The organism is Methanosarcina sp. DH1, assembly GCF_020804205.1.
GTDB classification, from domain to species: Archaea; Halobacteriota; Methanosarcinia; order Methanosarcinales; family Methanosarcinaceae; genus Methanosarcina; species Methanosarcina vacuolata.
The window spans coordinates 1-57,671 of record NZ_WJBJ01000030.1; the positions used below are offsets into that span (position 1 = coordinate 1).

Sequence of the window (57,671 nt, forward strand, 5' to 3'; positions counted from 1 at the left end):
TCTCGTGGGCTCGGAGAATGTGTATAAGAGACAGGCTTCTGGTTCTCTGCCTTGAGGAATTCAATCTCTTCATTCTGTTTTTCAATTATAGCAAACAAAATGCGAAAAGCTTTGGCATATCTTTCATCTTTAATTTCATCAGGATTGATGTCCAGTGAAGCAAGCAATTGTTTTAAAGCTTCAAGTTCCATTTTTCTACTCCAAAATATGATAAGGGAAAATGGAACTACTATTATAGTTTTTATGTGGTCGAAAATACATTACTGCTTTCGCCCATACAATTTGAAGAGGATACGAATTCATTATTAATCCTCTTGACAGGTGGAAATTGATTAAAGAATGCATTATCCCGGCTACAGTGAACTAAACTTATCACCAGCCGGCCTGGAAAAGATATTTTACTGTAATTGATGTGTCGACCTGCCGAATATACAATTTATGCACTTAAAAAAGTGGAAGTCAGATTACTAATTCCAGAATGAGATTCTTACGAATTCCAGAACGAGATTCTTATGAATTTCAGAATGAGATTCTTATGAATTCCAGAATGGGATTTTCTTACGAATTCCAGAATGAGATTTTCTTACGAATTCCAGAATGAGTTTTTCTTCCTGATTTCTGGAAGACGATCAGGTATAGAAGCACATATAGTTTCAATAATTCGTTATTTGCTCTTGGAAACCAGAGAATTCTTGAATTAACTTTTTACTCCCTCGTTTCCGGAAGTTTTGAGAGAATTCCTTCTATTTCAGATGCTTTTTCAAAAGAAAGCCCAAGGGGAACTTCAAAATCTGCATATCCACTGTGTTTTCTTGATCCCTTGCACCCGAAAGATAGGCCCATACCTTCCCTGTATGCAAACACTGTACAGTCTCCGCAGATTGAAGCTGCACCCATTGTATCCATTACTGCCCTTTTTCCTTCCGAGTAGGCACTTGCCTGAACAATGCGCATAGCTTTTTCAGGTTTCAGGAAAAGAATCAGCACATCAAAACGACCTTTATTCAGAGATAAGGGCTCGATTCTCATAAAACAAAACTTTTTTTCCAATCTCGGGAGTGATAAAGCTGCATTTTCCGCAGCCTGCGAGTTTTTATATCTTCCGGAACCCAGGTAGTACGCTGCAGGGCTCTTTTCAGAAAATCCCAGCACATAATCTCCCGGAGAGCAGTTCTGTCCTGAAATCAGGAACGCTTCTCCCATACGGGCTTTCTGCACAAGTTCGCAAAAAAGAAAATGGGATTTTTCAGGAAACTTTTCGTCTCCCGTACCAGCTACTATCTCTCCGCTTTTTCCCTCAATACTTTTTTCAGCTTCAAGCCTTTTTTCAGCTTCGTGCCCTAATTTACTCCCGACTTTGTACCCAATTTCGTGCTCTGTTTCGAAGATTACACATACAGGCTCGCCGATTTCCATCAGCCGGCTGAGCTCCAGATATTTTGAAAAAGGGCTTTGGTCGGTGTGCATATAATTTGCTCCTGTTTTTTCTGGCCTTCCCGCTTTTCTGGCCTTCCCGCTTTTCTGGCCTTCTCGCTTTTCTGATCTTTTCGCTTTTCTGGCTTTCACACAAATTCAGCTTTTACAGATGTGAAAACCGGGCCTCTCATATCTATTTTTTTCTTTTTGCCTGTGATATAAAGCTGGGCAACAGAGCCTATTCTCAGGTTGACTTCCGATGGAACTTTTGCAATCCTTACTCTGACTATATGCTCGTTTGCTCCTGACAGGGCAGCCTCTTCAATTTCCCTGGCAGCCTGGGCTGCAAATGCTTCTATAAAGCGAATTCCTGCCCTTGCAGAATGGTTTTCAAAAGCTTTCTGCCATTTCTTGGTATTTGGAATTCCCATAATATCTCCCTGATAGGCTACAACCTCATTAAAAGCTGCAGGTCCGCAAAGCTTTGTATTTTCTTCGGGCTCAATTACAGAAACTTTTACTTTCCTCCCGCAAATTTCTCCTTCCCAGGCAGGGAATTCACAGGGACTTGGTTCTTCCCCATGCAGTTCGCACTGGGAAACAATAGAATCTGCAATCGCAAGTCCTTTAGGAGTTTCGGGTACTTTATCTACGAAAACCTGTTTTGCAAGTTCACCATCTGACATTTCCCATTCAGTATACTGCGGAATCTGTGGGTAGGTAAGAGAGCGGATATCGGGTGCATCATGAAGAATCATTGCCAGCCTTTCCACTCCAAGACCGAGATTCATTACAGGATACGGAATATCATATTGAGCAAGCGCTGTTGGGGAATAAATTCCGAAAGTTGCAATCTCGATCCAGCCATCAGAATACTTTGAGTTAGAGCCCACAAGTTTTGGATGGAAAGCAAACACCTCGGTCTGCGTGTCAGGAATGTAGTATTTGCTGCGTTTCTCATCAGGCCTGAAAAGGAATTTTTCAAATCCAAACTGAGAAAGGAGTCCTTCTGAAACGGCTTTCCCATGGTCTACAGTCACATCTTCATCCATAATTACGCAGGAAGCCGAGTAGTAGGTCATGAGTCTTGAAGCATCCTCCTGTTGTTCTCGCCTGAAGCAGCGGTCTACGGAGAAGAAGTGGAAAGGAGGCTCTTGTCTTTCAAGAAGGGAACCGAGAGAAATAAACCAGCCGCTGGTCATATGGCTGCGGAGTGTCTTTGTGCTTGCCTGGGGTACAAGTTCTTTAAATTCCGGAAAAACCCTGTCAATCATATCTGCAACAAGGGCATCCGAAACTCCAAGCACCCCTGAAATCTCGGGCACAAGGTCGTCTCCTTCTATCTTTCCTTTTTTATACGAATGGAGAACCTGCCTTATCTTTTCTACTCCATCGTCGCCGATATCCCCAAGAATCTCTTTTACCTCTGCGGTGCGCTCATCGGAAATTCCAACGTTCGGCCTTGGCAGGCCTGCAAGATAAAAACAGCGATCCAGGACTGCAAGAGCTTCGCTTCCGAACTGTTTGTGTACCTCTTTATCATCCACTATAAGAGGGTTCATCATCTCTTCAAAGCCCATTCTTAAATAGGCTTCTCTGAGTTTCTGGATTGTATCGTAAACAGGATGAGCTTTTCCATATTTCAAAGTGGTCCTGGGATAACGTTCGTTCAGGGTAGGTGTCCTGACAAGCTTTTTGCCCTCATTCCAGGTAAGATCAAAGTTTTCTTTAGCGTCCCTTTTTATTTTTTCCGGATCAAATTTCATGCATATCCTCTTGAATAGATTATTGGAATTCTATATTATTGGAATTCTAAGTCTGTTAAGTAATAATTAGAACCTGTCAAGTTCAATTGTAAATATTAAGTGTAATTATAAACTGTCAACTTTAATACTGAGACTGTTATGTATAATTCTAAATTGTCAATTTTACATATAAGTCTGTCAATTTAAATTCTAACTCTATCAACTTTAATTCTAAATTGAGTAACTTGGGAATTCCAGATTCCAAAGTTTAAACAGTTAAACTGCCAGACGGCTAGTAATTGATAAAATAATCAGCGGTTTAATAGTTATCGGATGAGCTGTATACGTGGAAGCTGTGTATTAGTGGAAGCTGTATATTAGTAAATTGCATTTTATGACCAACTTTGACTTTTGCAGTTCAAAAAATGCTGATTTGCTCATGTTAAGCATCTTTTATCTAAGCTATCTAAAGTTTGGATTCCAGATGTCGCATCGCGGTCTCAAGCTTTTTCTGACCAATTGCGTTAACAACATCACCACGTGTTTTTTCTATTAAAGAGCGGGATACATCGGTTTTTCGCCTGAGTCCTCCGGTTATGGCATCAGGGTAGTCAAAGTCCATAAGCACTGCATGGATATTTTCCATGATACCTAAAAACACTTCGGCTTTCTCAAAGGACTCTTTCCTTATAAGGTCCAGAACATGTCTCCTGAGCTCTCCTACAACATCCCCAAGCCCATTGAGGTAAGCTGCATATTCGACTCTTAAATCTTCAGGGGAGGGAAGTTTTTCTCCTTCTTCTTTCAGCAGGCTCCTGAGGACTGAAACCTCCGAATACTCCTGATGGGCATGTTCTACAAAGCCTGCATGATAAATATCAGCGTGCCCTTCGAAAAGAGCTTCAAGTTTCTCAAGCGCATGTCCCGCAGTTTTGATACTTTTATCTGCCTTTTCAAAGTTCTGGTCGTGTAGAGCAAATGATGCTGTCCTGCATTCCCTGACAACTTCCCGGGAAATCTTCAATCCCTCTTCCCTTATACTGTCCTTGGCATCAAAATTTTCTCTTATCCGGGCTGAGATTTCTTCAAGCAAGATTTTCATACCCCCTTTTATGTTTCTTATCCTTTTACACGATTAGTTTTTCCGCCTAAAAACTAATTTTCGACTTAGAACTAAAATAGTTAGTATACCTTTTCTATAGGTTTTCCAGAATTCTAAAATCTCATATAAGAAATTCTCTTCAAATATCTTACGTCTGTATATAAATTATTTCCCTGTGTATGCTGAGTTCAGAATTCCTTAAATCTTCCCTTTATATAGCCTGAGTTAGATCTGAGTTTAAAATTCCTTAAATTTCTATTTTTATTCTATTATTTTCCCATTCTATATTTCTCAATTTTTTCTATTCGGCCCTCTTACATTCTTTTGTATTCATCCCTCTTACATCCTTTTCTATTTGGCCCTTTTACATTCTTTTGTATTCAGCCCTCTTCATTCTTTTATATTCGGCCCTCTTACATTCTTTTGTATTCGGTCCTCTTACATTATTGAGTCAACTTATAATCCGATTTTAAAATCCAGAGTTCTAATCCAGTTTCCGGTAAAATATATAAAAAAGAAGGAAAAGGGCTTTTTCCTTGTCGATATCCTCTAACTTCCAGAAGGCAATTCCAAAATCAGCTTGAGGTAGCTAATAGAATAGTAAGGTTGTTACCTTTTAGTTCTTTTTTTAGAATTAGTTAGAGTTCGGGATTTTTTAGCAGGATCATCTCGAGAGATGTTTTTCTTGGAGCTTATCTGTTCCCAGCATGTGCCCCCATACAAATTCTGTTTTTATATTTTAAGAATCTATGTCTATATTATTCATCGATAGGATTACTCATCTACAGAATTACTCATCTACAGGAATGGTCTCAAGCTGACTTGAGAGGTTCCATATCAAAGTTCTTGTGTGCAGAGGAAGGTTAGGATCGTTGCTTATATCTTCTAGAATGGAAATGCTTGATGCCGCTCTAAGAAAGAGAGGTTCGGATTCGTTGTTCAGTATGTCCATAATTTCATTCACGGAACGCCTGATATTTCTAGGAACTGAAGAGTCACTGGTTATACTTTCTAGGACTTGAAGACATTGTTTTATAACTTCTGCTGAATCATTTGATGACACTCGAATCACCTTCGCAGTCGATTATGATATAAAAACTAGAGCTAATATAGCTAATATAGTATAGATTAGTCTAAGATAGGCTTGTTATATAAAATATTATCGGTGATTTTAAAGGTTGATTCCCTTATAGTCTACCCATTGTGATTCTTTACTTGTTTCCGATTTCTACTTTATACAGGATGAATTAGCTTCATTCAATACAGTGAGTTACAGGAAAAATTTTATAAAATAAGTGAGAAGCAAATGCATAAGAAGCCGTGAACAGAGGAAGGTCAGATCTATGGATTCTGAAAAAGATAAAAAAGTAAAGCGAATAGCCCGTTTCCTTGAACTAGGGGGCACAATGCTTGCTGAACATTGTAAAGTCTGCGGGGCCCCAAAATTCCGTTATCAGGGTAGAGTAATCTGTCCTATATGTGATGTCCAGGAAGAGAAGGAAGCTCCGGAACCTGCCGCAGAAGTCCAGGCTCCTGAACCCACGCCGTCTACAGAAAAAGACAAATCTTCTTTTGATAGTAAGAAAAGAGTCCAGGCACACAGGCAAAAATCAAGGTTCGGGATGAGAGCCTCTGAAACTGCCGAAGAAGAAGAAAAAGCCCTTGAGCCGATAGAAGAGGAAACTCCTGTATTACCTCCTGAAAAAGAAGCAGCAGGAAGGAAAGCACCTGCGGCTCCTAGAGCTTCTACAATCTCTAGAGCGTCCACAATTCCCAGAAGTCCTGCAGTTTCTTCCCCGAGAGGTCCTGAAGCTCCTGTAACCCATGCCGCACCCTCAGAAAGGGCAGAAAAACCCGCGGCAGTATCAAAGGTAGCCGGAGTCCATAGAGACCAAAAAGTACTGGAAGACCTTCTCTTTAGAAAGATGGTCAATGTTGCAGAATCCCTTCAGGATGAAACTGACCCGCGCAGGATTGCAGAGGATTTAGAATTAATTGGAAAAGGGCTTGGGCTTATAGAGCGCTTGAGGCAGTTATAAAGGTAAGAGGAAAAAGAAGAGAAGAGCAGAGAAGAGAAGAGAAAAAAGAAGTCAAAAGGTAACGAAAAGAGAGGAAAAAAGAAAACGATGATGAAATAAGGGAAACAAAGTAAAAAGATAAAGAACCGAAGAGAACAAGGAAGGGTAGAAGAGGAGAAGTCTAGAGAAATTTGATTTTTTCGTACTTTTTTCGTTTCTTTTTTCGTTTCTTTTTTCGTACTTTTTTCGTTTCTTTTTTCGTCACTTATCCTTTATAGGGAGCCTCAATGAGTTCTCTAATTTTTGTTGCTCTTTTTGGCCCTATTAATTTTACATTTTTTAGTTCTTTAGCATCCGCTTTCATAATAGCCTCTACTGAGCCGAAGTGCAAAAGAAGGTTTCTTGCAGCTTTTGGCCCGATGTCTGCGATCGCGGATACCAGGTATTCCTGCTGCTCAATAAGGGTACTTGCTGACTTTTTCCCGTGAGGGTTGACCTCTCTTTTATTTTCCATCTGCTCACGCTTTGCAAGCATTTTTAAAATTGCAGCAGTTTCTTCTTCATCTCTTGAATATAGCAGCGACACTCCAAAATCAATAGCAATGGATATCAAGGAGCCGTAAATAGCATTAGGGTTGATTTGCCTTGAAGTGAAAAGTTCTGTTCCTTCAATAATAAGAACAGGCTTTTGATATACTCTTGTAAGGTTTGATAACTGCACAAAAAGATTACGTTTTCCATCAACAAGAGAATTTACAAAGTCATCCGTGCGCTTTCTCTCCACGGCAAGGCGGTCGCTTACAACGTAATCACCAATTTCAAGCGTGGTAAAAATAACTTCTACTCCAAGTTTATCAAGAACATTTGCAACCCCACTTTTTGCTTCCCTGAAGTCCACTACCATTTTCAGGGATTCGGGATTGATTTCTATTTTGGATGCTTCTGCAGTAGTTTCGGGCGCGGATTCAGGTTTCTTTCCAGAAAGAGTTTCAAAATAGACAAAGGTTTTTTGTCTTTCTTTTACGTTTTCTTCTCTGCTTTTTTCGTCTCTGCTCGTTCCTTCTCTGCTATTTTCTTCTCTGCTATTTTCTTCTCTGCTATTTTCTTCTCTGCTTTTTTCGTCTCTGCTCTTTCCTTCTCTACTATTTTCTTCTCTGCTCTTTCCTTCTCCGCTGTTTTCTTCTTTCCCGACCCCACGGTTATCTTCATTAATTTCTTCATTCGCCCTGTTGCAGTCTGAGCCTGCAGCCATATCTCTGCTGTCTACAGTTAACTCCCCGCTGTCTACAGTTAAATCTCTAATATCTGCAGCCCTGCCTCCGATGCCTGCAAAACTACTGCTATCTACAGCCGCATCCTTGTTATCTGGAAAAACGTTGCCATCTACAGCTTTGCCCCTGCTATTTACAAAACCACTGAGATTTACAGCCAGATCACTGCTTTCCTGCATTGGTCCTTTATTTCCCTGCACTGGACCTTTATTTCCCTGCATTGAGCCTTTATTTCCCTGCATTACATCTGCATTTTCCAATCTATTCCCTGTTTTAGTCTCACTTTCAGCGTCATTTTGTGCATAGTCCGGAATAAAAGCTTCGGACTCAAAGTCTGATAGTTTCGAACCCTGCTTTGAGTTTTTGGGGACCAGAAGAGCTTCAAGCCCGTGCATGCTGTTTAGCATCTTTTTTTCCTTACTCTTACTGCTCCAGTAATAGGCTTCGTCGCGTGTACCCTTTGTCACAAGTATAATGACTCTGCCTTTATGCTGCCTGCCTGTCCTGCCTTTACGCTGGATGCTCCGAATTTCCGAGGGAATGGGCTCGTAGAATAATACCAGGTCTGTGGAAGGAATATCAAGACCTTCTTCAGCAACTGAGGTAGCTACAAGTACGTTGTATTCTCCTGCTCTAAACTTATCGAGAACTTCCACCTGTTGTTTTTGCGTAAGCCCTTTGTCTTTAAGGCGCGAGGCCTGCCCTACAAAACGGATAGGGGCAATTCCTGGAACTCCTGATAGAGCATTTACTACTATCTCTGCTGTGTCCCTGTAATTCGTAAAAACAATTACCCTGGAATCAGGGCTTTCTTTTAGCTGTTCGGATACGAGTTTCCGAGCAAGCTCGAGTTTAGGATGTTCGACCTCGCATTCCTTTACCCTGTAAAGGGCTTTTCTCATATAGAGATCGTCCATCAGTCTTTTTGAAGCCTTGCTTGCACTGCTTGAAGAGGCTTCAGCATCAAGTTTCTCCAGGTATTTCCTGAAAGGCTCAAGTCCCTGAGTCTCAATCATTTCCACAGCATGGTTCACCTTCACCATTTCAGCAAGCACCGACATAGCAGTAAAAACAGCAGGATCTCCTCCTACTCGAATTTCACCCTGCAATTTCTTCTGGAAAAGCAACAGATCTTTTTTGGAGACGTATTTCCCACTACCTGGAGAAAAACCCAGGCCTCTTATTGTTACGAGCCTATCATCAAAGATTTTTTCCAGATAACTCCGGATTTCGGCCATTTCGGGGGGAAGCTGGACCTGAAGCCATTCTATCTCTTTTTCCTGAACATAGGGGCGGACATCTTTATCTTTCTCAGTTTTCACCGAGACATTCTCAATGTGTAAAGCCTGACATACTTCAGAGATTTTCTCGTCCGAACTGCCAGGACTTGCAGTAATTCCAAGCACATGAGGGTTTCTTGCGCTCTCGAAGTATTTTTCCGCAATAAAAGTGTAAGCATAATTTCCTACTGCCCTATGGGCTTCATCAAAGGTGATATGGGTTACATCTTCAAGGCTGATTCTTTTTGTAAGGAGATCGTTTTCAATCACCTGAGGGGTGGATACTATCAATTTCCCCTGAGCCCAGAGTTTTTCACGCTCTGCAGGTGCAATGCTGCCAGTAAAAGTGAGAACTTCGTCTTCGGGAAGAGCCATTACTTTTTTGAAAAAAGTAGCATGCTGCTCAACAAGCGGTTTTGTTGGAGAAAGAATCAGCGCTTTTCCCCCGAAACGCTGAAGTCTGGAAACAATTACAAAAAGAGCTATAACGGTTTTTCCAAGCCCCGTAGGAAGAACAACAAGACTTGATCCTTCAAGGGCTTTTCCTGCAAGATTTAACTGATAAAGCCTCTGCTCAACGGTATCGGATTTTATAAGCGGGTGCTTCATAAACCCCGGTTTCTCAGAAAACAGACTCTCGTTCATTTTACTTCAGGATCATTTATTTCAGATATATCAATTTCAAATTTTTCAGATTAATTTACTCATATTTCAGGCAATTGTAATAAACATAAACAACTAAAAAATTTGCTGCAGGCTTTTTAGCCCACAGCTCAGGAACTTAAAGTTTTTAATATTTAGAAATTAAAAGGCTTGCCTGCGGATTCGAAAGTCTTGCCTCTGTAAATAAGTTCGTAGAGCGCATTTTCGATCCCCTGGATTGGAGCCCGGATCTGGCGCATGGAATCTCTGTCTCTTATAGTTACAGTCCCATCTTTAAGGGTATCGTAGTCTACAGTAACGCAGTAAGGCGTTCCAATTTCGTCGTTTCTCCTGTAGCGGCGCCCAATGGTTCCGGAATCATCGTAATTGACAAGCAGGGTCTTTTCCCTGAGTTTTATAATGATATCCTTTGCAGGGTCTGCAAGCTCTTTACGGGTCAAGAGTGGGAGGACTGCAACCTGTACCGGGGCAACTGCACTTGAAAAGTGCATGACAAGCCTTGCTTCCTCTTCTCCTTCAGCTTCACCTTCTCCCTTTCCGGCTTCGGATTCCTTTTCAGCTTCTTCTGAGCCTTTAAGCCCTGATTCGGCAACCTTCTGAGCCACATTTTCTTCATCATAAGCGTGCTCCATGACGCCGTAGAAGATTCTGTCGATTCCATAGGAAGGTTCGATTACGTGAGGGATGACGTTTTCTCCGCTGACTTTAACGGTTTCTTCTGCAAAGTCCACTGCATCCGAACTGACTGTCAACTCTTCCCCGTCCACGGTAACTTTGATCTCATCCTTTGAGAGCTCTTCTTCGGAAAGCTGTTTTAAGGCATCTGAGACTGCTTTTGCCTTGCCCTTAAAGAGAGGCCCGAGCTTGCCCATGTTCGGCTTTACAACAAAACGAGTTACCATCTTCGGCTCGTCGTATTCGATATACACGTAAAGTTCGGTCTTGCTAACCCTTGCATGGGCCTTGAGGTCATAGTCCGTCCTGTCAGCAATTCCCACAATCTCGACCCAGCCAAACCTGTCGGTCTCGATCTCAGCATCCCAGCAGTCGATTGCGTAATGCGCCATTTCGTCTTTCAGGTGCTGCCTGAACCTGAGTTTTGCAGGGTTAATTCCAACCTTTGTCAGGAATTCGTTGGTAAGTGCAATGTTGTAGCCCAGGACTTCGTGTGCAATGACTCCGGCCTTTACAGCTTCCCGGACAGTCATCCTGAAGGATTCGCCTTTTTCCTGTGCTTTCTGGGAATAGAGTACAAGTTCTCTGTCTGCAAAACGCTCGAAATTGGGGTGCTTCTTGTTGCGCGGGTCAACGAAAATCTCGCACTCGGCCTGTGTGAATTCCCTGAGCCGGATTACACCTTGCCTGGGTGCGATTTCATTTCTGTAGGATTTCCCGATCTGTACTGCTCCAAAAGGCAGCTTGTCTCTGTAGAAGCGGGACAGCCTCTGGAAATCGACAAACATACCCTGTGCTGTCTCCGGCCTTAGGTACCCCTGCCTTCCAGTACCGGGTCCAATTGTAGTTTTGAACATCAGGTTAAATTCGTAAGCGTCGCCGAATTCTCCACCGCACTCCGGGCATCGGATATCGTTTTCCTTTATAACCCTGGTGAGTTCTTCTGCACTCAGGGTCCCTGCGGCTTCCATTACGTTTTGTACAAGGTGGTCAGCCCGGAATGCTTCTTTACAGTTCATGCACTCGCACAGAGGGTCCGAAAAACCTCCAACGTGCCCGGATGCAATAAAGACGTCCTCAATCCCGATTGTCGGGCATTCGATTTCCATAAACCCTTCCTGGATAACGTAAAATTCTCTCCAGGTCTGCTCGATTCGCCTCTTCAGTGTGCTCCCAAGAGGCCCATAATCATAAAATCCGCGGCTTCCGCCATACAGCTCAAAAGAGTTCCACAAGAACCCCCGGCGTTTAGCCAGCTCGAATACCTTCTCGTATGTGTCCATTTTAAAAATCCTCGTGAAATTGATTGGGGGATATCAGATAAGTGTAATTTTGATTTGTAGGAAATACTAGATGGATAAAGGTATCATTATATTAAATTTGCACTGCTCTGGGGTAAGTTAGGTTATATAGGTTATATGAATGTTGAAACTTTACAATTTCAAATTGAAAATCAATGTATTTCCTGAAACAAATTCAAAAATAATTTATTAGTTTAGATATTATTAATAACAAAATTCAAGGATATAGGATGATTCGCTATGGTTAAGAGAGGCATTCCACTTTCAGATACTAAGGCTCTTTGGGGTAAAAGTGGCAATAGCTGTGCTTTTTGTAGAGCAACCCTAGTCGAGAGCGATAGTAATAATAGTGCTTATCTTGTAGGTGAAATGGCTCATATTGAAGGGGAAAATCCTGGTTCTGCACGCTATAATTGTAATATGAATGAATCTGAACGAAATAGTTATGAGAATTTAATTCTTCTGTGTCCTCGTTGCCATACAAGAATTGATAAAAATCCTGCTGATTTCACAGTAGCTGATTTAAAGAAAAAAAAAGAAGATCATGAAAAATGGGTTTTTAATACTCTTCAATCAAGTATGGTAAGAATTAATTTTTCAGAATTAGATGTAATTTGTAAGTACCTAAAGAACACACCTATTACAGTTGGTGAAGATATAACTCTTATCCTCCCTAAGGAGAAAATAAACAAGAATAACCTCTCGATTGGGGTTGAAAACTTAATTACGATGGGAATGTTGCAAAGTAAACTAGTAAAAGACTATCTCAACAGAAATCCAGATATCGAGTTTTCTGACAGGTTAAGGGCAGGATTTGTAAGAAAATATCAAGAATTGGTGGTAAGTGGACTTGAAAGAGATGGACTCTTTTATGGATTATTCGATTTTGCTACACAAAATTCACTCGAACCTGGAATACGTGCAGCTGGTTTGGCGGTACTCACTCACTTTTTTCAAATATGCGAGGTTTTTGAAAAATGATCGCACCTACTAAAAACAAAACATTTCGCTATTCTATTCTTGGAGCTTCTTCAAAAATAATTCCCGAGTTAAAAACGCCTCATACAGTTAGTTCTCTTTGGGAAAAAGTTCGCATCCTTGAAGAAATAAGCAGTTTTGGAAAATATATTTTATTGTTAGACTTTTTATATATGGTAGGCTTGATTAATCTTGATATGGGATTAATCACACTTAACACTCCTTCTAAGAACTTACTAGAATCTGATTCTTTTAAATTTACCATTTTTGAGACTAAATTCTCCGAATTAAAAATATTTACTAATTTTTCAGAGTTTTGCGAGGAGTTAAGTAATGATTTTACCGAATAAAAATGTAACACTTCGTTATTCTCTTTTGGGTACAGGCTCAAAAGTTATTTCTGAATTAAAATCTCCTCAAACTGTTACTTCTCTTTGGGACAAAGTTCGTAATTATGAAGAAGTAAGCACATTTGAAAAATACATATTGTGCTTGGACTTTTTATACACGATTGGTATAATCGAGCTGGAAAAGGGACTTATCAAAAAGGTGCTAAAATGATTATCGGAATTAGAAGTGATCACCCATCTTTCAAGAATGTAGAATTTAAAAAAGGCTTCAATGTTATACTTGCAAATAGAACTAAATCTTCTACTGATAAAGATTCAAGAAATGGTCTGGGTAAATCTACTTTATTAGAGATAATCCATTTTTGTCTTGGCGCAAAGAGTGAAAGTTTAAAGATAAAAGAGTTAGAAAATTGGACTTTTATACTCGACATTATCTTAAAAGGGAAAAAGTACACAGTTTGTAGAAACACAAAAAATTTCCAAAAAGTGAAGATAGAAGGGGACTTTTCGGAGTGGCCTATAAAACCAGTCTACGATAAAACTAAGAAAGCTTATTTTATGAAAATAAATGATTGGACCAATATATTGGGTTACCTCGTATTTAATTTGCCTATAGAACTCAATGAACAAAAATACACTCCTACTTTTAGAAGCTTAATTTCCTATTTTGTAAGGCGTGGAGTTGGTTCATTTCAAACTCCTTTCAAACATTATCCTCAACAAAAAGAGTGGGACATTCAAGTTAATAACGCCTACTTACTTGGTTTAAACTGGGAGTTTGGTGCTAAGTTCCAGAGCATAAAAGACAAAACAAACACTTTAAATGAACTAAAAAAAGCTTCAGATCAAGGTTTATTAAAAGGATATGTTGGATCTCTAGGTGAGCTTGAAGCTGATAGAGTAAGGTTGGAAATGGAAATTCAAAGACTGGAAAAGCAACTTATAACTTTCAAAGTCCATCCACAATATTACGATATTCAAAAGCAAGCTGATTCTCTTACAAATGAAATTCATGATATCGTAAACAAAAACACGTTAAATAAACAGATATTGAGTAAGTATGAAGAAAGTTTTATTGAAGAAAATGATATTTCTTTAGAAAAAGTTGAGAGAATTTACAAAGAAGCTGGGTTCGTTTTTGAAGTTAATTTAAAAAGAAGTCTTCAAGATGTATTATCTTTCCATAAGGAAGTAGTTACAAATCGTAGGGAATACTTGCATTCTGAAATCGGTAGGCTTAAAGATGAGATTGGAGCACAAGAGCGTCAGATAGAGCTATTGTCTGACAAAAGATCTGAGTTATTAAGTATTCTTAAAACTCATGGCGCTCTTGAGGAATATGTTAAATTACAAGACCGGATGAATACATTGAAGCAAGATTTAGAAAACATCAAAAATAAAATAGAGAATACAAAAAAGTTTGATGAAGGAAAAAGTTCTCTAAAAATTGAAAAGGAACAACTTTTACAAATTGCACGCAGAGACTTTGATGAGAGAAAAAGCTTTGTTGAAGAAGCAATTCAAATCTTCAATGAGTATTCTGAATATCTGTATTCAGAGCCAGGAATTTTGTCGATAGACACTCGTGATACAGGTTTTAAGTTTGATATCGACATAAAAAGAACAAGAAGCCAAGGAATAGGCTACATGAAGGTTTTTTGTTACGATCTAATGTTAGTCAGATTAAACTCTGAAAGATTAAATATTAAGTTTCTGATCCATGACAGTACAATATTTGATGGCGTTGATGAACGGCAAATTGCAAAGGCTATGGAGTTAGCTGCATCTGAGTCGGTTAAGCATGGATTTCAATACATATGTGCAATAAATTCTGATTGTATTCCTTATAATGATTTTTCCGATAGCTTTAGGTCCCAATTTGGTAGTTATGTCAGGTTGGAATTAACAGATGAAAATGAAGAGGGCGGATTACTAGGCTTCAGATATTAATATTAATCAATCTAACACTTTATTTCTTTAATCTCAGATTATCTTTCAAATAACCTGAGAATTTTGAAAATACTCCACCGTTTCTAGATTTTTCTTCAGATGTATTCTAAACCGAAATTATAGAAGTCTGAGGCTAACATTACATTCAAGTATTGAAAACCCTTAAATGAATAGTAGATGAGCAGTCTTTCTCCTATCTATCAAAAAAGCATTCAGGATCTGAAATCCCTGGTTTTTGAAACTTTAAAAGAAGAAAATGTTACTGTTATACTCTTCGGTTCCAGGGCAAGGGGAGACTTTAGTCGAGTATCGGACATAGACATTGGAATCCTGCCCGGGAAAAATTTTGACCGGAGAAAATTGGTTTTCTTAAAAGAAAGAATTGAGGATCTTAATATTCCCTATACAGTTGATATTGTGGACCTTTCCAGGGTTTCGAAAGTTTTTAAACAAAAAGCGCTACGAGAAGGGATTGTGTGGAAACACTAAAGCTCAGGATCGAAACCACTGAAAAAGCACTCAAAACTTTAAAGGCAATTACGGAAGAGCCTTATTCAGTAATAGTTCGGGATGCTGCTATCCAGAGGTTTGAGTATACTTCTGAGACCTTCTGGAAAGTTGTTAAGGGTTACCTTGATGTTCAGGAAGGAATAGTCTGTAATTCTCCCAAATCTTGTTTCAAGGAAGCGTTTAAAGTAGGTCTTCTTTCGGAAGAGGAAACTGTCAAAATCCTTGAGATGGTAGATGATAGAAATATCACATCTCATACCTATCATGAGGAAGTTGCAGAAGAAATCTACCGGCGGGTAGGAGATTACTGGAAACTGATGGACGAGATTTGCAGGCGGATAGTTAATAAAATTGAATTGGATTTTCGGGGCCGTCCGACAGAAAAATAATAATAAAGTTGTAAAAACCGGCTGAAATTTGCTTCAGCTCTAAAAGATGCCCTTGAATTCTTTTTTCGCTTTTCTCGCTTATGGGATTTTATGTTCCAGCCGCGCCTGGGCGCGGGACAAAACAGGTTTGAGATGACTATTATTGATTCCCAGGTTTTGATTTTTGATCTTTTACACCCTATCCTGTTTTCAAGACAAATATTTAAAGATTGAAGCCGAGTATTAATTATGGACGCCATCTCGACTTTAAAAGAGCACGAGAAATTTATCCGGCAAAGATTCGGGGTCAAAAGAATAGGAATATTCGGGTCTTTTGCGAGGGGAGAGGAAAGAGAAGATAGCGATCTTGATGTGCTCGTGGTGTTTGAAGATGGGCAGAAAACTTTCGATAATTATATGGATCTGAAGTTTTATCTGGAAGACTTATTTGGACGGGAAGTCGATCTTGTTACCGAAAAGGCACTTAAGCCGCAGTTAAAAGACATCATTATGAAGGATGTCGTGTATGCCTGAAAAAATTTCTACTTTTTATTTTGAGGACATCCTCAAGTCGATTGAAAAAATTCGGAGATATCTGGGCAATGCTTCTTTTGATGAGTTTCTGGAAAACGAAATGTTAATAGACTCAGTAATCCGAAATCTTGAGATAATAGGAGAAGCTGCTTCACGTGTTCCTCCTGAAACCCGCGTCAAGTATCCGGAAATTGAGTGGAAAAAGGTTGTGAGCTTGAGAAATATCTTAATTCACAATTACTCTGGAGTTGACCTTGAGATTGTCTGGGATATAATAAAAAACAGACTTGACCCATTAGAAGCAAAAGTAAGGCAGACTTTTACTGAAGAAGAAATACATTACGAAGAATGACATTGCAGGAAATTTGTAAAAATAATCCAGCTATAGAATCCCAATTGAAATTCGATTTTTGATTCTTGAAAGCGGCGGCCCAATCTTCTTTCGCTTGATAGAGTTTTTTCGCTCTATCCAGTTTTGCAGGGCACAGGAAATTAACTTAGGAACACTTTTTATTGCCTTATTTTCTCGATTTTTGGCTTATATAACCCGCTTTAAATTTATGATTTTACTCTTCTCGTCATCAATGCTCAGGCTTTATCCCATGTCCATTAACTAAAATGTTAATCAGGGCCTCTGAATATTATTTATGTGGTCATATACTATTATTTCATACAGGGTCAACAACTTTTAATATCACAAACTTCTAAAGCTAGAGTCGGTGGGGTAAATAATGCATTTTCGATATGAAGATGCCTCTTTGAGATCACGTCGGATAGTGTATACTATGCAGGGTACTTTCGAACACAAAGTGCCTTTTTGAGATCTCGTTGGATTTTTAGAGTACATACTCAGAGCACTTTCTAAAAGGAAATGCTTTGAGACAATATCAGATAGAATACATTATGAGTGGGGTTCACAAAATGACATCAAAGAGTTTAAAAGAAATCGTAAGATCCGTAAAGGAAAAAAGAATTTTACATTCGGAAAAGCTTATAGAGATGACTCACTGGCTCCATAATCTGGAGTTTCTGGTCGTACGAGTGATGATGTTTGCCATAGGTGTTCACCACCTCTATGTGTACACCATAAAAACTGTGTTCGGAGTTTGATATCTTAACTCAGCTTCACAGGTAGGCTGATTCCTTTCGGATAAGAAAAACTGCCTGCCGCCAGAAAAACAGCTTCCGGATCAAAATTGGGGAGGCCCCAGTGTGGAGGTGGCAGTGATTAGCTAAAATTAGGAGGAAGATTGCCAGTGCCTAATACGGATCGGGTTCGTTCAACACAACAAAGAAACCGCAAACCTGAAGCCGCAGATCGCAAGAGCGCAGCACTTTTCAGGTGGACTGTTATGCTTTGTTTCTTAGTTGCATACTACATAAACGGGGTTTGGCAAATACCAGAGCGCAGCCCCTAAATTAACTTTTTTGTGGTATTTTCTTTATTTTGCCACAATATTTTTTTCCAAAATTTTTTCCTAAAATTATCCTTGAGATATTTGAGATATCCTTGAAATATTATACTTTTAAGTCATGCACTTTCAAGTCATGCGTTTTTTCCATTAATTTTAAATTATCCGGCAACTTATGAGAAAACTCATGGCTCCAAAAATTCTTGTTACCAATGATGATGGCGTATACTCCACAGGTTTGAAAGCTGCTTTTGACAGCGTTTCGGACCTCGGGGAAGTTACAATTTCGGCTCCTGCTGTCCAGCAGAGCGGAGTCGGGCGTTCGATTTCTATCTTTGAGCCTCTAAGGATCACGAAAACAAATTCAGGAGGAATGCCTGCGTACTCTGTGGGAGGAACCCCCACGGACGCTGTAATTCTGGGTATCTTCACGATCCTTAAGGAGATGCCTGACCTGGTGCTTTCCGGCTTTAACATCGGGGAAAATATAAGCACGGATACAATCACCACCTCAGGGACAATAGGAGGGGCCCTTGAGGCTGCAAGCTACGGCGTGCCTGCAATTGCTGCTTCCATGCAGGTGCTTGATGAAGGACAGAAATTCGATGATCCCAGGAACTACCATAGAGAGCGTTTCGAGGCTGGAATTAAAGTGGTAAACAAAGTGGCTCGAAACGTCCTGAAGTATGGCATGCCGGAAAATGTGGATCTTCTGAACATAAATATCCCCTATCACGCTGAAGAAGATACTCCTATAGAGATAACCCGCCTTGCAAGAAAAATCTTTAAAACGGGTGTCGAAGAAAGGCGTGACCCAAGAGGCAGACCCTATTACTGGATTGCAGGCGACCTTATCCGGGAGGAAGAAGAAGGAACTGATGTGCACGCCATTATGCAGAAGGGACACGTTTCAATAACTCCGATTTCCCTGGATTCAACTGCCAGAATAGAGTTCTCAGAAATCGAAAAATATCTCTAAATATCTTCAGATAACTCTGGATTTCAAACTACTCCGATTTGGAAAGCTATCTGGAACCTCAAACGGCTGAGAGTTCCAAAAGTTAATCTGAATTACAAAACGGCAGAAGAAAAGACATGTAATGATTCAAAATTCACCTGAAACGAAAAACGAAAAGAGGAAATTTACCCAAAACGAAAAACGAAAAGAGGAAATTTACCTGAAACGAAAAACGAAAAGAGGAAATTTTGGTTTTTGAGAGATGTTAACTCTCTTTTGTCCAAAAAAGCCCTTTTTATTCGTTCAGTTCATCTCTTTCGATATGAATGGAAATTTCCTTCCATTCGCTATCTATATTATGCAACGTTTCTACCATTGCTTTAATAATGTTTACTACGATTTTCTGGACAAAGTCATTCATCGGGACTTTTGCCCCATCTACTAAAAGTTCAATCTTCACTTTCTTTCCTCCTTATTGTTATATTCATCTCTGATTCATCTCTGAATCTACTTTTTCTCTTTAAGCCTTTTCTCCCTGTTCAGGAATACTGACAGGCATACAATATGGTTTCCTTCGGCTTACTGCAAGCTTAAGCAGCTTTTCGATCTCATCAGGGCTTTTTGCTTCCCTTACATCCACAAGGTTGTCATTTACCAGCAAACAGGGCTTGAACTTCCCATCTGCTGTGACTCTCAGCCTGCTGCAGTAGGCGCAAAACTCCGAGTTGTCCATGGGACGAACGAATTCAACCTCTACCCCATCGATAATGTACTTTCTTCGGTGGTGCAGGTGCCGTATCCTGATTTCACTTGCTTTCTCAGCCAGCTTCTTTTCAAGAGCTTTCGAGTCAATCATGTACTTTGAAAGCCTGGGGTCAACATCCATAAGCTCGATTAGTTGCAGGATAACCATTCCATTATAAGGCCGGACAAACTCCATCATAGAATTAATCTCGTCATCGTTTATGCCTTTAAGGAGTACCATATTCAGCTTCACAGGAGTCAGCCCAGCTTCAACTGCACTGTTAATACCTCTGATAACTTTCGTAAGTGAGCCAGGGGGCGCTCCGGTAATTCTTTCGTATATTTCAGGAACGAGAGAATCCAGGCTTACATTTACCCTGTCCAGGCCCGCATCTTTAAGGGCTCTTGCTCGTTTTTCAAGCAGAATGCCGTTAGTGGTCGCAGAAACTTCTTTTAACGGAGGAAGGCAGGTAAGGATTTCTTCGAAATCCTTTCGAAAAAGCGGTTCTCCTCCTGAGAATTTTATTTTATTGACCCCGAATTTTGCAGCTTCTTTAACAATCCCACAGATTAATTCCGGTTTCATTTCGTGTCCTACCGGGCCGCAGGTACAGCAATCTGCACCTTCATTATGGCAGTACATACACGAAAGGTTACACCTATCAGTTATTGATATCCTGAGTCCTGTAACCTTCCGTCCGTAAGGGTCTTCAAGAGTTCTTTTTGAATTTTCTTCTGCAACTTCAGGAGCTTTTTCTGGATTTTTCTGCTTCATGGCTGGTTAAAATCCCCTATTAAATATTTAGCATGAAAATGCTGCCATCTGCAAGCACTTTCATTAGGTGTGAATGTTATTCAATGAATATCATGTTCGTTTGGCATTCAATTCTTTATTAACTGACAATCTGAGCCTGAATATTTTCCCTTGTTTGCGGGATAAAAATTTCATCTTGGGAACGATCCTGGGAACAATCTATGAAATGATCTATAAACGGGTCAGTCCATAGTAATCCTGCTTTCAAATAAATTGGCATTTCTGAGAAAAGGCCCGGAATGTCTTGCTGGTTTAATTGAATAAAGATACTAATATTGACTGAATAAGTATACTGATATGAACCGGATACTTAAGGCAATATGAATTGAACATATAATGATATAAGTATATGATTACTAGAGTCCTAAACTAATTATTTAATTTTACCTATATAAATGAATACTATAATTATCTGATGAGCTTAAAATCTGAAAATCGGAGCCTCTTTTATCAATATTTTTTTGAATTGAACTGTTCTTTCCTCAGAGTAGATATAACCCTTACTTAAAATTAATGTGCACGGATGCAAATATCAGGACTTTCGGATTTTCCAAAAAAGAATCAGTCAGAGTGGAATCAGTCAGAGTGGAATCAGTCAGAGTGGAATCAGTTAGAGTGGAATCAGTTAGAGTGGAATCAGTTAGAGTGGAATCAGTCAGTGTGAAATCAGTCAGAATGGAATCAGTCAGTATAGAATCAGTCAGTGTGAAATCAGTCAGAATGGAATCAGTCAGTGTGAAATCAGTCAGAATGGAATCAGTCAGTGTGAAATCAGTCAGAATGGAATCAGTCAGAATGGAATCAGTCAGAATGAAATCAGTCAGCGTGAATTGACATTCCTTGCATAGATTTTTTGAGTCTTTCTTTTTTACTCATTGGCATGAAAGTGTTTTCAAGTACTTTCATTTCTTTGTGCATGTTATTCAAAGAATATCATGTTCGTTTTTCCTGAAAACAACCATAAAGCGCTTAAAACAGATGCATAATAAATGCAGGTCATCCAGTGTTATGTGGCTGATATTGCCATGGTTAAGTATTCATTATGACAAATACTTGCGTTTTTGTGCAAGAAACGCACGTCAGCTCCATTTGCACTGAGGATCGGAACAGCTCCGTCACTATTCACTTTCAACTTTAGTAGAGCCAGTTTACTCAGTTGAAATATCCTCATCAGGAGAAGAGAGCTCACTGAGTTCTTCGATTTCTTCTTCTCCAAGCACTCTTGCAAGATTTAGTAGAATAAGAGGCCTGTTCCCTACTTTTCCAACGCCTACCAGGTATTCCGTATTGATTTTTGATTTGATCATCTCGGGGGGCGGTTGAATTAAAGAAGGTGGCAGGTTAATGACCCCCTTTACGGAATTTACAAGCATTCCAAGGACTGTATCTTTAACCTCCACTATGATAATTCTAGATAGGCTGTCAGTCTCTTTTGATCTGAAGTCAAGCCGCTTGTTAAGGTCTATCACCACGAGAATCTTTCCCCTCAGGTTAATGAGCCCTTTTACGCATTCTGGAGCCTGAGGGATGCGGGTGATCCTAGGAACTGGAATAACTTCGGAGACCTGCATAATATCTACTCCGAACTCTTCACCTGAAAGTCCAAAGGTCACTAAACGAAGATTTTCTTCCGAAAATCCTGAACCTTCATCTGATGTTTCTTCAAACATTTGAATTCCTCAAATTAACTCCAAAATTTTAACTTGACATGTTTTCTGACCCTTCTTTTAAGTCACCAAATTTGAACTTCTCCGTAGCTGTTTTCATTCTTTCCCCAAGCAAAGAAAGATCGCTAGCCATGTTAGCAAGTTCTGACATTGAAGCACTCTGCTCTTCAAGAGCTGCAGCAGTTTCCTGGGTCCCTGTGGCGGACTGTTCCGAAATTGAGGAAATATCCTCCAGAGCGGAAGTGATTTCTTCAATAGATGCAGACTGTTCTTCTGTAGCAGCTGCAACATCCTCTACCATATTTGTAATTTCATTGATTGTAGTTACAATCCCTGCAACCATTTCAACTGCGTTATTAACAGACAGGGAACCGGCCTGCACATCTTTTTTACTGGCCTCTATACTTTCCACGGTTTCACTGATACTGTTTCTTATTTCATCGATTAAGCTGGAAATGTCATTAGCAGCACGACCGGATTCGTCGGCAAGTTTTCGGACCTCATCGGCTACAACAGAGAAACCCCGGCCGTGCTCGCCAGCCCGTGCAGCCTCAATTGCAGCGTTCAACGCAAGCATATTTGTTTGGTCGGCAATCCTGGTAATAAGAGTTACAATTTCATTGATTTGTTGAGACTTGGAGTCAAGCTCCGTTATCACTTCCTTAGTTTCATCAACAGAGAAGCGAATACGGTCCATATTTACCAGGATTTCTCTTGAGGCGTTTCCGATGTTATTGACAGAGTTATTGACAAGATTCGTATTTTTAGAAACTTTCTGGGTATTCTCCGCAATTTCCTGGATATTGTGTGTCATGTCCTGCATTGCATGAGTTATATCCACTATTTTTGTACTCTGCACTTCAGCCCCGTTTGAGATTTCAGTTGCAGTGTCAGAAATTTTCCTTGAAGCTGAAGCCACTTCCTCAGAAGAAGCAGACATTTCTTCTGAAAGTGTAGAAAGGTGAACCGAACTTTCCTGAATTCCTTTTATCAGGCTCCGAAGATTTTCAACCATTGATTTAAAAGCTTGTGATAGTTGAGAGATTTCGCTTCTCGAATTTCCTTTAATCTCAACACTAAGGTCTCCCTTAGAAATTTTCTCGGCCGCTTCGAGCAGTTCATATATGGGTTTTCTGTAGAGGTCCAAAATCACAAAAACAAGTAAAGCACCGATAAGTATTGAAAGAAGAGTAACGAAAAATATTTTATTTATAGAATTTACGATCAGAGTGTTGAGCTTCTCTTTCTGGTCGGCACTGGCGGCTTCAGCACCCCCTTTAATCTGTGAAGCTATGGTTGCCATATTTTTCACATCAATCGCCTGTTTCTGTTTAAGAATCGTCAGGCGATCAAAGTCATTACGGCTTTCTTTGACATTGGCAATTATTGTGTTTCCAAGCTCAAGGTTTTCAGGTTTTACCATCTGCTGATTTAAACTCTTGGTAACTTCAGTTATATTCTCCATAAGCCGATAGAAGTTTTCCGCATACTGATCTTCGGAAGTAATTATATAATTCTGGTACTGGTTTCGAGCGTCCATTGCAAGTATGCTGATTTTCTGAGCTTCCTGAGCATTGGATAATTTTTGCTGGAGAACTTCGCCTGAAGAACTGTTTTCTACATATTGTTGATATTGAAACATCTGGTCTTGATAAAGTTCATCTGCTTTCTGTAAAATAAGCTCTCCATTTGAGTCAATATCGGTTCTCAGGGCTATCTCTTCATCGTTTGCTTTAACATAGCTATCAAAATTTTCCCTGAATTCGCTAGAATTTTTAAGAATAGAATCCATTCGGCCCTGGTTTACAGGATCAAGGTAGCCGAGATATATTTCTTTGGATATAGATGCTTGTGTGGGTATAAGATCAAGATGTTTATAAGTGTCTTCCTTATAAACAGGATCACCATAAATAACATAACTTTCCTGAGCTTCCAGGGCTCCCTGCATATTATTTGTGATAAAGGTCATGTTTTGAATGGCCCGGCTTTTCTTTTCAACATCATTCATACCATGATAACCTGTGTACCCAACAAAGAAAATCAAAATCAGAAGAAGAGCAAAGCCTATAACTAGATGCCCTATTTTTGTGTTTTTATACATTTTTCTCACCCTTGCCTTCAGCTTCTCCACTTCTATACATCTTCTATACCTCTTCTATACCTCTTCTATCTTCATGGGCTGTTAAAATATCAGTAGTATCCGCAAGGAAAGGTAAATGGGGGAATGTTTCTATGGAGACTGCCTGATCTTCCCAAAAAATTATTCAATACAGACTATTTAAGAGTTGATAAATTTTTTGATATATTAAAAAAGAGAACATGATAGAAAATTATTTTCTGTGATTTTAACCCAGTTTCACTCAATATCTCTTTAGATGTCTACCAAGTCTGACCTTTAGGCAACCGTCTTTTTATTTTTGCATATATATTGAAACTCTCTTTTTAATTTCACATACATATTGAAACTGTCTTTTTATTTTTGCATACATGTTATGGACTTACGCACCTGAGCAACATAATGAATTACGGCAAAGACTGTGAATAAATTATATCTTCAAGAGTCCGCTATTGTAAGAAAATACTCGACCTGTGAGCCAAAGTCGCCAAAGTTTATGGGTTTGGCAAGAACAGCATAACATCCAGCCTTAAGGAACTTTTCTTTACATTCAGGATCAGAGTAACCTGTGACCGCAACTACCTTTATACCCCGAGTTTCAGGGTTGAGTTTTATTTTTTGAAGCAATTCAAGACCGTGCATTTTCGGAAGTTCCATATCAAGTAATATCAGGTCAATTTTTGCTTTATTGAGAATTTCAAGAGCTTCAAAACCATTTTTCGCCTTTTTCGGCTCATGTCCAAAGGACTTAAGTAAGTCTGCTTCAACGGTCAGATTAAGTAAGTTATCTTCAACAATCAGAATTTCAGGCACTCAAATCTCCTCCTAAGGGGGGTTGCTTGAAGATTTTGTAAGCTGAACTTTTTGTAAATAAGATTCATAAACGAGATTTTTTTGTAAACAAGATACTATAAATGAAATTTTGTCAAATAAATGCTAAGTAACGGATTTTCTAACGCATTGAGTTTTCTAATGCATTGAGTTTTCTAACGCATTGAGTTTTCAGTGTCGCGTCAATTTTCAAGGATTCACTGATTCCGAATAATTGTAATTGATTTTATGCTACATTTTACAGTTGATTCGACACTAGTGAATAATGAATTTTTTAAGTAAGGTCTGAAACAAGAAAATGTAAAATGAAAATCTTTCCTTGTATCTTTACATGTATACCTTAGTCTTCCCTAAAACCAGGGCCATAAAGTTATGGAGATATTATTCTATCTTCAACAAGTATACCTTAGGCCTATAAATATTCCCGAGGTTAGTTTCAATTTACAATAATATATGAAGTTTAAGAAAATATAAATTTATTTGTTAGATTTAGATTCATATTATCAATATATAAATAGTGATAAAAATAATTTATTTAAATTCAAGGTTCGTTTTGGGCATTACTGTAGCAGAAAAGAACGGAAGTTAATCCCAGATTAAATCTAAAACAAACAGAGAAACGCTTTATTTATAAAACATAATATAATTAACACATTATTTAAATTTGAAGATCAAAACCGGAACTCGGCTGAAGATTGGGAAAGAGTGGACAACTTTTGCAAATAATTCATTAGCATGTCAATTAACTAGAGAATCTAAATAAATTTCAGCTTTCTGACATTATAAAGACAATTAAAAAATTTAATATAGCAGGTCTCGCATATATTTTTCTACACAATTTGGATAAATATGTCTTAACAAATAAAATGTACTGGTTACACATGTTAACCCTGAATAATTTTTGAATTAGGTCCTTTGATTCATGGCATAGGTTTGTGCAGAATATGCAAGCAAAAGGCAAACTTCTGCAGAGATAAAAATAAGGTGTCGAACATTCCAAAAAATAAAAGTGTAAATATCATCCGATATTGTCGCTTGTTCAAGAACGGAAGAAGGGAAATGAATGGCCAGAATTATGATCGTGGACGATGCCGAATTTATGCGGATGATTATTAGAGATATTCTTCTGATTCACGGACATGAAGTTGTTGCTGAGGTAGATGATGGGGAAGAGGCAATTCAGATTTATTTCGAAGTAAAGCCCGATATTGTGTTAATGGATATAATTATGCCAGATATGGATGGAAAAGAGGCACTGCAAAAAATTCTTACTATGGACCCTAAGGCAAAAATAGTAATGTGTTCTTCCATTGGTCAACAGGCCCTCATAACTGAATCAATGAAAATAGGAGCTATGGGTTTTATAGTAAAGCCTTTTGAGCCTGATGGAATGCTCGATGTAATAAAAAAAATTGCTGAACCGAATTAGATCCGATTTGAGCCTGATTGTAGATCAGTACTATTAAATCAAATTGCATTAACTGAAACTGCATTGAATAAAACAATTGAAGCTGTATTGAATAAAACAATTGAAGCTGCACTAATTATGTCAAATTAGACTTTTGTTAAATAAAAATTACAAGACGAAACTATTAAAAGACGAAACTATTAAAATAAATATTATATTTGAAGAAAAGTGCTTGAGATGACTATCCGCGCACTTATAGTGACTGATTCTGCTTTAATTCGCAAATTCCTTTCCAATATTCTCAGTCAGGACCCGAATCTCAGAGTTATAGGAACGGCATTCAATGGAAAGGACGGCCTTGAAAAAATTAAAAAATTAAGGCATGATGTCGTTCTTCTAGACAATGTTATGCCTATTTTTGATGGCCTTAAGACTCTTGCACGGGTTATGAAAGAGCACCCAACTCCTGTTGTAATGATTTAAGCCCTTGGAGAAAGAGCTAAGAAGATTACGCTTACAGCCTTTGAATAAGGAGCAGTGGATGTAATCCAGAAGCCTGAAGGGATTCTCAGTCAGAGCATACCAGATATGGCAGAAGAAATTTGCAGAAAAACCCGTGCAGCTGCAAAATCTAATCTTGAAAATCTGGAGTTCATGCAAAATAGAAAATTGAAAAAACCGGACATCAATAAAAGAAAAAAATTAGAGTCTAAAGCTGAACAGAAATAGGGACTAAACAAATGTTAGGATTAAACTAGAAATAGGGACTAAACAAATTTAAGATTAAAACAGAAACAGGGACTAAACAAATGTTGGGATTAAAACAGAAATAGAGATTAAAAACCATAATTGAATACGAGACCTAATCTAGAATTCAATCCCATTGAATTCTGTGTTGAAAAATCATCTAAAAAGGAAAAAAGAAAAAAAGGAAAATCTGAACTTCCAAAAAAGCAGGGAAAATTATGGATATATCAAAATATATGGGCATTTTCAGGGCAGAGTCTGAGAAATATATCAAAGAGTTGAGTGATTCCCTGCTGGTGCTTGAGACTGATCCTGAAAATGCGGAACAGATGAATACGCTATTTCGTGCAGCTCATACATTCAAAGGTATGGCCGCAACTATGGGGTTCAAACAAATTGTAGAGTTAACGCATGAAATGGAAAGTTTGATAGACAGACTGCGTACACGGCAAATTGTACTTAATTCTTCTTTGATTGATGTTCTCTTAGTATGTGTGGATGCCCTTGAGGAGCTTTTAGAAAATGTCTGTGAGAGTGAGGGAAATAAGCCCGGAAAAAGAGAAAAAGATGGGGATACTAAAAACGAATCCCATACTGATGTCTACGAAGTGTTAAAAGCCCTAAGGGAAGTAAACGATTCTCCTGAAAACGTTTCCATTCAAAAAGCCGGAGATAAATCCCTGCCTGCAGAGAAAGAAAATGAAGAAGGTGGAGAAGAAGGTGGAGAAGAAGGTGGAGAAGAAGGTGAAGAAGAAGGTGAAGAAGAAGGTGAAGAAGAAGGTGGAGAAGAAGGTGGAGAAGAAGGCTGCAAAATAAAAGATAACGGAAAAAAATGCATTAGAGATAAAGAAGTATCAAAAACTGCAGAAACTAATAAAGTAAAAAATGCCACGAAAGAAATATATCGACCAGAAAAAGAAGAAAAAACTTCAGCTTATCCAAAATCAAATCCTAAAGTGAAAATTGTTCAGAACCCAAGAATCAGTACCGAGCAGCTTGATAAATTGATGAATCTCGTGGGCGAGCTCGTAATTAACCAGAGCAGAATAAACGAGCTTACACGCAACCTGCAATCCAAGGAGCTTGAGGCTGCACTTTCAGATTTTCATAAACTAACAAGAGAACTGCAAGACGAAGTGATCGAGGCAAGAATGGTACCTCTGGACCATATTACCTATATCTATCCCAGAATGATCAGAGATCTTGCACGCTTACAAAATAAAAAAATTGATTTTATAATCAAGGGTAAAGAAATCAAGCTCGACAGAACTATTCTCGAAGAAATTGGGGATTCCCTGGTTCACCTGTTAAGAAATGCAGTAGATCACGGAATCGAAATTCCGGAGAAGCGTTTGAAACTTGGGAAAAAAGAGAATGGTACTATACTGGTTACAGCTTCAAGACAGGAAAATTTTGTCCTTATTAGAATAGAAGATGATGGATGTGGAATAGATACTAACGAAATCAGGAAAGTTGCATTAAAGAAAGGAATTATCTCAAGAGAAAGTGCGGAGCAGCTTCAGGAAGAGGAAGCAATGCAGCTTATCTTTACTCCAGGTCTCAGTACCTCTGATAGTGTTACAGATATCTCCGGAAGGGGAATCGGGATGGATGTTGTAAAAAACAGAGTTGAACGCCTTGGAGGATCCGTAAAAGTTGAGTCAAAGCCTGGACTTGGTTCCAGGTTCGAATTGAAACTCCCTTTAACCGTTGCGGTTTATCAGGCCATGCTGGTAAGAGTTGAAAAGGAAAAGTACGCAATTCCCTTCACAAACATAGTGAAAAACATTGAAGTTAACTCGCAGGAAATCAAGCATATCAAAGGACAGGAAGTCATTTTAATAGACAATAAAATTCTTCCACTTTTAAGATTGAGAAGGCAGTTTCAGCTATCTGATGATGACAACGAGAACAATATTTTCGTAGTTATGGTTGAAAAACACGGGCAATATATTGGAGTAGTCGTAGACGAGCTGCTTGGAAAACAGGAAGTAATAGTAAAAAGCTTCAAAAGTAAGCTTCTTGACAATACCGGAAGATTTGCAGGAGCAACAATTCTGGGCGACGGAAACGTTATTTTAATTATCGATGTTAACTCCCTTATTTGAGATACGTAGGAAGCATTAATGGGGATAGAAAAGCCTGGATAAAAAAAGGGATAAGAAAACTGGATAAAAAAAGGGATAAGAAAACTGGATAAAAAAAGGGATAAGAAAACTGGATAAAAAAAAGGGATAAGAAAACTGGATAAGAAAAACGGGATAAAAAAACTGGATAAAAAAACGGGATAAGAAAACGGGATAAAAAACCTGGATAAGAAAACCTGGATAAGAAAACCTGGATAAGAAAACCTGGATAAGAAAACCTGGATAAAAGTACTGCCGGTGAAAAAATGGATAACGGTCCAGTTAGAAAGGCAAATGATAGTGAAATAAATAAAGAGAAAAATAAAGGGAAAAGTAAAGAGATAAATAGAGGGATAAAAACATATCAAAATCTAGAAAAAGACCCGGGCTTTGAATTATTAAAGAGAACTATTAGTGGAAACACCGGCTTTAACTGTGAATATTATAAGGAAGCTCATTTCAAGCGTAGAATTAACGTGCGCGTTCGCGCCACCAATTCTGAGAGTTATGGAGCATATCTGAAACTTTTGAAGAAAGATCCGGAGGAATACGAATTTCTTCTTGATGCTCTCACTGTAAATGTTAGTGAGTTTTTCCGAAATCCTGAAACCTTCAGAATAATCGAAAAAGATGTCGTTCCCTCTCTTGTTACAAACAGATCAGGACTATTTATCCGATCAATTCGCATATGGAGTGCTGGTTGTGCGGCAGGAGAAGAAGCCTATTCCCTTGCTATCCTGCTTCACAGGACCCTGAAAAACGACTTTAATAAGTATAGAATAAGAATTATAGGGACGGATATTGATATTCAAAGTCTGGAAAAAGCCAAAAAGGGCATTTATAATGAGAATTCACTTAAAAACCTTGATCCAGGCACAAAGGAACGTTATTTCTTCAAACAGGGAGATAATTATCAGGTAATAGACGAAGTTAAGAATATAACGCAATTTAAACGTCACGATTTGATTTCAGATCCCAGAATCGATCATTTTGATCTTATTGTCTGCCGAAACGTAATGATATATTTTAAAAAGGAGATTCAAGAGCAATTACAGCTTAGTTTCTACAGGGCTCTCGAAAAAGGAGGATTTTTTATAATAGGAAAGTCCGAAACACTGCTTGATACTGCATCAAGTTTCTTTAGATCTTACAATACAAGAGAGCGCCTGTACATAAAGGAAATCTAAAGGGAAATTTATGGAAGATCAAGAACCTGAGGAATTTGTATTATCCGAAAATTAGTTTACTTTTTTAATTTATTTTAATAATTATATCATGTATACAGATAACCCAACTATTTCATTTCAACTTCAAACTTGCTTTATTTTATACTATAGTTCTCCTTTACTCAAATGAGTAGAAATTACTCAACATTTAATTTATGCCTACCTGCTGCTTTATCGCCTATTTAACTTTCGTACAGTTTTGAATTTGTGAAATCATTTCAGGACACAGCACAAGGATACCGACAAAAATTACGGACGTAAAGCAACCCTTGATACTTCTACTGGTGATCTCCTAATAAGGACTATTTTTAAGGACTATTTTGAGAGAAGAAGTAATATTGATAAATAATTTTAGATTTTTAGATTTTTAAAGCAAGTCATTTTTTAAACTGTTCATTTTTGAATTCACTCTCGTTTCTTCATCTTTAGGACTTACGCACTTGAGGAACAAAATCAATTACAGCAAAGACTGTGAATTAAAGTCATGTTTTAAACAGTTGGCGGTCTGATGCTGTTGATTTTTCATTTCAACTGCGTAAGTCCTAATCTTTTCTCTAAAAACGCACATGAAATTCTTCTAATCACAAGCATAAAGAAATGAAAGTACTTGTAAGAACTTTCATGCCAAAATTATATATCTGATATAAATATTATAATTCACATTATTAGTTCCATTAATAAAGCAAAAGAAATAAAAGTAGCATAAAACTTTAAATGTGTATCTGAGGCTAGATCCAAGGTAAAGTGACACTCTGAATATACTTGAGCACACTCTGAGTATATTTTAAGTATACTTTAAACAACAAATTAAGTTATACTTTAGATAATACCATGAGTGCACTTGAAGTACGTATTATAGTCATGCCTGTAATTGTTGCAACAAAAAAACATCATTGTATCTCATTGGGAAGTTGCATTATTTAGCCTCGTGACCATAGTATACATTAAGTATACATTAAGATATTAAGTACGCTTTAGATGACACTCTGAGCACTGCTCTAAAATTCTTTGAGTAACCCTTTGAGTAAACACTATATTCTCAGTTATTCTGTAAGAGATCTGAAAAGTTCTGAAAGCTTACAGAAGACTAGAAAACAGGGAAACCAAACCTGATCATTCGTAAACTAATGTCATGGCAATTTAATTATTGAGCATAATCTTTGGCATAATCTTTGATAGCTTTTCATCAAAAGATGTCGATTCAGAGTTAACATGTGACCAATAACTAAATTTTCAAGATACTAGTGTCAAGAAAACTTAGTTATTGATTATCCAGTAAACTTTGAATCGTTGTACGCTGATGAGAAAGTACTAAGGATTATGATCCATAATTAACTTGCCATGACACTAGTTTCAAGATAACAATAATTAAGCAAATGGGAGATTTTTATGGAAATCAACGGAGTAGAAATCGAAGATACATATGCAGAAGCGTTTCCGATCAAGATCGCACGGGTACTCATAACAGCTGCTACCAAGCGCTGGGCCCTTGTAGCGGCTACTGAAGCTATAGGCTTTGCAACATCCGTTATAATGTGTCCTGCCGAAGCTGGAATTGAGAGATTAGCAAGTCCCGGTGAGACTCCCGATGGCAGGCCTGGAGTTTACATTCAGATATGTAATTTTAAATATGAAGCTCTGGAAGGACAATTGCTTCAAAGAATTGGACAATGTGTCCTCACAGCCCCTACAACTGCAGTTTTCAACGGGCTACCTGAGGCTGAAAAGCAGTTTGCCATTGGTGCTAAACTCAGATTTTTCGGAGACGGCATGGAGTCAGAAGTCCAGATTGAAGGCCGCAAGATGCACAAAATTCCTATCATGGAAGGAGACTTCTTGAACGAAGAAAATATTGGAGCTGTAGCTGGAATTGCAGGCGGAAACTTTTTCATCTTCGGAGACTCCCAGATGACCGCCCTGACCGCAGCCGAAGTTGCTGTTGATGCAATCGGAGAGCTTGAAGGTACAATTACCCCCTTCCCTGGCGGCATTGTATCCAGCGGATCCAAATCCGGAGCAAACAAATACAAGTTCCTGAAAGCTACTGCTAATGAAAAATTCTGCCCTTCCATAAAGGATAAGGTTGAAAACACTGAAATCCCGGCAGATGTCAATGCTGTTTATGAAATAGTCATCAACGGGCTTGATGAAGAAAGCATAAAAACTGCCATGAAAGCAGGAATTAAAGCCGCTGTAACTGTTCCGGGCGTTAAGAAAATCTCAGCAGGAAACTACGGCGGAAAGCTGGGTAAATATCAGTTTAAACTGCATGAGCTCTTCTAAGCTCTAAAACTTTTTCTTTTTTACTTTTTTCTCTATTCTTGGCTCTTCGCTACTTCAGTGGGTAACTTGAATTTAACTTCAAACGCACATGAAATTCTTCTAAATCACAGACACAAAGAAATGAAAGTAGTTGAAAGAATTTTCATGCCAAGAATTTTCATGCCAAATGTTAAGGTAGCATATTAAAGTAGCAATATTAAAGTAGCAATATTAAAATAGCAGTTATTAAAATAGCGTTTATTAAAATAGCAGTTATTAAAATAGCATATATCATATATGAAAACAGTTATTGTTGAAAATCACATTCAAGCTCAATTTTTTCATATTTGATCTTAATGCTTTCTAACTAAACAATTATTTTCAATCCATACAAAAAAGCGAAAGGCCTATTCTTTTTTTATTTTCTATTTTAGCGACTCTGGTCCAAAATCTAGTGATTTTTGTATTTTTCGATTGAAATCATGAACTTGCAGGAAGAATTTGTTCTTCAATCAAACTCAATATTTGATATCGAAAGACTTCCATCGAGAGGACGTATTTAATGGATTATAACCAATTACAAAATCTAGTGATTTTCAATTTCACGTTTATCACTGGATTTTGGTACTGAGTCATTTTAGCCCTTATGTAATGATAATCACAGAATATAGGATCGAATATAAAAAAATCAAAGACTTTAGATATCAAAGACTTTAGATATCAAAGACTTTAGATATCAAAGACTTTAGATATCAAAGACTTTAGATATCAAAGACTTTAGATATCAAAGACTTTAGATATCAAAGACTTTAGAGTCCAATTGCATTAAACCCAGAAAGTAAAACATCTCTCGGGTCAATGCCAGTTACATGCATCATGACATAAGCTGCAACGAAGGTCCCTGTCATGCTTCCTATGTTTGCAAAGCTTGCGACAAGGAGGACTCGCATGAACTTATTTTTGAACATTTCCTTGAAGGTTTCTACTCCTGCCAGAGCTTTTATATCTGCAGTAGTAGGGTTTCGCTGTTTCGCTTCGACAAGACCAGCAAACCAGCCTGCAGCAATAAGAGGGTGCAGAGTGGTTAACCAGGCAACCGAAAAGGCAGTCAGAACTGAATAAGGATGACCACCTGCAAGTAAAGTACCGATTGCACTGAGAGTTCCTGTAATAATAAACCACCATCCGAAGGCTATTAACAGGAGTTTAAGTGGAACACCAGAAAACAGCAGTAGTAAAAAAAATCCAACTATAACGGCGACAAAAGCAAAGCCAACAATCTTTCCAAAACCTATGCGTTTCTTTGGAACCTGCATAAGACTATTCAGGGGAGGAACGCTTTTCGGGTTCTTCAGGTACTTAGTTACTCCTGGCTTATGTCCGGCTCCAATTACCACGACAACAGTTTTGTTTCCACCTGCGGCAACCTTGAGGATGCTTCCTGCAAGATATGCATCCCTTTCATCAATGAGAACCTCAGCTGCAGTTGGGGCAAATTCTCTAAGTTCATTTACGAGACCAGTTACAACGTCGGTTTCTGTAATTTTATCAATGTCTATGTCAGTTCCTTTTCCTATTCCTATTAAGCCACCTAAAAGGGAAAAGATCATCTTGACTTTTTCCAAGAACTTCATTTTTCCCCAGAAACGCTGGAGGGTCACCTGAATATCCCTATCAATTAAGGCAATTTTAGCCCCTGTAGACTCGGCTTCCTCGATTGCAGCAAGCATTTCGGCTCCGGGCCTTACACCCATGTCGTCGCCGATCTTTTTCTGTACATAGGCAAGCAGCCAGTGAATCATGTAATAGTAAACCTTGCCTTCAGTAAGAATGTCCTTGATAGGCACCTGCTTTTCCTGCACATTACCCTTAAGGGAATCGTAACGTCCCCTACAAAGCTCGACAGCTACAATATCAGGTTTCAGCTCCCTTATAGCGGCCTTGACCTCGGCAACACTCTTTTCAGAGACATGGGCTGTTCCTATAAGCACAACTTTTGATGGCTGATATTCAGCCTGATGCGCATCCGAAAATTGAGAAGATGAAGGAATTGAAACTTCGGAAGCCGAATCAGGAATAGGTTCTGCAATAATTTCGGAACTTATGTCAAGCTTGGTTTCAAGCTTATCGGGTTCTATCTTGGATGCTGACACAGAAGTTTTTTCTTCCTGCGGCATGTTAATTGAAGAACCAGAAATTTTAGACTTTCCGACAGAAGTGGAGTTTTCTGCGGATTCGGTCACAAGTTTGTCCATAGAATATATTGACTCCTGAGATGAACTTATTGACTCCTGAGATGTATTATAAAAATTGTAGTCAGGGTCCTTGTCCTGAGAATCTGTAATTTCAGGTTTGCTCATTGTTAATCTCTCTGCTGCGACACGTTAAGATGATGCGTGAAAGCATATCCCTTGAAGGACTGCAGTTAATTGCATGAGTAATTAAATTCTTCACATAAAATAACCAAGCTATAAAAAAACTTAGCTATAAGCAGATAGTTAACTGGTGGTAATTATCTGCCAGAGATTTATATTTTGCTGCTTTCAGGTTTTATTCTTAGATTCATATTTGCTGCTTTCAGGTTTTATTCTTAGATTTATGTTTTTTGCCTTCAGAGTTTTATTCTTAGATTCATTTTTTGTTGTCTTCAGGTTTTATTCTTAGATTCATTTTTTGTTGTCTTCAGGTTTTACACACAATATATATAATATTTAATTTATATAATTGTTTATAAACTTATATAATATATTCCAATACAATTTGGTAAAACATGAGTTATGAAAAATTTAATAGAGTATGATCTTTTGATAAAAATATCTTTTGATGAAACCTTAATGAAACCTTATTTTGACAAGTCCTTTTTGACTAACTCCCTGTAAAACCTCTTTGATAATTTCCTCTTTGATAATTTCCTCTTTGATAATTTCCTCTTGATAAATTCTACTTAAGAATCTTCTTACTCGGAAATCTCCCTAATCTAGAGTGTTTAAGAATTACTCTGACCTCAGTTTCAGAGTCCGTACAAGATCCGTTCTTGAGAGTATTCCTACAATCGACCCGTTATCAATAACGAGAACTCTTCCAATATTTTTAGATGATATGAGTCTCAGGACATCAACGGCTTGCGCATCCGGAGATACCGAGATAACATCTCTGGTCATAATATCCGAGACCTGAGCCGCCGGGCGGTCAACAGGAGGAATATGCTGGATATCCGTAAACGTCACAATTCCTTTCAGGCTGTCCCCTTCCATAACAGGGTAACCCATATGTTTCTTCTCAAACATGAATTTGACCAGGTCGTCCACGCTCATAGAAGGACTGACTGAAACCACATTTCTGGTCATAATATCCCTGACCCTAATATTTTCAAGTGTCACCTCAGCCCGAGTAGAACGTTCCTCCTCAGACGCGCCGACATAAATAAAGAGCGCGATCAAAGGGAACCAGGGATTGCCTATGAGAATTCCAAAAATTGCCATAAGAACAGCAAAAAATTTCCCTACAGATGCTGCACTCTGGGTAGCTTTCACATAGGACATTCTTCTCGCGTAGAAAGAGCGAAGTACTCTACCTCCATCCATTGGAAAAGCAGGCAGCAGGTTGAAGATCCCGAGTATAAGGTTCATAACCCCAAGAATCCAGATAACAAGGTATACCGGGTTTTGAGAAAGCATAGGGTTAGGGGAAATGAAACTTCCGTATACTAAAAGACAGACTAAGCCTATTACAAGGCTTGTAAGGGGTCCCGCAGAAGCCATTTTTGCTTCCTGTTCAGGTTTTCGGGGTATCTTTTCCATAGACGACACTCCTCCAAAAAGGAAGAGCGTGATGTTCTCAATTTTGACCCCGTAACGCATTGCTAGATATGAATGTGCAAGTTCATGTACAAGGATCGAAGCAAAAAGCAGGATGGCAGTCAGGACTGAAAGTGAATATCTTGTGACAGACGGCTCAACTCCTTCAAAACCAAAAGGTTGCGGGTTGATCGCAAACGCATAAGCAAATATGGGTAATATGAGAAGAAAAGTTATGTGCAGCCTGATAGGTATACCCATAACACTCCCGATTTTCACTGACGATTTCATAAAGTAAATACCCCCATTTTCATTTTTATAGTATTAAGAAGACGGCTAAACGTGAATATGAACTAACGCGAAATCAGGTTAACACTAAATCAGGTAAAGTTGGATCTGAACTTAAAATATCAGGTTCAGACTGTCGCAAATAACACAGCTCATCAGGAGTTGAAATTTATAGGTAGTTCTGTTCATAAATTCCACTGGAGCTGTCCGTAATTTCACTAAACTCTGCTCTTAAACTCTTCATAAGTTCACTAAACTCTGCTCTTAAATTCGTCGTAATTTCACTAAACTCTGCTCTTAAACTCTTCATAAGTCCACTAAACTCTGCTCTTAAATTCGTCGTAATTTCACTAAATTCTGCTTCTAAACTCTTCGTAAGTTCACTAAATTCTGCTCTTAAATTCGTCGTAATTTCACTAAACTCTGCTCTTAAACTCTTCATAAGTCCACTAAACTCTGCTCTTAAATTCGTCGTAATTTCACTAAATTCTGCTTCTAAACTCTTCGTAAGTTCACTAAATTCTGCTTCTAAACCCTTCTAATTAACTTTCCCTCATAAAGTCGTCTTGAAAAATTCAACTGATCAAATTACCTGATATAAAGATAACTGACCTCATTTATTATTTGGCGATAATTATACATATCTGTTTGTACGTGATGAGACACGACTAATACGCAATAGCAAATTAAAACAGTTGAGCAAAAACCGAAGAAATTATGTAAGTAAGAAAGAAGTAAGATTTTAAATTCTGCTGTCAATTAAAGTTCTGCTGTTAATTAAAATTCTGCTGTTAATTAAAGTTCTGCTGTTAATTAAAATTCTGCTGTTAATTAAAGTTCTGCTGTTAATTAAAGTTCTGCTGTTAATTAAAATTCTGCTGTTAATTAAAGTTCTGCTGTCAATTAAAGTTCTGCTGTCAATTAAAGTTCTGCTGTTACTTTTCTCAGATCTTGCAGGAATTCGTCTATATCGCGGGATGTGTTGTGAGGCATCAGGACCAGGCGAAGAGACCTTGGGCTGCGAGTAATTGAGACGTTCCAACCAAATTTCTTAAGGAGCTGCTCCCGCACAAGATCAGGGTTCGGAACTCTCAGGGCGACCACGTTCATTACAGGCTCGATCAGAGGTTCGAAACCTAATTTTCGAGATTCTTTGACCAATTTTGCAGTAAGCTGCATGCAGTACTGTACATTTTTTCTATATCCTTCACGTCCAAGATACTTCATAATGGCATAAGTGGCCGCGGCTGAAGCTCCACTACGTGTGCCTGTGAGAGTAAACTGAGCTTTTGTTGTAAGATATGGAGTATTTACCTTAAGTGAGTCCATAAAAGAAGGAGATCTGAATAACAGGGCACCCGAGGGAATTGTGGAGAGACCCATCTTATGGGGATCTATTGCAATGGAGGTAACACCTGGAACTTTGAAATCGAAAGAATATGGCTTTTCAAGGAATGGAATTACAAACCCTCCGAAAGCTGCATCAATATGAAGGAAAATCTCATTTTCAAGAGCAAGTTTTGAAAGTTCCTCAATCGGATCTATCTGTCCGAATTCTGTATTTCCTGCTATCCCTACGAGTCCGATAGTGTTTGCATCTATAAGACGTTCCACAGATGCGATATCCACCCTGAATTCAGAATCCAGAAGAGCTCTTTTAACCTTAATCCCCATCATATTGGCGACCTTATCAAATGAGAAGTGAGCTGACTCGGGAACAACTATATTGAGAATCTCACCTGACTTTTTCCCGTCTTCAGTTACGAGGTTTTTCATGCCTCTTATAGCCTGAATATTAGATTCCGTGCCTCCTGTTGTAAGATAACCGCAAACCGAACTCTCACATGAATCTCCGGAAGGAATTTCAACAGATTGAGCATGAAGAAGTTCTCCCAGCATCTGGATAACTTCTTGTTCCAGTCTGTGGGCACCTGCAAAAAGTCCCAGGTCGCCCAGGTTAGCCTCAATAAATAGCCTGTGAGCCTCAATCGCGATTCTGTGCGGGTGAGTGCACATTGAACTTAAAACCCTGTAGTAATCCGTATCTTCTGACTTTACATCTTCCAAGTAGGAAAATATCTCTTTCTCAGAAAGACCCTGCTCATTCATGTGGATAAAGTAAAACCAGTTTTATTTAAAATACTTATGGAATACAACTGCTAAATTACCAGGTACCTCTCCTAACAACAGGACGAGGAAGTGTCCAAAATCTAAAAAAAAGAATGTATGTTAAGATATCATAATAATGTCTGCTTAAGAGGGAGACCCCTATATTTCGAGTGGAGAGATTTTTGTAGGTCTAGGAATGTGAATTTATCAGAACATATAGCTTAGATTTATTAGTTTTTTGAAAACGCACATAACATTCTTCTAATCACAAGCACAAAGAAACCACAAGCACAAAGAAACGAAAGTACTTAAAAGAACTTTCATGCTGAACAATATTTTTTCTGATAGATAGGTCATCAGTACAATGAATGTATTTGATGAATATTTGATGAATATTTGATGAACATTTGATAAACGTTTGATAAACGTTTGATAAACGTTTGATAAACGTTTGATAAACGTTTGATAAACATTTGATGAATACATTTAATCAGCTTTTTCTCTTTTGTGAAAAACATTTCCAAAAAGAAACTAGCCTTTTTAATAATAAATTATATATAGTATTAACTCTATAACTAAACAACATTATTTTACTGATAAGCAGAATAAAATCTTATTTTATTTTGCTGCCTAGAACTTCCAATCTCTTTAATGGAAACCATGGGGTCTGGGGGTTATATAAACGTTCCAGTGGAAATTGGGGGGTCTAACCTATGTTTTTACTCTTTTCTTTGTTTATCTTTCTTTGATTTCCTTAACTTTCTACCTTTTTTATTTTCTCGATTTTCTTTGACTTTCTTTGATTTCCTTAACTTTCTTTACTTTCCTAGCTTTTTTATTTTCTTTATCTTTTTCTTACTTTTTCAATGCAAATAATTCTGAGTTTTAAAATTTATTTAAAGTTTTCTATTTTCTAAACTCTGTAAACCCTTTTATTCACAGGTGATTTGATTTACATGATTCTAATTTTATCTCAAAATTTTTATTCTTTAATTTTATGTAAAAATATTCTAATTTTCATAACTTCTTCCATTCGAAAGGAAGGGTTTAAATTCAACCTCCATTGATTCTGGAGTTCATAATTTTTTGTTTCAGCTATAATAAGTTGTATAACGTTGGTTTTTATGGTGGATATTTAAGGTATAAATCTTTTCCAGTGGAAACAAGGGGGTCTTTACCATAACAATTAATACGGTGTACTTCCATTGCATCTACTGCAAATATAGCTTAAAATTACTTGTTTATAAACCAATTTCACCTAAAATTTCAACAAAAGAAGATCTGGAATATAGATTTTATCTGGTAGGCGAGATATCTTAATACTTAAAACTCGCCCGCCATTTTATCATCAGCTAGTAGAAAATAAGGGTTTCAGGCATTAATTATAAGCAATATGTCTCTTCTATCCCTTTCTCCTTATTAGCAGGATTTATAGGGTTTTTCATAAAGGCACAAATAATAATGAAGTAAAATCTCAGAAATCCTAAAACGAACTTTAGTTCCAGATATTGAGAGTTAAAATTTCGGAGTTAAGAGTTTAACCTTTCCCCCTTTCCCTCTCTCCCCCTTTCCAAATATCTTTTACATAAAACCACATTTACAGCCTCCTAAAATCCCTTGATAACCATTACACAAATTATTGAAACCCGCTAAACGGCTATTGTAAGATTAGTCTAAAGCTTGTCAAATAGTTGCGGTTATAATTGTCATGCATTTGAAAAGGAAGCTCTAAAAACACAATACTTAATAGATGCGGATCAGGAGGATTAAATTGACTGCAGACTGTAAAATTCCTCCTGATTTCAGGTGGCAGTAAAACGTTTAAGATTAAAAACACTTAAAATTAGTAAAACGCTTAAAATTAAAAGTGCTTAAAATTAGTAAAACGCTTAAAATTAAAAGTGCTTAAAATTAGTAAAACGCTTAAAATTAAAAGTGCTTAAAATTAGTAAAACGCTTAAAATTAAAAGCATTTAAAATTAGTAAAACATTTAAAATCAAAACATTTAAAATTAAAAAACTAAAAATCATTATTACAAAAATAAATATTAAAGTAATTCAAAGAAAAAGTATACAGAGTTTTTCAACTATATTAATTTATTATATCTAACTTACGTAGTAAAATTACTGCGCCTACTGTATCAATTAATTTTACATGCAACGGTTTGCATTGTATTAAGTTTGCATTGTATTAATTGTCTGCGTTAGAAGTATCTTAATTTCTTAAATGCTTAATATCATAATTTTTATAGAGGATCTTCATGATAAAAGCTCAATCATTAGACGGCTTATTCGAAAAATTACTTGACGGAAAATCAATTTTCAAAAATAAAGAAGTACTTCGGCCTTCTTATACGCCTGACCTTTTATTGCACAGAAATGAGCAAATTAACAGTCTTGCGACAATCCTGGTTTCTGCACTCCGAGGAGAAACTCCTTCCAATGTACTTATTTATGGGAAAACCGGAACAGGAAAAACCGCTGTTACCCGTTATGTTGGAAAAGAACTTGAAAGGGTAAGTGAAGAGAAATCCCTTTTCTGCTCGGTTGTTTATATTAATTGTGAAGTAATCGATACACAGTACCGGCTCCTTGCAAATCTTGCCAGACATTTTGAAGAAGAAGTTCCTATGACCGGGTGGCCTACTGATCAGGTCTTCATGAAATTCAAGGAGGCAATAGATTCCAGAGAGCAGGTCATTGTCATAATTCTGGACGAAATCGATAAGCTGATCAAAAAAGGCGATGATGTTCTTTATAATTTATCGAGAATCAATACAGACTTGCAGAGAGCCAAAGTCAGTATGATCGGCGTTTCAAACGATCTGAAATTCACGGAATTTCTGGACCCCAGGGTCAAAAGTTCCCTGGGCGAAGAAGAACTTATTTTTCCTCCTTATGACGCTGAACAGATAAGCGATATCCTGAAACAAAGAGCAAAAATGGCCTACACCGACGGTGCTCTTGGTGAGATGGTAATTCCCTTATGCGCCGCTTTTGCAGCTCAGGAACATGGCGATGCAAGGCGCGCACTTGACCTCCTAAGGGTCTCGGGGGAAATTGCAGAAAGGGAAAATCAGCCTCAGGTTCTTGAAGAGCACGTAAGGCGCGCTCAGGAAAAAATCGAAGTTGATCGAGTAGTCGAAGTGGTAAGAACCCTTCCAACCCAGTCCAAACTCGTACTATATAGTATCATTCTTTTGCGGAGCAGAGGCAGAGAAGGTAAAAATGTCACAACAGGCGAGATGTACAATGTTTACCGCCAGCTCTGCCACCATATTGACGTAGATATTCTTACCCAGCGCAGGGTTACTGATCTCATGTCCGAACTTGATATGCTGGGAATAGTCAACGCAGTGGTTGTAAGTAAAGGTCGCTATGGTCGAACGAAAGAAATTTCACTGAGCGTTCCAGTCGAAAGCACCCGTAAAGTACTTCTTGAGGATTACAGGCTCAAACCTCTGGTAGACTTCAAGGCATCAGTTTTCAGCAAGATGTTTTCGTAAATACGTTTTCATAAAGACGTTTTCAGCAAGACGTTTTCGTAAATACGTTTTCATAAAGACGTTTTCATAAGAACGAGGCATGTTTTCACAAGGATGAGACTTTTTATATTCTCCATCCTGGTTTTTTGGCCTACCTTCTAACTTCTCACTTTTTCGGGGTTCCCATAACCTCTTTTAACTTTTCTTATTTTAGGTCTTTAAATCTTCTCTAACTTCCCTTACTTCAGGTTTTTGCCTTTCTTTGCCCTTTCTCTACTCTCAGTTTTTCAGTTTTTTCGTGCTCCAGCTTATTTTTATCATTCATGTGTTAGTTTTCAGGAAATAATATATACGATCCTGTGATTTGACTAGAATCATATTATCTTATGGTTAGCTTATGGATTCGATTATTCAACTTATGAGTTAATTTATAATTTTATCTCTATCCACCTTTAAAATTAGGATTCAATATACTCAGGTTTCTGTTCAAATCTAATAATTCAATAGTCCAAACCCAATAATCTAATATTAAACAAATTAGACAATTCAAATCCAATGATTATTGCTTAGATAATTCAAATCCAATGATTATTGCTTAGATAATTCAGATCCAATGATTATTGCTTAGATAATTCAAGTCCAATGATTATTGCTTAGATAATTCAAATCCAATGATTATTAATTAGACAATTCAAATCCAATGATTATTGCTTAGACAATTCAAATCCAATGATTCATGATCCAGTAATTTAAGTTAGTAATTCAGGTTTAATGGCTCATATTAATAGTTTAAGTTTAATTAAAGTTTAAAGGGTAATTTTTGATGAAGATAATAGCGTTCGTAGGCATGCCAGCATCTGGAAAGTCGGAAGCTGCCAGAATTGCTGCTGAAATGGGTATTCCCGTTATTAACATGGGTGATGTGATCCGAAAGGAAGTTTCAAAGCGCGGGCTTGAACCCAATGATTCCAATACCGGAATGGTTGCAACACAACTTCGCAAATGCGAGGGTATGGATGCAGTCGCAGTACGCTGTACTTCCCAAATCAGGGATGCCGGCTCTGACCTTATTGTTGTGGATGGGGTGCGTGGAATTGCCGAAGTGGAATGCTTCAGGCGAGAATTCGGAGAAGGTTTTATTCTAATTTCTATTTATGCTCCTATTGAAATTCGCTTTTCTAGAGTTCAGAAACGAGGACGAAGCGATGATATGAACAGTATAGAAGGTCTCCGCAACCGGGACGAACGAGAACTCGGCTGGGGGATGGGAGAAGCTATAGAAGCATCGAATATTGAAATTGAAAATAATTCCACTCTGGAAATTTTCAAAAAGGATGTTGTTGAAGTTTTGAGCAACTACTTTGAAAAAAACCCCGCTGAGTAACACTCTCAAATATATTTCTGAAAAAAATTCAAAATTCCGGAATAAATCCTTTTTAAATTACTGGAGTAGATTTATGATACATGTTAAGGTTTCAGCAGCTGTATATCCTACAGAAGACTCGGAAAAGGTTGTCAAAGCAGTCTCGTCTCTTTTTACTGATATTGAACTTGAGAAGAAAGATATTGAAATCACTGGTTCAGAAACGGGAGTTTCTCCTTCCTTTTTCTTTTCAGGGGAAGGAGGAATTGATGTTCTGCAAACTCTGCATTGGCTCATTCGCAGGGAAGAAATTATAGATAGCGTCCGCAACAAAGCTTTCAGCAAAGGTTTATCCAGCGACGGGCTTTCGGTTTGTTTTTCGCTCAATAAACAGGCTGCTTTTGTCGGAATTCCCAGTGTTCCTGCACAGGAAGAACCTCTTGGATCTATTGAAATCGTTATCACAGCCGACTCTCAGGAAGAAATGGAAAGGCTTTTTGAATGGCTTTTGCCCCTTACTGAAGATGGAAAGCCTGTTGTTGAGGTAGAAATGGACTCTGTGGAGAAGAATTGAAGGGCTTTAACATGTTTTACACAACATACATTTTCTCTGTAACCTTTTAATCCATTTTTTACCAACTTTCAATACATTCAAAATATATTTTTAATCAATTTTTACTACATTTTTAATATTTAATATCTTTAATATTTTGTAAACTGGGCTAATAATAGTTCATTAAAATAATTCAGTTAAATATATCTCAGTTCTCGCTAGATGATGTATATTGATAAATGAAAAGGAATGAACTTTCATCATGCAATTGCACAGAATCAGCTATTCTTCGCGTGCAGTCATTGAAGACCCTTTCAAATGGGCTTACACGCTTGAAGACCATGGATACACCGGTTGGGAAGTCGTACAGGAAGGTTCTCAGTGCCTGAACAGTAAGAACATTCAGAATTTGAAAAATATCAGTGAAACCACAGGTCTCGAGCTAACTCTGCACCTACCTTTCTCGGATATGAATCTGGCAGGTCTGAATTACTCAATCAGGACAGAAGTTATCAGGCAGATGAAGCACTACCTTACTCTTGCCTCTAACTATGTCAATCTTGCTGTAGTACACCCTGGTTATCTTTCTCCTTATGGCGCGCAGGTTCCACAGGAAGCTTATTTTACCAATCTTGCTTCTCTTCAGGAAATCTGTGACTTCGCTGCGGATTTCGGAATCCTTGTTGCTGTCGAAAATATGCCCGACATGCCTAAGATCTTTGGAAAATATCCCGACGAGATGCTTGAGATGCTTGAATCCATTGGAAGCCATAATGTAGGTTTCACCTTCGATGTCGGACACGCAAACACATTAGGGCTTATTGACGATTTTCTGGATCAGTTAAGCAATCGTATTTCCCATGTGCACATCCATGATAATATGGGAAAAAAAGATGAACATTTACCTATTGGAGAGGGTAATATTAACTGGAAACAGGTTATGGAGAAGCTCTCAAACTATGAAGGAATCTTTGTTACTGAAATGAGTTCAGTAGAAGAAGGGATCAAGAGCCTCGAGTTTTTAAGGGATTTGTGATAAGGAACTTGTGAGTTTTTGAGGCTCTGTTTCCCGTTTTTTACTTCTTTCAAATTATTTTTTCCCTATATTTTCATAAATTGTTTTTCTGAAGAACCCCTTGAAATTATTTTTCCCTATATTTCCATAACTCGTCTTTCTGAGGAACCTGTTGAAATCATTTTTTAATTGCCTTACAAAAGATAACATTGTTACCATTCCAGAGATCGATATCTGGCAAGACATCATCATAGCACTCGACTTTTTCAAAGTTTTCTTGTACCAGCATCTTTTTCAGGTCATCATAAGTGAAGAAGTGAGTCCAAAAACGATATACATTGAAATTGTCTGAATTATCGATTACGATGTGCTGGTACAATATCACTTTGTCCATCGGATAATAGTAGGAGTCTGAAAGAACAAGGTATGGTCTATCTTTCCAAAAGCCACATTCTTCCATTTCCCAGGATTTTTCAGCAACTTTCAATTCGATGTCTTTATCACTGAGAACATCAAAAATGAAAATTCCTTTAGGCTTTAAAGCTCTGTAAATATTCTGTAATAAAGTCTTTCTTGCAACTGGTGTTAAGACGCCAAAATCAGTAAAAATCATCATTGCAAGGTCATATTTATTCTCTTCACATAGTTCGAGGTAATTCTGGGTTATGTATTCTATATCCAGGTTTTTCTTTATGGCTTCATTTCTGGCATATTCGATTGAATTCTTTGAGAAATCGACACCTGTTACTTTATGTCCCCTCTTTGCCATAACCTCAGCATACAATCCGGGTCCGCATCCCAGATCAAGAATATTCATTTTTTCCTGATTGACGGAGTTTAAAATCCAGTCCACGGTACTTTCTATACTTGCTTTTCTCCGGCTTGCCAGATCAATATCCGGGTTCAAATGGATATTCAACAGCTGCTTTGAAATGTGGTCATCTGTCCACATAACAGCGTTTCCTTCTGCATAGATTTGCGGTTTCTTTGTAAACTCTAGAATATCTATAAAATTCATAAATGAGCCCTCTTTTCCACCGTCATGGATTTATTTACGGACTTTATTCACGGACTCTTATATCTGCGATTAACCACAACTCTCTATCTCTACGATTAACCGTTAAACAACTCTCTATTTGCGATTAACCACAACTCTCTATCTACGATTAACCGTTAAACAACTCTCTATTTGCGATTAACCACAACTCTCTATCTACGATTAACCGTTAAACAACTCTCTATTTGCGATTAACCACAACTCTCTATCTACGATTAACCGTTAATATCTTTCAATAAAACAGAATGCTCAGCTGCTGTTCATTCTAAAATCCTTTTTTGAATTCCCTATTAATAACTTACGCCATGGTGGGAATTCTTCGTAACGTTTAGCATGAAAATTCTTTCAAGTACTTTCATTTCTTTGCGCTTGTGATTAGAAGATGATTAGAAGAATTTCATATGCGTTTTGGTAGTATTATTCACTTTCTTAATTGTTTCATTCCCGTGGTTCTTTTTCATTCAAGTATCTGGCCCAGTCACCGTGCTCGATTCTTTCCGATTCAGGTTTCTCATCATAAACGTAAATAAAGCCTCTAAATTTCTGCTCACCAATTTCCAGATCCACATACTCCCTGTGGTATCCTCCGAAAAGTTCCATATAATCAATTGATTTGGCAATTTCAAGCTGCTGTTTTCCTGAAAACCTGCGTACTTCAGCTACAACACAGGAATTTTCCAAGGGATAGATGCCTGGATAAGGGCCCAGGGAGTAAAGAGCGTACCCTCTTACTGTTGTTGTACCAAGAAACTCTGACCTGTTTTGCAGATCAAAACGGCGGCTATTGTAAAGCCCATTTCTTAGGCTGCCGTACAGTGCCATGATAAGCTCTTCACCTTCAGGTTTCTGGTAAGAACGCTGCCAACAGACATTTCTGTGAAAAACATTTCCATAAAGAGTCTTATCTCTTACTGTATTTCCTGAATTTTTCTCCATATTCTACCCTTAAAAATTATGTATATAAATTTATAAAATACTTATTTTGTAAAGCCATAGCCTGCAAATCTCTGGGGAATGTCAAGGTTTGCCAGCAGGAAACGGTCTTCTTTACTGTAAGCTACTTTTTTATTACCTAAAAGTTCCATCACGCAGGTACTGCCAGGCTTTGCTTCTTTTACTTCCTTCCCATCAACCAGGATCTTCTCCACACGTACAGGTTCGGACTGCAGGCCAACAAAGAGATGAAGCACACTTGAGGTTTCAATTGCTCGTGTGAATCTTGAGATGGTGCATTCAAGGACATAATCAGTACTTATGATTTCTTTATCGGAGATGATAAATCCCCTTTCTATATCTTTGGCCTGCACGTTTTTAAGACGCATTCCTACTCTGGTGCCTGTGGGTGCACTTTCAATATCCACATCGTGGCTCTGGATGGATCGAATTTCAATGTCCCTGTCCATCGGGAAAATTTTGGTTTTGTCCTTGTCTTTTGAAATCCCCTGTTTGACAACTCCGAGAACAACGCAGCCTTTTCCAGTAACATTGAACGCATGATCTATAAACACTCTTGCAGGCAGACTATTCAACTCAGCCTGTTCGGCTTCGATTTTTTCTGAGATCTCGGAAATTTTGGCTTTGAGGTCTTCCACACCCTCAAAAGGATCTTTTGCACTTTTGTTGGTATTCAGGGAAATACATTCCCAATCCTGAAGGGAAGTGCCTGCGGTCATCAGTTTTATTTTCTTTATCAGCTCATCGATTGCATACATATGTGTACTGTCGGACTTTGTCAGGGCAATTATTCCATGCTTAAAGCCGAGCAGATCCAGGGCAACAATGCATTCTCCGGTATGAACACTTGCAGGATTATTCCTATCAAGGCCATCAGGAGGGACACAGAGGATTGCCATATCTGAAATATTCAGTACCGTAATCAGGGATTTTAAAGCTTTGGGATAGCCGTGCGAGTCTACAAAAACCATTTTCCGGCTCTCCTTAGCATTATTATACATAGTTATGTCGGAGGATGTTCCTTTTTTCCCCAGGTTTGCGGCAAGGGAGGTTCTTCCACTTTTTTCCGTCCCGATAATTGCAACATTTGTCATACTGGATTCCTTCTAATTCTTTGTAATTTCTTTTAATTTCTTTTAATTCCTTTTAATTCCTTTTAATTCCTTGTAATTCCTTTTAATTCCTTTTAATTCCTTTTAATTCCTTTTAATTCCTTTTAATTCCTTGTAATTCCTTTTAATTCCTTTTAATTCCTTTTAATTCCTTGTAATTCCTTGTAATTCCTTGATCTATGTGCTATTAATAACTCTGAGTTTACAGGGTATTATAACTTTGAATTTACAGGGTATTATAACTTTGAATTTACAGGGTGTTATAACTCTGAACCTGCATCTGGTATAATTATACTGTAATATATTTCTTTTCGAAATACTCTGAAAAAAACTATTCAAAATTCAAATCTTAAAACACAATCTGGCAGGGAAATATCACCAGGTTTCACCCTGCCACATTGCTTGAGTTTTATCGTTGGTGCTTTTGTTAATCTTTTTTATAATTACCAGATACTCTTCTCCTACTAACTGAGGCTCTTCAAAAATTGCATCTATCCCGAGTCTTTTAAGATAATCTTCGAACTCGGCTGCAGTTTTTAGATCCCTTACCCGGATCTTTGCTTCTTCATATAACCGCTGGCCATTTTTTACACTCAGAATGGATTCACTGAGAGGGCCAAGTATACTCTTCCCTAGCTGCATGCAGCGTTTTTCAAACTCGGCCTTATCTTCGTTCCATTCAACTGTTTGAAAACCTTCTCTAACAATCCGGGAAAGCATGTAGTCTCTGCCGGTTTCATTGTAAAACTTAAAGGCATGTCTGAGATCCGAGCAATTACTCTGGGAAGAGGTATATTTTAACGGAGAAAGAACCATTTCCGGGTCTTTTATTACGACGCCTTCATGCTCTTTTTCTCCGAGTTCCCGGATGATTTTTCCAATTTCTTCAGCAGCATTTTCCAGAGGAATTTCTTTGAAAAACTTTACCTGGAAAAAGCCGTACTTTTCCAGAATTTCCTGTTTCCGGCTTATTGGAAGAGGCTTACCGCTATTTTTCTCCCGAATATCAAAAATATAAAACTCTACTGAATCGATGCCATAGATATCTTTTGGGACATAAGGATTGTCCGGACCTATCATTTCTCCATAAAGTACAAGTTCAGGGAAATCGTCAAAAAACTTCAGATTCAATTTCTCTTTTGCTTTTTGAGTCGTATAGGGACAGATATATCCGCTTCGGGTAATTGCAAGGATTTCGTCTTTTGCAATCGCTATGCGGACATTATATCCATTCATCTTCTCTTCCACAGCCACTTTTTCAAGGCCGCTGAAATGCTTTTTAATCGTGGTGTCCAGTACCATTGCTCTCCGGATTTTCGGGAAACCCATTATGATTTCAAAAGAATCGTCTTTCTCATAAAGCACAGTTCCCCTCTCTATATGGGAGATCTCCTTATCGAAACGGAACAGATATTCATATTTTCCCCAATTCTGGGCAAGATAGTTTTTCTCAAAAAGGTGCTGAACCCTTTCTTTCTCGAATCCCAGGAAACTGGCAAGCTTAACTATAAATTGAGGATCTATTTCCTCGTTCCCCTCTCTACTCATGTTTATTTATCTGTTTTCAGGCCTGAAATAAGTTGTCGTTATCAGGCATGTATCAGAATATCTACATCTGTCTTTTCAATAATCTGTCTTCACAATAACCTGTCTTTTCAATAACCTGTCTTCACAATAACCTGTCTTTTCAATTAACCTGTCTTCACAATAACCTGTCTTTTCAATAACCTGTCTTCACAATAACCTGTCTTTTCAATAACCTGTCTTTTCAATAACCTGTTTTCATGAAATAATTTTAAAATGATCCAGTCCATTAAAAATGTTTTTAAGTATTCGGTTCTAATTTGTTTCTAATTTTATTACATCTAAGCTTGCAAAAAGGTTGGAGTGTATAATATGGCAGATGAAATCGACTACGAGATTATCGGCGACGATATGCAGATCGTCGAAATTGAGCTTGATCCGAATGAAGCTGTTCAGGCAGAAGCCGGGGCTATGGCATACATGGGGCCCGGAATTGAGATGCAGACAAGTATGGGTAACGAAGGTGGTGGATTTTTCGGAGGTCTCAAAAAAGGACTTAAAAGGGCCCTGACAGGAGAAAGTTTCTTTATTACAAGCTTTGTTCAAAAAGGTTCTGGAAAGGGGCATGTAGCTTTTGCGGCTCCTTATCCGGGAAAGATTATTCCCCTTGACCTCACAAAGTTTGGAGGCAGTCTCCTCTGTCAAAAAGATTCATTTCTCTGTGCTGCTCGCGGAGTAGAAATAGAAGTAGCTTTCACCCGCAAGCTTGGAGCAGGATTCTTCGGTGGCGAAGGTTTTATCCTGCAGAGACTGACAGGTGACGGTCTGGCCTTTCTCCATATCGGGGGCACAGTTATAAGAAAAGACCTGGCGGTTGGTGAGACTTATCGTGTCGATACAGGCTGTGTGGCAGCTTTCACCGAAACCGTAACATATGATATAACCTGGTCAAAGAACTTTAAAAATGCACTTTTCGGTGGTGAAGGAGTTGTTCTTGCAACCCTTACAGGTCCGGGCACAGTATATATGCAGAGCCTTCCTTTCTCCCGTCTTGCTGACAGAATCTTTGCAGCTTCTGCCTATGGTCACAGGGACGAACAGACCGGCGTTGCTGGAACTGGTATTCTGGGAGGCCTCATCGGTGGAGATAGGTCTTTCTAAAAATAGGAAAGTATTCTAAATAAAAAATCATTCTAAAAGGGGAATTGTTTTAAAATCGAATTCTTCTTAAAGAGAGATTCATTGTAAAATAAGAATCCTTCCTAAATGGGATTAAAGTAAAATTTGTTTTAAAGCAAGAAATAGGTCCAAGAGAAAGTGCAGAAATTCAAAAAAGGCCTGTTTAAGAAAGCAGGCCTTTTCTTATTTTCTTAATTACTGGCTTTCAGGATTTCAATTAAGTTTTTTCTGTCTCTCTTTCTCTGGTTTTGAGCTTACTTCTCAAGTGTATTTATTACATTTCTGCGGGCCAGGAAACCAGCAAGTTCATCATCCAGGCTGAGGACTGGAACACCACCTACATCGTGTTCTAGCATTGTCCTTACAGCTTCTTCAAGTGGAGTATTGGTATAGACACTAATCACACTACGGGTCATAATATCCCCTACCAATAGGTTCTTGATCCTTGAATCCTGCTGATTATCAGCCACTAAATCCCTGAAAGAACGCATGGCAAAGGCAATATCATCTTCAGCAATAATGCCTACAAGTTTTCCGTTTTCAAGTACTGGCAGCCTTCCTACATCTTTGTCCAGGATAACTCGCCTAGCGTGGCTAACCCTATCGGATGAACTGATCACTACAGGATTTTTTTCCATTACTTCCCCGACAAAGCCTGTGAAGTGATTTAGTTCCATGAATTCCTGGGGTGTCACCCAACCCAGGGCTTTTCCATTATCAGTGACAATAATTACGCCACCAGTCTTTTTCATCAGGGTAAGAACATCCCTGGTATCGGTATCAGGCAGAACCTTTACAAAATTGTCGGATACGGCTGTTGCAACATGCAGAGAGGATGCAGGTTTGCTCAGTTTCTTGCGAGTCCCGAGCTGCTCTGTCAGACTTCTCATTGTAAGTACACCGATTATCTGATCGTCATGAACTACCAGCAGACGTTTTGTGTTTTTCTTTTCCATTAGATCCAGAGCGTGAGATATGGTGTCTGACTTATCAATCCTGTATGGCTGTACCATCATGTCTTTAGCTTGCATGTAATTCACCTCATGCGTATCCAGAATTTTTAATTATATTTTCGTAATTCTTTACGTGTTTTCTTCATCCGTTTCCTACGGTTTAATTCCGCATTCTTTTCTTACATTTGGATGATTTGTCTATCGCTGTTAATTGATTCTTTCGCAGTATGTACCTCCACTGCGGTGTTTCAGAGGATGGCTTTCATGATATCGGTTCTGCTTATTATGCCCACTATATCTTCTCCATCACTGACAGGTAATGCAGTCACTCCATTTTCAATCATCTTTTTGGCGGCTGCACTGACATCTTCATTTGAATCAATGGAGTTTATTGGAGATATCATGATGTCTTCTGCGGTCAAGGGTAACTCTTTTACATATCTATAGGTCTTCTGGCCTCCAGGAGAGGATTTACGAGTCATCTTGATGTTTTTCGTGGAAAGTTCGCCTTGAAAATCAGTTAAGAGGTTTAAGGCAAGGCTTCTGCTGGAAATAATTCCTACAGGCTTTCCTGCATCGTCTTTAACAATCACTCTTTCGATGTTATTTCTGTTCATTTCGTCAATTACATGGTTGATAGTATGATGCCTGTGAACAGAAATAATATCTTCAGTCATTAATTTAGAGATCTTTGTTTTCATTTCCTCGTCATTTTCCGCAACAAAGCGCACAAGATCTGTCCTGGTGATAATACCTACAATATCGTTCTTTACAACCGGGATAGTATGCACCCCGTTCTCAAGCATTAAGGCAGCTGCTTGGGAAATAGAGGCCTCAGGATAGATGCTAATGACCGATTCAGTCATCAATAACTTGATAGGGATTTGATCTATTGGCCTCCTCCTCCATAGAGGTTCAGCCTGAGCCAGACGGTTAGTAATGTCTGATTTTGTAACGATTCCCACTATTTTGCCCTCATTGAGGACGAGCAACGTACTGATTTTATGCCTTAACATCAGTTTTCTCGCACGTGACACGGGTTCATCTGTATTTACGACGTACACAGGTGAACTCATGATGTTCGCTACATTCATGAAGTACCTCCTTCACTTTTACAATATATAAGTGTCAATAATTATACTTTTTGAATCGGAAGCAAAAGTTACAGTTTTTAGCTGTACTTGGTGAACTTTTAGGGAAGTAACCAGTACCTCTTGTTGAAGCGAGAACTATTTTAAAAGGTTCTTATTTTAGAAGGTTTTTATTTTAATGAGCTACACTTCAAATCCTGAATACTCAATGTACAGCTTACTTTTCGGCCTATACACAAATTATAGGCTTACTTCTTGATCTATCCAGCTAGAAAATTTTCCTTTCTTCAAATCTCCCGGAATCTTAATCTCCTGGAATCTTAATCTCTTGGAATCTTAATCTCTTGGAATCTTAATCTCTTAAAACTTAAGCCCGAAAGTTTCTCGGGCTCAGTTCAACTTTAATTTTCGCTAAACTTCGTTAAGCTCCGTGACAGTTTGAACCAGTTTGAATCAGTTTGAATCAGCTTGAATCAGCTTGAACCAACTTGAACCAGCCTGGATGAGGTCTAATCAATTGGAATCTCTTATCAATTGATTATTTCCTGGAATTCATTTAAGAGATCTCAGAAGATCTCTTTCAGTAATAATGCCGCGGAGCAGCCCATTATCCAGGACCGGAAGTGAACCTATCTTTTTCTCAAGCATTATTTCCATTGCTTTTCCCAGGTCTGTGCCTGGACTGGTCCATATCAGCTCTCTTGAGACAATAGAACCTACAGGCCGGTCTAGAGCCTCGTGAATGTTTCCTGTTGTCAGCTTACTGAAGGCTTCTCCCTTTCCAAGGAAATGGATAATATCAGAGGACGTGATAATTCCTGCGAAGATGCCGTCTTTGACTACAGGAAGCCTTCGAAGCCTGTTCTCTACCATTATTTTTGCTGCCTGTCCAATGGGAGTATCAGTTGAGACCATTCTGACGTTCTCGGTCATATATTCATCAACAGTTCGGTTTGTCACGATTCCGCCCATCAATTCAAGTGCATTCCTTTCGGTAAAGATTGCAACGACCTGCATGTCACTGTTCACGATTGGCAGACCGCCTGTTCTTCTTTCAATCATTGTTGAAACAGCGTCTTTAAAGTCAGCCTGGTCATAAAGATAGGGAATGTCAGTTTCCATGATTTGTCGTACTTCTTCGTTGATTGCAGCCAGAAGGTTACCTTTGAAGCGGTTTTCAACGAGCAGATTCTTTTTTCCGCCCCCCAGAAAATCGATAATATCTACGGAAGTAACTACCCCTTCCAGTCTCCGTGTACCGGCGTTTGTAATAGGAATGCGCCTGAACCTCTTTTCAGTCATAATCCTGATTGCATCCATTATTTTTGCAGTTGGAGGGAGGGTTACTACATTCCTTGTTGCCAGGGCCAGAATTTTTCCTTCATGTTCTGAAATACGGGATTTAAACTCAGGACCTATTCGCATAGTGCCCATGCTGCTAATCGTGTGCGGGTCTTTCTGCTGCGCTTTCTTGGATTTGCTCACACCTGGCTGAACCTTCATCTTATCAACGGACGAAAATGTCGTATTTCTGTTCAATAGGACCACCGAATTCGAGTTGCAGTTAATTGCTTTTTTCGTATTCCGTTTATTCTTTTTCTGCTTTTTTGCAGAAATTTTCCTGGTCTGCAGTTAATTCCTCAACAGACCCAGATTTGCTCCCGGAAAAATAAAACCTGAAAGCAATTTCTCCCGAATCTTTCCAAAAGGTTTACTTTATCCTATATTTGTAATTATTATTAATGATGATCTTTGATGTTATAATCTTTTTGCGTGAAAATTCAAAGGCGATTTTCAGAGGGTTTTTCAGGCCATACATTGACAATAGATTCCAAAAGGTCCTGTCTATCAACGATTCCAGATACCCTGTCTTTTTCATTTACAATAGTAACTCTTCCGATATCCTGGTGAATAATCATATCAATTGCTTTTTGAATGGAATCATTTTCTGAAAGTGTATACGTAGGTGTTGACATTATCTTCTCAACTTTTGGGCTTTCATTAGGTCTTGTTCGTCTCTCGTCTTCCACTTCAGTGCGCACAGCACCTGATTTGATTATGTCTCTACGAGTTATCATTCCAATGGGTTCGCCTTTCTTTGAAACTACAGGAATACCTGTATAATCGGTCTCGAGCATATACGCCCAGACTACGCTGACTTTGTCCTCTTGTGAGCACGTTTTGACTTTTTTCGTCATTACGGCCTGCAATGTTTTAGGAATATTTTTTGGAACTTCAACGTTTCTGAGAATATCCACATTACTCAGGACTCCAACAACTGTACGGTCCGTAGTTGATTTAACAACGGGAACTCTGTTCTGCTTCGACTGTACCATCAGTTTTGCAGCCTTTATCATATTCATGTCCGGAGTGACCGTGGGGGACTGGCTTGCATACCCACCTACTGTGACATTCGAGCGTGTAGAGGTAACCCTTAGGATATCCTGGTCGCTCAGCATTCCCACAAGCCTATTCTCTTCGTCAACAACAACAAGGCTCCGAAGAAGATAATCGCGCATCAGCTGACGGGCGCGAGTTACAAATTCTCCCTCTTTTATACTTACAGGCTCATTTGTCATAATCTCACTAACGTTCATTGTCGACCACCTTATACTCTCTTTAAAAAAGGAATTTCAAAATCGGTAGATAAAGGTCATAAGTTACTCGTAGTCCTCGCCTTCTTCTTGCCGGCAGTTTCCGCAAAGGTATCTTCCATCCACAAGTCTAAGATCATATGAAAAGATATTACAGGATTCGCACATCCCAGTCTGCAAATCCTCTGCCTCTGAAACCTCTTCGATTGAGGGAGTGGAAAGGAGAGCCTCTCTGTTCATGTCAATAAGTTCTTTAAGGATAGTATTAAGTCCGGGTGTTACTATCAGGATATCAGTGTTCGAAATCACTCCTACTATTCTACCGTTTTTCAGGACAGGCAGCCTTTTAATATTTGCCTTTAACATGATCTCGGAAGCTTCTACTATACTTGTTTCAGGTTCTACGGTTATCAAGGGGGTTGATAGGATTTCATTTGCCTTTACCTCACCTGGTTTTTTATCCTCGGTAACAATACCCTTTACAAAGTCCCTTTCAGTTATAATTCCCATGGCTTTGCCATTTTCTGTAATAATGACGCTTCCTGCATCGCGGCTGACCATTTCCCTTGCAATGGCAGGAATGTCTGAATTAATGTCCATTATTATGACTGCTTTATTCATGACTTCAGCAACTGAGACCTCTCTTTCAATCTCTCTGCTGTGAATACCAGTATCTATATCTCTCTCAGCATCTGTGTCCCTTCCAGGTCCATCTGCCATCTACTGCCGTTCCCCCTTTCATTCCGTAATTTGGCAATTCACAATATAAGATTTACAGATAATTTTTGGTAATTTTAGACAATTTTAGATAATTTTAGATAATTTTAGACAATTTTAGATAATTTTAGATAATTTTTGGTAATTTTAGATGATTTTAGGTAATTTTAGACAATTTTAGGTAATTTCAGATAATTTCAGATAATTTTAGATAATTTACATTAAGTCAAAATATATTATTTATAATATAAAATCAAATATATAATTTATAATATTCTTTTCGATTAAAAGCTCTTCAGGTATCAAGTTTCCTGTGGAAAAACGTCCAAGATTGCTTTAGTTTTCCCTTCAGTTCAGACCTTGCAATCATTAGCTTTTTAACGATGACATTCCGGTGAGGCTCATTGTCCCGGATTTATTTTTTGTCCGCTTCCTCTAAGATGTTTTCCCCATAATTTTCGGACTTTTTTACAGCTTATATATGATTCAAGGTACATAATAATAACGGAATTTGCTTTTTTTGTAGAGAACGTAAACTTGCGTGAAGTCGAGCGCATTCACTTTAAATCTCCAGTTAGTTTGTCTATGGTAAAGCTCATAGTAAAAAGCTTAAGGAAATCACGGAGGAAATTTTTCAGAACCCCCCTATTTCCACTGGAGGTTTTTGCTGAGAATGAAAAAGATTCAATCTTCTGGAAGAAGTATTAGAAAGAAGTGCAGAAAAGAAGTATACTTTAGAAAATAGGCTTATACAGTTTCAAAAAATCCAAATTATATTTGTAATGCTTTTTATTTCTCTCACAAGAAATTTTTCAGACCCCTTTATTTCCACTGGAACGCACTTTATAAGTTTTTACCTTAAAAAGTATGGCTTGAGTAGTAAACCAGAATCAGAAGCCCGATCCAAAGCCGAAAAAGGGAAAGTGATTAAAGCATAATTACTCTGCTTCGGTTCCCAATACTCAGCTCGATTTCTTCATTCAGGCCATACTTCGAATATGCATTAATGACCTGGATTTCGGAGTCAATATCAAGATCTTCGATCACATAAGCCTGTTCTCCCCAGAGAGTTAGCCTTATGCTGCCGGTTTCGTCTTTTATTTGGAGATTTGCAACCACATTTTCGGTTCCATCTTCCCTTTCAAACTCGCGGAGTTCCCCGATTTCGGAAACTTTACCCTGAACCGAATAGTTTTCCCCAGGGATAATATCAGCGATATCCGTAAACTTTTCTCTGTACTCAATCTCCTTTTCACTCTTCTGGATTATCCCCCGGCTTCCCAGGTTGAGTTCCACCTGCTGGTTAAAGGCATTTTCACGAGAGTAAGCATGAAGTACCTCTATGGTCTCGTCAAAGTCGATTTCATCCAGAAAGTTGGTTTTTTCATCCCATAAAGTCAGCCTGATT

At 38.3% G+C, this 57,671-nt stretch carries 49 protein-coding genes (1 of these 49 running past the window's edge); 23 read left to right on the forward strand and 26 right to left on the reverse strand.

The annotated features are described in order from the left end of the window. From FXW07_RS16545 to FXW07_RS16565, 5 genes are all read right to left on the reverse strand, one after another. Positions 1–191: hypothetical protein (locus tag FXW07_RS16545; RefSeq protein ID WP_229396485.1), on the reverse strand; the 191-nt coding region annotated here is incomplete at its 3' end. A 514-nt stretch (positions 192–705) separates the two neighbouring features. Beyond that, the gene (locus FXW07_RS16550; RefSeq protein WP_229396486.1) at positions 706–1,566 is read right to left on the reverse strand and encodes a DUF169 domain-containing protein; all 861 of its coding nucleotides are present in this window, start codon (positions 1,564–1,566) and stop codon (positions 706–708) included. Continuing rightward, entirely contained in the window at positions 1,563–3,182 is a 1,620-nt protein-coding gene (gene sepS / locus FXW07_RS16555; RefSeq protein WP_229396488.1) for an O-phosphoserine--tRNA ligase, read from the reverse strand. Before sepS ends, FXW07_RS16550 begins: the two co-directional genes overlap by 4 nt. A gap of 445 nt (positions 3,183–3,627) precedes the next feature. After that, positions 3,628–4,263 carry a haloacid dehalogenase gene (locus tag FXW07_RS16560; RefSeq protein WP_229396490.1) on the reverse strand — a complete coding sequence of 212 codons (636 nt, stop codon included), beginning with the start codon at positions 4,261–4,263 and terminating at the stop codon, positions 3,628–3,630. A gap of 790 nt (positions 4,264–5,053) precedes the next feature. Next, complete coding sequence (locus FXW07_RS16565) at positions 5,054–5,335, reverse strand: UPF0147 family protein (RefSeq protein ID WP_229396491.1); 282 nt, start codon at positions 5,333–5,335, stop codon at positions 5,054–5,056. Between the two features lie 271 nt (positions 5,336–5,606). Between FXW07_RS16565 and FXW07_RS16570 the strand changes: the two genes are divergently transcribed. Then, on the forward strand, positions 5,607–6,302 hold the full coding sequence (locus FXW07_RS16570) for an Sjogren's syndrome/scleroderma autoantigen 1 family protein (protein ID WP_229396493.1): 696 nt from the start codon (positions 5,607–5,609) through the stop codon (positions 6,300–6,302). 244 nt (positions 6,303–6,546) lie between these two features. Here FXW07_RS16570 and FXW07_RS16575 read toward each other — a convergent pair whose 3' ends face one another. After that, positions 6,547–9,477 carry an ERCC4 domain-containing protein gene (locus FXW07_RS16575; RefSeq protein WP_346655671.1) on the reverse strand — a complete coding sequence of 977 codons (2,931 nt, stop codon included), beginning with the start codon at positions 9,475–9,477 and terminating at the stop codon, positions 6,547–6,549. 152 nt (positions 9,478–9,629) lie between these two features. Next, complete coding sequence (gene glyS, locus FXW07_RS16580) at positions 9,630–11,453, reverse strand: glycine--tRNA ligase (protein WP_229396495.1); 1,824 nt, start codon at positions 11,451–11,453, stop codon at positions 9,630–9,632. A gap of 258 nt (positions 11,454–11,711) precedes the next feature. Between glyS and FXW07_RS16585 the strand changes: the two genes are divergently transcribed. From FXW07_RS16585 to surE, 11 genes are all read left to right on the forward strand, one after another. Then, complete coding sequence (locus FXW07_RS16585; RefSeq protein WP_229396497.1) at positions 11,712–12,452, forward strand: HNH endonuclease; 741 nt, start codon at positions 11,712–11,714, stop codon at positions 12,450–12,452. Continuing rightward, positions 12,449–12,799 carry an ABC-three component system middle component 6 gene (locus FXW07_RS16590; RefSeq protein WP_229396499.1) on the forward strand — a complete coding sequence of 117 codons (351 nt, stop codon included), beginning with the start codon at positions 12,449–12,451 and terminating at the stop codon, positions 12,797–12,799. The genes FXW07_RS16585 and FXW07_RS16590 overlap by 4 nt, the downstream gene beginning before the upstream one ends. Next, a complete protein-coding gene (locus tag FXW07_RS16595; RefSeq protein ID WP_229396501.1) occupies positions 12,783–13,010 on the forward strand; it encodes an ABC-three component system middle component 6 in 228 nt (75 codons plus the stop codon). The genes FXW07_RS16590 and FXW07_RS16595 overlap by 17 nt, the downstream gene beginning before the upstream one ends. Continuing rightward, complete coding sequence (locus tag FXW07_RS16600; RefSeq protein WP_229396503.1) at positions 13,007–14,749, forward strand: DUF2326 domain-containing protein; 1,743 nt, start codon at positions 13,007–13,009, stop codon at positions 14,747–14,749. The genes FXW07_RS16595 and FXW07_RS16600 overlap by 4 nt, the downstream gene beginning before the upstream one ends. A gap of 177 nt (positions 14,750–14,926) precedes the next feature. Further along, positions 14,927–15,238 (forward strand): nucleotidyltransferase domain-containing protein, encoded by a 312-nt coding sequence (locus FXW07_RS16605; protein WP_229396505.1) that lies wholly within the window; start codon positions 14,927–14,929, stop codon positions 15,236–15,238. Then, positions 15,226–15,648 carry an HI0074 family nucleotidyltransferase substrate-binding subunit gene (locus FXW07_RS16610; protein WP_229396506.1) on the forward strand — a complete coding sequence of 141 codons (423 nt, stop codon included), beginning with the start codon at positions 15,226–15,228 and terminating at the stop codon, positions 15,646–15,648. Before FXW07_RS16605 ends, FXW07_RS16610 begins: the two co-directional genes overlap by 13 nt. Before the next feature lie 228 nt (positions 15,649–15,876). After that, positions 15,877–16,161 (forward strand): nucleotidyltransferase family protein, encoded by a 285-nt coding sequence (locus FXW07_RS16615; RefSeq protein ID WP_229396508.1) that lies wholly within the window; start codon positions 15,877–15,879, stop codon positions 16,159–16,161. Beyond that, on the forward strand, positions 16,154–16,513 hold the full coding sequence (locus FXW07_RS16620; RefSeq protein ID WP_229396511.1) for a DUF86 domain-containing protein: 360 nt from the start codon (positions 16,154–16,156) through the stop codon (positions 16,511–16,513). The genes FXW07_RS16615 and FXW07_RS16620 overlap by 8 nt, the downstream gene beginning before the upstream one ends. A 569-nt stretch (positions 16,514–17,082) precedes the next feature. After that, a complete protein-coding gene (locus tag FXW07_RS16625; protein WP_229396513.1) occupies positions 17,083–17,271 on the forward strand; it encodes a hypothetical protein in 189 nt (62 codons plus the stop codon). Positions 17,272–17,417: 146 nt separating this feature from the next. Then, positions 17,418–17,579 (forward strand): hypothetical protein, encoded by a 162-nt coding sequence (locus FXW07_RS16630; RefSeq protein ID WP_229396515.1) that lies wholly within the window; start codon positions 17,418–17,420, stop codon positions 17,577–17,579. Positions 17,580–17,748: 169 nt separating this feature from the next. Beyond that, positions 17,749–18,552 (forward strand): 5'/3'-nucleotidase SurE, encoded by an 804-nt coding sequence (gene surE, locus FXW07_RS16635; protein ID WP_229396517.1) that lies wholly within the window; start codon positions 17,749–17,751, stop codon positions 18,550–18,552. A gap of 274 nt (positions 18,553–18,826) precedes the next feature. On the opposite strand, the gene FXW07_RS16640 is transcribed toward surE, so the two are convergent. From FXW07_RS16640 to FXW07_RS16660, 5 genes are all read right to left on the reverse strand, one after another. Beyond that, positions 18,827–18,991 carry a hypothetical protein gene (locus tag FXW07_RS16640; RefSeq protein WP_229396519.1) on the reverse strand — a complete coding sequence of 55 codons (165 nt, stop codon included), beginning with the start codon at positions 18,989–18,991 and terminating at the stop codon, positions 18,827–18,829. Positions 18,992–19,051: 60 nt separating this feature from the next. After that, the gene (gene moaA, locus FXW07_RS16645; RefSeq protein WP_229396520.1) at positions 19,052–20,050 is read right to left on the reverse strand and encodes a GTP 3',8-cyclase MoaA; all 999 of its coding nucleotides are present in this window, start codon (positions 20,048–20,050) and stop codon (positions 19,052–19,054) included. A 1,187-nt stretch (positions 20,051–21,237) separates the two neighbouring features. Further along, on the reverse strand, positions 21,238–21,759 hold the full coding sequence (locus FXW07_RS16650; RefSeq protein ID WP_229396522.1) for a chemotaxis protein CheW: 522 nt from the start codon (positions 21,757–21,759) through the stop codon (positions 21,238–21,240). 28 nt (positions 21,760–21,787) lie between these two features. Further along, positions 21,788–23,857, reverse strand: a complete 2,070-nt coding sequence (locus FXW07_RS16655; protein WP_229396524.1) for a HAMP domain-containing methyl-accepting chemotaxis protein — start codon at positions 23,855–23,857, stop codon at positions 21,788–21,790. A 453-nt stretch (positions 23,858–24,310) separates the two neighbouring features. After that, positions 24,311–24,685: a response regulator gene (locus FXW07_RS16660; protein ID WP_048123420.1), complete on the reverse strand. Its 375-nt coding sequence runs from the start codon at positions 24,683–24,685 to the stop codon at positions 24,311–24,313. Between the two features lie 1,081 nt (positions 24,686–25,766). On the opposite strand from FXW07_RS16660, the gene FXW07_RS16665 reads away from it, so the two are divergent. From FXW07_RS16665 to fhcD, 6 genes are all read left to right on the forward strand, one after another. Beyond that, the gene (locus FXW07_RS16665) at positions 25,767–26,132 is read left to right on the forward strand and encodes a response regulator (protein ID WP_229396526.1); all 366 of its coding nucleotides are present in this window, start codon (positions 25,767–25,769) and stop codon (positions 26,130–26,132) included. 216 nt (positions 26,133–26,348) lie between these two features. Further along, positions 26,349–26,594 carry a response regulator gene (locus FXW07_RS16670; protein WP_229396600.1) on the forward strand — a complete coding sequence of 82 codons (246 nt, stop codon included), beginning with the start codon at positions 26,349–26,351 and terminating at the stop codon, positions 26,592–26,594. A gap of 105 nt (positions 26,595–26,699) precedes the next feature. Then, positions 26,700–26,840, forward strand: a complete 141-nt coding sequence (locus FXW07_RS16675) for a hypothetical protein (protein WP_229396528.1) — start codon at positions 26,700–26,702, stop codon at positions 26,838–26,840. A 236-nt stretch (positions 26,841–27,076) separates the two neighbouring features. Beyond that, positions 27,077–28,966: a chemotaxis protein CheA gene (locus FXW07_RS16680; RefSeq protein WP_229396530.1), complete on the forward strand. Its 1,890-nt coding sequence runs from the start codon at positions 27,077–27,079 to the stop codon at positions 28,964–28,966. Between the two features lie 284 nt (positions 28,967–29,250). Further along, positions 29,251–30,171, forward strand: coding sequence for a protein-glutamate O-methyltransferase CheR (locus FXW07_RS16685; RefSeq protein WP_229396532.1), 921 nt, complete (start codon positions 29,251–29,253; stop codon positions 30,169–30,171). Positions 30,172–31,599: 1,428 nt separating this feature from the next. Further along, entirely contained in the window at positions 31,600–32,493 is an 894-nt protein-coding gene (gene fhcD, locus FXW07_RS16690) for a formylmethanofuran--tetrahydromethanopterin N-formyltransferase (RefSeq protein ID WP_229396534.1), read from the forward strand. Positions 32,494–33,281: 788 nt separating this feature from the next. Here the strand turns inward: fhcD and FXW07_RS16695 are convergent. The 4 genes from FXW07_RS16695 to mfnA form a co-directional block, all read right to left on the reverse strand. Next, positions 33,282–34,832 (reverse strand): TraB/GumN family protein, encoded by a 1,551-nt coding sequence (locus FXW07_RS16695; protein WP_229396536.1) that lies wholly within the window; start codon positions 34,830–34,832, stop codon positions 33,282–33,284. 633 nt (positions 34,833–35,465) lie between these two features. Further along, a complete protein-coding gene (locus FXW07_RS16700; RefSeq protein WP_229396538.1) occupies positions 35,466–36,560 on the reverse strand; it encodes a CBS domain-containing protein in 1,095 nt (364 codons plus the stop codon). Positions 36,561–36,726: 166 nt separating this feature from the next. After that, positions 36,727–36,999, reverse strand: a complete 273-nt coding sequence (locus FXW07_RS16705; RefSeq protein WP_229396540.1) for a hypothetical protein — start codon at positions 36,997–36,999, stop codon at positions 36,727–36,729. A 479-nt stretch (positions 37,000–37,478) separates the two neighbouring features. Continuing rightward, positions 37,479–38,666, reverse strand: a complete 1,188-nt coding sequence (mfnA, locus tag FXW07_RS16710) for a tyrosine decarboxylase MfnA (RefSeq protein ID WP_229396542.1) — start codon at positions 38,664–38,666, stop codon at positions 37,479–37,481. A gap of 2,261 nt (positions 38,667–40,927) precedes the next feature. On the opposite strand from mfnA, the gene FXW07_RS16715 reads away from it, so the two are divergent. From FXW07_RS16715 to FXW07_RS16730, 4 genes are all read left to right on the forward strand, one after another. Further along, a complete protein-coding gene (locus tag FXW07_RS16715; RefSeq protein WP_229396543.1) occupies positions 40,928–42,172 on the forward strand; it encodes an ORC1-type DNA replication protein in 1,245 nt (414 codons plus the stop codon). Between the two features lie 802 nt (positions 42,173–42,974). Then, the gene (locus FXW07_RS16720; protein ID WP_229396545.1) at positions 42,975–43,535 is read left to right on the forward strand and encodes a dephospho-CoA kinase; all 561 of its coding nucleotides are present in this window, start codon (positions 42,975–42,977) and stop codon (positions 43,533–43,535) included. A 73-nt stretch (positions 43,536–43,608) separates the two neighbouring features. Next, positions 43,609–44,088, forward strand: coding sequence for an RNA-binding domain-containing protein (locus tag FXW07_RS16725; RefSeq protein ID WP_229396547.1), 480 nt, complete (start codon positions 43,609–43,611; stop codon positions 44,086–44,088). Positions 44,089–44,329: 241 nt separating this feature from the next. Further along, a complete protein-coding gene (locus tag FXW07_RS16730; RefSeq protein WP_229396548.1) occupies positions 44,330–45,103 on the forward strand; it encodes a sugar phosphate isomerase/epimerase family protein in 774 nt (257 codons plus the stop codon). Between the two features lie 157 nt (positions 45,104–45,260). Here the strand turns inward: FXW07_RS16730 and FXW07_RS16735 are convergent, their stop codons facing one another. The 4 genes from FXW07_RS16735 to FXW07_RS16750 all read right to left on the reverse strand — a co-directional run bounded on the left by FXW07_RS16735 (position 45,261) and on the right by FXW07_RS16750 (position 49,753). Then, positions 45,261–46,100 carry a class I SAM-dependent methyltransferase gene (locus FXW07_RS16735; RefSeq protein WP_229396550.1) on the reverse strand — a complete coding sequence of 280 codons (840 nt, stop codon included), beginning with the start codon at positions 46,098–46,100 and terminating at the stop codon, positions 45,261–45,263. A gap of 477 nt (positions 46,101–46,577) precedes the next feature. Then, positions 46,578–47,075 carry a gamma-glutamylcyclotransferase gene (locus tag FXW07_RS16740; protein ID WP_229396551.1) on the reverse strand — a complete coding sequence of 166 codons (498 nt, stop codon included), beginning with the start codon at positions 47,073–47,075 and terminating at the stop codon, positions 46,578–46,580. Between the two features lie 41 nt (positions 47,076–47,116). Then, complete coding sequence (locus FXW07_RS16745) at positions 47,117–48,187, reverse strand: elongation factor Tu (protein ID WP_229396553.1); 1,071 nt, start codon at positions 48,185–48,187, stop codon at positions 47,117–47,119. Between the two features lie 393 nt (positions 48,188–48,580). Further along, positions 48,581–49,753 (reverse strand): RNA ligase, encoded by a 1,173-nt coding sequence (locus tag FXW07_RS16750; protein WP_229396555.1) that lies wholly within the window; start codon positions 49,751–49,753, stop codon positions 48,581–48,583. 348 nt (positions 49,754–50,101) lie between these two features. Between FXW07_RS16750 and FXW07_RS16755 the strand changes: the two genes are divergently transcribed. Continuing rightward, positions 50,102–50,890 carry a TIGR00266 family protein gene (locus tag FXW07_RS16755; protein ID WP_229396557.1) on the forward strand — a complete coding sequence of 263 codons (789 nt, stop codon included), beginning with the start codon at positions 50,102–50,104 and terminating at the stop codon, positions 50,888–50,890. 272 nt (positions 50,891–51,162) lie between these two features. Here FXW07_RS16755 and FXW07_RS16760 read toward each other — a convergent pair whose 3' ends face one another. The 6 genes from FXW07_RS16760 to FXW07_RS16785 all read right to left on the reverse strand — a co-directional run. After that, complete coding sequence (locus tag FXW07_RS16760; protein ID WP_048116592.1) at positions 51,163–51,939, reverse strand: CBS domain-containing protein; 777 nt, start codon at positions 51,937–51,939, stop codon at positions 51,163–51,165. Between the two features lie 170 nt (positions 51,940–52,109). Continuing rightward, entirely contained in the window at positions 52,110–52,955 is an 846-nt protein-coding gene (locus tag FXW07_RS16765; protein ID WP_229396559.1) for a CBS domain-containing protein, read from the reverse strand. Positions 52,956–53,504: 549 nt separating this feature from the next. Then, positions 53,505–54,500 carry a CBS domain-containing protein gene (locus FXW07_RS16770; protein WP_229396561.1) on the reverse strand — a complete coding sequence of 332 codons (996 nt, stop codon included), beginning with the start codon at positions 54,498–54,500 and terminating at the stop codon, positions 53,505–53,507. Positions 54,501–54,733: 233 nt separating this feature from the next. Further along, complete coding sequence (locus FXW07_RS16775; RefSeq protein ID WP_229396562.1) at positions 54,734–55,549, reverse strand: CBS domain-containing protein; 816 nt, start codon at positions 55,547–55,549, stop codon at positions 54,734–54,736. A gap of 63 nt (positions 55,550–55,612) precedes the next feature. Beyond that, complete coding sequence (locus FXW07_RS16780) at positions 55,613–56,266, reverse strand: CBS domain-containing protein (protein ID WP_229396564.1); 654 nt, start codon at positions 56,264–56,266, stop codon at positions 55,613–55,615. A gap of 924 nt (positions 56,267–57,190) precedes the next feature. Beyond that, a protein-coding gene (locus tag FXW07_RS16785; protein WP_229396566.1) for an OB-fold nucleic acid binding domain-containing protein crosses the window boundary here: on the reverse strand, positions 57,191–57,671 show its 3' portion. Its footprint extends 974 nt past the window's final position; the window shows 481 of its 1,455 coding nt (coding positions 975–1,455); its start codon lies off the right edge, out of view; it ends in the stop codon at positions 57,191–57,193.

What these genes read in the sequence shown, in the direction of transcription:
- sepS (WP_229396488.1), bottom strand. Translation starts at nt 3,182, where the DNA reads ATGAAATTTGATCCGGAAAAAATAAAAAGGGACGCTAAAGAAAACTTT.
- FXW07_RS16560 (WP_229396490.1), bottom strand. Translation starts at nt 4,263, where the DNA reads ATGAAAATCTTGCTTGAAGAAATCTCAGCCCGGATAAGAGAAAATTTT.
- FXW07_RS16570 (WP_229396493.1), top strand. Translation starts at nt 5,607, where the DNA reads ATGGATTCTGAAAAAGATAAAAAAGTAAAGCGAATAGCCCGTTTCCTT.
- FXW07_RS16575 (WP_346655671.1), bottom strand. Translation starts at nt 9,477, where the DNA reads ATGAACGAGAGTCTGTTTTCTGAGAAACCGGGGTTTATGAAGCACCCG.
- glyS (WP_229396495.1), bottom strand. Translation starts at nt 11,453, where the DNA reads ATGGACACATACGAGAAGGTATTCGAGCTGGCTAAACGCCGGGGGTTC.
- FXW07_RS16585 (WP_229396497.1), top strand. Translation starts at nt 11,712, where the DNA reads ATGGTTAAGAGAGGCATTCCACTTTCAGATACTAAGGCTCTTTGGGGT.
- FXW07_RS16590 (WP_229396499.1), top strand. Translation starts at nt 12,449, where the DNA reads ATGATCGCACCTACTAAAAACAAAACATTTCGCTATTCTATTCTTGGA.
- FXW07_RS16595 (WP_229396501.1), top strand. Translation starts at nt 12,783, where the DNA reads ATGATTTTACCGAATAAAAATGTAACACTTCGTTATTCTCTTTTGGGT.
- FXW07_RS16600 (WP_229396503.1), top strand. Translation starts at nt 13,007, where the DNA reads ATGATTATCGGAATTAGAAGTGATCACCCATCTTTCAAGAATGTAGAA.
- FXW07_RS16605 (WP_229396505.1), top strand. Translation starts at nt 14,927, where the DNA reads ATGAGCAGTCTTTCTCCTATCTATCAAAAAAGCATTCAGGATCTGAAA.
- FXW07_RS16615 (WP_229396508.1), top strand. Translation starts at nt 15,877, where the DNA reads ATGGACGCCATCTCGACTTTAAAAGAGCACGAGAAATTTATCCGGCAA.
- FXW07_RS16620 (WP_229396511.1), top strand. Translation starts at nt 16,154, where the DNA reads ATGCCTGAAAAAATTTCTACTTTTTATTTTGAGGACATCCTCAAGTCG.
- FXW07_RS16625 (WP_229396513.1), top strand. Translation starts at nt 17,083, where the DNA reads ATGACATCAAAGAGTTTAAAAGAAATCGTAAGATCCGTAAAGGAAAAA.
- surE (WP_229396517.1), top strand. Translation starts at nt 17,749, where the DNA reads ATGAGAAAACTCATGGCTCCAAAAATTCTTGTTACCAATGATGATGGC.
- moaA (WP_229396520.1), bottom strand. Translation starts at nt 20,050, where the DNA reads ATGAAGCAGAAAAATCCAGAAAAAGCTCCTGAAGTTGCAGAAGAAAAT.
- FXW07_RS16650 (WP_229396522.1), bottom strand. Translation starts at nt 21,759, where the DNA reads ATGTTTGAAGAAACATCAGATGAAGGTTCAGGATTTTCGGAAGAAAAT.
- FXW07_RS16655 (WP_229396524.1), bottom strand. Translation starts at nt 23,857, where the DNA reads ATGTATAAAAACACAAAAATAGGGCATCTAGTTATAGGCTTTGCTCTT.
- FXW07_RS16665 (WP_229396526.1), top strand. Translation starts at nt 25,767, where the DNA reads ATGGCCAGAATTATGATCGTGGACGATGCCGAATTTATGCGGATGATT.
- FXW07_RS16670 (WP_229396600.1), top strand. Translation starts at nt 26,349, where the DNA reads ATGACTATCCGCGCACTTATAGTGACTGATTCTGCTTTAATTCGCAAA.
- FXW07_RS16675 (WP_229396528.1), top strand. Translation starts at nt 26,700, where the DNA reads ATGGCAGAAGAAATTTGCAGAAAAACCCGTGCAGCTGCAAAATCTAAT.
- FXW07_RS16680 (WP_229396530.1), top strand. Translation starts at nt 27,077, where the DNA reads ATGGATATATCAAAATATATGGGCATTTTCAGGGCAGAGTCTGAGAAA.
- FXW07_RS16685 (WP_229396532.1), top strand. Translation starts at nt 29,251, where the DNA reads ATGGATAACGGTCCAGTTAGAAAGGCAAATGATAGTGAAATAAATAAA.
- fhcD (WP_229396534.1), top strand. Translation starts at nt 31,600, where the DNA reads ATGGAAATCAACGGAGTAGAAATCGAAGATACATATGCAGAAGCGTTT.
- FXW07_RS16695 (WP_229396536.1), bottom strand. Translation starts at nt 34,832, where the DNA reads ATGAGCAAACCTGAAATTACAGATTCTCAGGACAAGGACCCTGACTAC.
- FXW07_RS16700 (WP_229396538.1), bottom strand. Translation starts at nt 36,560, where the DNA reads ATGAAATCGTCAGTGAAAATCGGGAGTGTTATGGGTATACCTATCAGG.
- FXW07_RS16705 (WP_229396540.1), bottom strand. Translation starts at nt 36,999, where the DNA reads ATGAAGAGTTTAAGAGCAGAGTTTAGTGAAATTACGACGAATTTAAGA.
- mfnA (WP_229396542.1), bottom strand. Translation starts at nt 38,666, where the DNA reads ATGAATGAGCAGGGTCTTTCTGAGAAAGAGATATTTTCCTACTTGGAA.
- FXW07_RS16715 (WP_229396543.1), top strand. Translation starts at nt 40,928, where the DNA reads ATGATAAAAGCTCAATCATTAGACGGCTTATTCGAAAAATTACTTGAC.
- FXW07_RS16720 (WP_229396545.1), top strand. Translation starts at nt 42,975, where the DNA reads ATGAAGATAATAGCGTTCGTAGGCATGCCAGCATCTGGAAAGTCGGAA.
- FXW07_RS16725 (WP_229396547.1), top strand. Translation starts at nt 43,609, where the DNA reads ATGATACATGTTAAGGTTTCAGCAGCTGTATATCCTACAGAAGACTCG.
- FXW07_RS16730 (WP_229396548.1), top strand. Translation starts at nt 44,330, where the DNA reads ATGCAATTGCACAGAATCAGCTATTCTTCGCGTGCAGTCATTGAAGAC.
- FXW07_RS16735 (WP_229396550.1), bottom strand. Translation starts at nt 46,100, where the DNA reads ATGAATTTTATAGATATTCTAGAGTTTACAAAGAAACCGCAAATCTAT.
- FXW07_RS16740 (WP_229396551.1), bottom strand. Translation starts at nt 47,075, where the DNA reads ATGGAGAAAAATTCAGGAAATACAGTAAGAGATAAGACTCTTTATGGA.
- FXW07_RS16745 (WP_229396553.1), bottom strand. Translation starts at nt 48,187, where the DNA reads ATGACAAATGTTGCAATTATCGGGACGGAAAAAAGTGGAAGAACCTCC.
- FXW07_RS16750 (WP_229396555.1), bottom strand. Translation starts at nt 49,753, where the DNA reads ATGAGTAGAGAGGGGAACGAGGAAATAGATCCTCAATTTATAGTTAAG.
- FXW07_RS16755 (WP_229396557.1), top strand. Translation starts at nt 50,102, where the DNA reads ATGGCAGATGAAATCGACTACGAGATTATCGGCGACGATATGCAGATC.
- FXW07_RS16760 (WP_048116592.1), bottom strand. Translation starts at nt 51,939, where the DNA reads ATGCAAGCTAAAGACATGATGGTACAGCCATACAGGATTGATAAGTCA.
- FXW07_RS16765 (WP_229396559.1), bottom strand. Translation starts at nt 52,955, where the DNA reads ATGAATGTAGCGAACATCATGAGTTCACCTGTGTACGTCGTAAATACA.
- FXW07_RS16775 (WP_229396562.1), bottom strand. Translation starts at nt 55,549, where the DNA reads ATGAACGTTAGTGAGATTATGACAAATGAGCCTGTAAGTATAAAAGAG.
- FXW07_RS16780 (WP_229396564.1), bottom strand. Translation starts at nt 56,266, where the DNA reads ATGGCAGATGGACCTGGAAGGGACACAGATGCTGAGAGAGATATAGAT.